At 37.5% G+C, this 57,671-nt stretch carries 59 protein-coding genes, 4 pseudogenes and 1 riboswitch (2 of these 64 running past the window's edge); of the genes and pseudogenes, 26 read left to right on the forward strand and 37 right to left on the reverse strand.

Going from position 1 to position 57,671, the window contains the following annotated elements; all coding sequences use genetic code 11:
* Positions 1-530, forward strand: the 3' portion of a protein-coding gene (locus tag BTHG_RS16975; protein WP_010677932.1) for an ROK family transcriptional regulator. It extends 652 nt beyond the left edge of the window; 530 of the gene's 1,182 nt are visible here — the last part of the coding sequence; its start codon lies beyond the left edge, outside the window; the stop codon is at positions 528-530.
* 154 nt (positions 531-684) lie between these two features.
* On the opposite strand, the gene BTHG_RS16980 is transcribed toward BTHG_RS16975, so the two are convergent.
* Positions 685-2,388 (reverse strand): DUF2207 domain-containing protein, encoded by a 1,704-nt coding sequence (locus tag BTHG_RS16980; RefSeq protein WP_010677933.1) that lies wholly within the window; start codon positions 2,386-2,388, stop codon positions 685-687.
* A 97-nt stretch (positions 2,389-2,485) separates the two neighbouring features.
* Here BTHG_RS16980 and BTHG_RS16985 point away from each other — a divergent pair, with 97 nt between their 5' ends.
* A complete protein-coding gene (locus BTHG_RS16985) occupies positions 2,486-3,274 on the forward strand; it encodes an HAD family hydrolase (protein ID WP_010677934.1) in 789 nt (262 codons plus the stop codon).
* 30 nt (positions 3,275-3,304) lie between these two features.
* Here BTHG_RS16985 and BTHG_RS16990 read toward each other — a convergent pair whose 3' ends face one another.
* Positions 3,305-3,634 (reverse strand): hypothetical protein, encoded by a 330-nt coding sequence (locus BTHG_RS16990; protein ID WP_010677935.1) that lies wholly within the window; start codon positions 3,632-3,634, stop codon positions 3,305-3,307.
* Positions 3,635-3,945: 311 nt separating this feature from the next.
* Here BTHG_RS16990 and BTHG_RS25215 point away from each other — a divergent pair.
* Both BTHG_RS25215 and BTHG_RS17000 read left to right on the forward strand, forming a co-directional pair.
* A pseudogene (locus tag BTHG_RS25215) lies at positions 3,946-4,700 on the forward strand (DUF2087 domain-containing protein).
* Between the two features lie 20 nt (positions 4,701-4,720).
* Positions 4,721-5,083 (forward strand): GIY-YIG nuclease family protein, encoded by a 363-nt coding sequence (locus BTHG_RS17000; RefSeq protein WP_010677938.1) that lies wholly within the window; start codon positions 4,721-4,723, stop codon positions 5,081-5,083.
* A gap of 49 nt (positions 5,084-5,132) precedes the next feature.
* On the opposite strand, the gene BTHG_RS17005 is transcribed toward BTHG_RS17000, so the two are convergent.
* The gene (locus BTHG_RS17005) at positions 5,133-5,645 is read right to left on the reverse strand and encodes a YbaK/EbsC family protein (RefSeq protein ID WP_010677939.1); all 513 of its coding nucleotides are present in this window, start codon (positions 5,643-5,645) and stop codon (positions 5,133-5,135) included.
* Between the two features lie 283 nt (positions 5,646-5,928).
* On the opposite strand from BTHG_RS17005, the gene BTHG_RS17010 reads away from it, so the two are divergent.
* Positions 5,929-6,918: a GGDEF domain-containing protein gene (locus tag BTHG_RS17010; RefSeq protein ID WP_010677940.1), complete on the forward strand. Its 990-nt coding sequence runs from the start codon at positions 5,929-5,931 to the stop codon at positions 6,916-6,918.
* A 121-nt stretch (positions 6,919-7,039) separates the two neighbouring features.
* On the opposite strand, the gene BTHG_RS17015 is transcribed toward BTHG_RS17010, so the two are convergent.
* Together BTHG_RS17015 and BTHG_RS17020 are read right to left on the reverse strand one after the other, a co-directional pair.
* Positions 7,040-7,741, reverse strand: coding sequence for an FTR1 family protein (locus tag BTHG_RS17015; protein WP_010677941.1), 702 nt, complete (start codon positions 7,739-7,741; stop codon positions 7,040-7,042).
* A gap of 194 nt (positions 7,742-7,935) precedes the next feature.
* Positions 7,936-8,805: an EAL domain-containing protein gene (locus BTHG_RS17020; protein WP_269719507.1), complete on the reverse strand. Its 870-nt coding sequence runs from the start codon at positions 8,803-8,805 to the stop codon at positions 7,936-7,938.
* Positions 8,806-8,848: 43 nt separating this feature from the next.
* Between BTHG_RS17020 and BTHG_RS26340 the strand changes: the two are divergent.
* Positions 8,849-9,857 (forward strand): annotated as a pseudogene (locus tag BTHG_RS26340) (IS1595 family transposase).
* A 464-nt stretch (positions 9,858-10,321) separates the two neighbouring features.
* Here BTHG_RS26340 and BTHG_RS25940 read toward each other — a convergent pair.
* Entirely contained in the window at positions 10,322-11,038 is a 717-nt protein-coding gene (locus tag BTHG_RS25940) for a YwmB family TATA-box binding protein (RefSeq protein ID WP_010677947.1), read from the reverse strand.
* Between the two features lie 153 nt (positions 11,039-11,191).
* Here BTHG_RS25940 and BTHG_RS17045 point away from each other — a divergent pair, with 153 nt between their 5' ends.
* The 4 genes from BTHG_RS17045 (at position 11,192) to BTHG_RS17060 (ending at position 13,313) form a co-directional block, all read left to right on the forward strand.
* Positions 11,192-11,587 carry a hypothetical protein gene (locus BTHG_RS17045; RefSeq protein WP_010677948.1) on the forward strand — a complete coding sequence of 132 codons (396 nt, stop codon included), beginning with the start codon at positions 11,192-11,194 and terminating at the stop codon, positions 11,585-11,587.
* 324 nt (positions 11,588-11,911) lie between these two features.
* Entirely contained in the window at positions 11,912-12,559 is a 648-nt protein-coding gene (locus tag BTHG_RS17050) for a hypothetical protein (protein ID WP_010677949.1), read from the forward strand.
* 285 nt (positions 12,560-12,844) lie between these two features.
* The gene (locus tag BTHG_RS17055) at positions 12,845-13,072 is read left to right on the forward strand and encodes a hypothetical protein (RefSeq protein ID WP_010677950.1); all 228 of its coding nucleotides are present in this window, start codon (positions 12,845-12,847) and stop codon (positions 13,070-13,072) included.
* Entirely contained in the window at positions 13,062-13,313 is a 252-nt protein-coding gene (locus tag BTHG_RS17060) for a LexA family protein (protein WP_010677951.1), read from the forward strand. The genes BTHG_RS17055 and BTHG_RS17060 overlap by 11 nt, the downstream gene beginning before the upstream one ends.
* Before the next feature lie 34 nt (positions 13,314-13,347).
* Here BTHG_RS17060 and BTHG_RS17065 read toward each other — a convergent pair whose 3' ends face one another.
* The 3 genes from BTHG_RS17065 to BTHG_RS17075 form a co-directional block, all read right to left on the reverse strand.
* Positions 13,348-13,716, reverse strand: coding sequence for a YkvA family protein (locus tag BTHG_RS17065; protein ID WP_026021868.1), 369 nt, complete (start codon positions 13,714-13,716; stop codon positions 13,348-13,350).
* A 168-nt stretch (positions 13,717-13,884) separates the two neighbouring features.
* On the reverse strand, positions 13,885-15,678 hold the full coding sequence (gene pepF, locus BTHG_RS17070) for an oligoendopeptidase F (protein ID WP_010677953.1): 1,794 nt from the start codon (positions 15,676-15,678) through the stop codon (positions 13,885-13,887).
* A gap of 154 nt (positions 15,679-15,832) precedes the next feature.
* Positions 15,833-16,612, reverse strand: coding sequence for a Cof-type HAD-IIB family hydrolase (locus tag BTHG_RS17075; protein ID WP_010677954.1), 780 nt, complete (start codon positions 16,610-16,612; stop codon positions 15,833-15,835).
* A gap of 181 nt (positions 16,613-16,793) precedes the next feature.
* On the opposite strand from BTHG_RS17075, the gene BTHG_RS17080 reads away from it, so the two are divergent.
* The 3 genes and pseudogenes from BTHG_RS17080 to BTHG_RS25230 all read left to right on the forward strand — a co-directional run bounded on the left by BTHG_RS17080 (position 16,794) and on the right by BTHG_RS25230 (position 19,775).
* Entirely contained in the window at positions 16,794-17,972 is a 1,179-nt protein-coding gene (locus BTHG_RS17080; protein ID WP_010677955.1) for an SLC45 family MFS transporter, read from the forward strand.
* Between the two features lie 180 nt (positions 17,973-18,152).
* Positions 18,153-18,557 (forward strand): MarR family winged helix-turn-helix transcriptional regulator, encoded by a 405-nt coding sequence (locus BTHG_RS17085; protein WP_010677956.1) that lies wholly within the window; start codon positions 18,153-18,155, stop codon positions 18,555-18,557.
* A 13-nt stretch (positions 18,558-18,570) separates the two neighbouring features.
* Positions 18,571-19,775 (forward strand): annotated as a pseudogene (locus tag BTHG_RS25230) (MFS transporter).
* Positions 19,776-19,814: 39 nt separating this feature from the next.
* Here BTHG_RS25230 and BTHG_RS17095 read toward each other — a convergent pair.
* The 3 genes from BTHG_RS17095 to BTHG_RS17105 are packed head-to-tail and all read right to left on the reverse strand — an operon-like array spanning position 19,815 to position 22,271.
* The gene (locus BTHG_RS17095; protein ID WP_010677959.1) at positions 19,815-20,468 is read right to left on the reverse strand and encodes a TetR/AcrR family transcriptional regulator; all 654 of its coding nucleotides are present in this window, start codon (positions 20,466-20,468) and stop codon (positions 19,815-19,817) included.
* Between the two features lie 19 nt (positions 20,469-20,487).
* A complete protein-coding gene (locus BTHG_RS17100; protein WP_010677960.1) occupies positions 20,488-21,549 on the reverse strand; it encodes an ABC transporter permease in 1,062 nt (353 codons plus the stop codon).
* A complete protein-coding gene (locus BTHG_RS17105) occupies positions 21,546-22,271 on the reverse strand; it encodes an ABC transporter ATP-binding protein (RefSeq protein WP_010677961.1) in 726 nt (241 codons plus the stop codon). The genes BTHG_RS17100 and BTHG_RS17105 overlap by 4 nt, the downstream gene beginning before the upstream one ends.
* A gap of 204 nt (positions 22,272-22,475) precedes the next feature.
* Here BTHG_RS17105 and BTHG_RS17110 point away from each other — a divergent pair, with 204 nt between their 5' ends.
* Positions 22,476-22,739, forward strand: a complete 264-nt coding sequence (locus BTHG_RS17110) for a phage holin family protein (protein WP_010677962.1) — start codon at positions 22,476-22,478, stop codon at positions 22,737-22,739.
* Positions 22,740-22,854: 115 nt separating this feature from the next.
* Here BTHG_RS17110 and BTHG_RS17115 read toward each other — a convergent pair whose 3' ends face one another.
* The 3 genes from BTHG_RS17115 to BTHG_RS17125 all read right to left on the reverse strand — a co-directional run bounded on the left by BTHG_RS17115 (position 22,855) and on the right by BTHG_RS17125 (position 24,220).
* The gene (locus BTHG_RS17115) at positions 22,855-23,571 is read right to left on the reverse strand and encodes a class I SAM-dependent methyltransferase (RefSeq protein WP_010677963.1); all 717 of its coding nucleotides are present in this window, start codon (positions 23,569-23,571) and stop codon (positions 22,855-22,857) included.
* An 18-nt stretch (positions 23,572-23,589) separates the two neighbouring features.
* Positions 23,590-23,817 carry a YppG family protein gene (locus BTHG_RS27975; RefSeq protein WP_010677964.1) on the reverse strand — a complete coding sequence of 76 codons (228 nt, stop codon included), beginning with the start codon at positions 23,815-23,817 and terminating at the stop codon, positions 23,590-23,592.
* Positions 23,818-23,959: 142 nt separating this feature from the next.
* Positions 23,960-24,220: a hypothetical protein gene (locus BTHG_RS17125; protein ID WP_010677965.1), complete on the reverse strand. Its 261-nt coding sequence runs from the start codon at positions 24,218-24,220 to the stop codon at positions 23,960-23,962.
* Positions 24,221-24,433: 213 nt separating this feature from the next.
* Here BTHG_RS17125 and BTHG_RS17130 point away from each other — a divergent pair, with 213 nt between their 5' ends.
* Entirely contained in the window at positions 24,434-24,871 is a 438-nt protein-coding gene (locus BTHG_RS17130) for a GNAT family N-acetyltransferase (protein WP_010677966.1), read from the forward strand.
* A gap of 125 nt (positions 24,872-24,996) precedes the next feature.
* Here BTHG_RS17130 and BTHG_RS17135 read toward each other — a convergent pair whose 3' ends face one another.
* Together BTHG_RS17135 and BTHG_RS17140 are read right to left on the reverse strand one after the other, a co-directional pair.
* Complete coding sequence (locus tag BTHG_RS17135; protein WP_026021870.1) at positions 24,997-25,413, reverse strand: hypothetical protein; 417 nt, start codon at positions 25,411-25,413, stop codon at positions 24,997-24,999.
* A 64-nt stretch (positions 25,414-25,477) separates the two neighbouring features.
* Positions 25,478-26,536 carry an LLM class flavin-dependent oxidoreductase gene (locus tag BTHG_RS17140; RefSeq protein WP_010677968.1) on the reverse strand — a complete coding sequence of 353 codons (1,059 nt, stop codon included), beginning with the start codon at positions 26,534-26,536 and terminating at the stop codon, positions 25,478-25,480.
* A 268-nt stretch (positions 26,537-26,804) separates the two neighbouring features.
* Between BTHG_RS17140 and BTHG_RS17150 the strand changes: the two genes are divergently transcribed.
* Positions 26,805-27,167, forward strand: coding sequence for a hypothetical protein (locus BTHG_RS17150; protein WP_010677969.1), 363 nt, complete (start codon positions 26,805-26,807; stop codon positions 27,165-27,167).
* Positions 27,168-27,223: 56 nt separating this feature from the next.
* Here the strand turns inward: BTHG_RS17150 and BTHG_RS17155 are convergent, their stop codons facing one another.
* The 4 genes from BTHG_RS17155 to BTHG_RS27840 all read right to left on the reverse strand — a co-directional run bounded on the left by BTHG_RS17155 (position 27,224) and on the right by BTHG_RS27840 (position 31,319).
* On the reverse strand, positions 27,224-28,297 hold the full coding sequence (locus BTHG_RS17155) for a branched-chain amino acid aminotransferase (protein ID WP_026021871.1): 1,074 nt from the start codon (positions 28,295-28,297) through the stop codon (positions 27,224-27,226).
* 191 nt (positions 28,298-28,488) lie between these two features.
* Entirely contained in the window at positions 28,489-29,475 is a 987-nt protein-coding gene (locus BTHG_RS17160) for a Gfo/Idh/MocA family protein (RefSeq protein WP_010677971.1), read from the reverse strand.
* Positions 29,476-29,583: 108 nt separating this feature from the next.
* The gene (locus BTHG_RS25235; RefSeq protein ID WP_408605286.1) at positions 29,584-30,903 is read right to left on the reverse strand and encodes a methyl-accepting chemotaxis protein; all 1,320 of its coding nucleotides are present in this window, start codon (positions 30,901-30,903) and stop codon (positions 29,584-29,586) included.
* Positions 30,904-30,923: 20 nt separating this feature from the next.
* Entirely contained in the window at positions 30,924-31,319 is a 396-nt protein-coding gene (locus tag BTHG_RS27840) for a hypothetical protein (protein WP_332306435.1), read from the reverse strand.
* A 226-nt stretch (positions 31,320-31,545) separates the two neighbouring features.
* Here BTHG_RS27840 and BTHG_RS17170 point away from each other — a divergent pair, with 226 nt between their 5' ends.
* On the forward strand, positions 31,546-32,325 hold the full coding sequence (locus BTHG_RS17170) for an ABC transporter ATP-binding protein (protein ID WP_010677972.1): 780 nt from the start codon (positions 31,546-31,548) through the stop codon (positions 32,323-32,325).
* A 256-nt stretch (positions 32,326-32,581) separates the two neighbouring features.
* On the opposite strand, the gene BTHG_RS17175 is transcribed toward BTHG_RS17170, so the two are convergent.
* The 4 genes from BTHG_RS17175 to BTHG_RS17190 form a co-directional block, all read right to left on the reverse strand.
* Entirely contained in the window at positions 32,582-33,985 is a 1,404-nt protein-coding gene (locus BTHG_RS17175) for a tyrosine phenol-lyase (protein ID WP_010677973.1), read from the reverse strand.
* Positions 33,986-34,333: 348 nt separating this feature from the next.
* Entirely contained in the window at positions 34,334-34,834 is a 501-nt protein-coding gene (locus BTHG_RS17180) for a cupin domain-containing protein (RefSeq protein ID WP_010677974.1), read from the reverse strand.
* Positions 34,835-35,156: 322 nt separating this feature from the next.
* The gene (locus tag BTHG_RS17185; protein ID WP_010677975.1) at positions 35,157-36,146 is read right to left on the reverse strand and encodes an ornithine cyclodeaminase family protein; all 990 of its coding nucleotides are present in this window, start codon (positions 36,144-36,146) and stop codon (positions 35,157-35,159) included.
* Between the two features lie 71 nt (positions 36,147-36,217).
* The gene (locus BTHG_RS17190; RefSeq protein WP_010677976.1) at positions 36,218-37,507 is read right to left on the reverse strand and encodes an MFS transporter; all 1,290 of its coding nucleotides are present in this window, start codon (positions 37,505-37,507) and stop codon (positions 36,218-36,220) included.
* Between the two features lie 191 nt (positions 37,508-37,698).
* Between BTHG_RS17190 and BTHG_RS27120 the strand changes: the two genes are divergently transcribed.
* Positions 37,699-37,866: a hypothetical protein gene (locus BTHG_RS27120; protein ID WP_010677977.1), complete on the forward strand. Its 168-nt coding sequence runs from the start codon at positions 37,699-37,701 to the stop codon at positions 37,864-37,866.
* A gap of 44 nt (positions 37,867-37,910) precedes the next feature.
* Here the strand turns inward: BTHG_RS27120 and BTHG_RS17200 are convergent, their stop codons facing one another.
* A complete protein-coding gene (locus BTHG_RS17200) occupies positions 37,911-39,101 on the reverse strand; it encodes an ornithine--oxo-acid transaminase (protein ID WP_010677978.1) in 1,191 nt (396 codons plus the stop codon).
* A 361-nt stretch (positions 39,102-39,462) separates the two neighbouring features.
* On the opposite strand from BTHG_RS17200, the gene BTHG_RS17205 reads away from it, so the two are divergent.
* Complete coding sequence (locus BTHG_RS17205; protein WP_010677979.1) at positions 39,463-40,878, forward strand: sigma-54 interaction domain-containing protein; 1,416 nt, start codon at positions 39,463-39,465, stop codon at positions 40,876-40,878.
* 194 nt (positions 40,879-41,072) lie between these two features.
* Entirely contained in the window at positions 41,073-41,690 is a 618-nt protein-coding gene (locus BTHG_RS17210) for a hypothetical protein (protein ID WP_148361244.1), read from the forward strand.
* Between the two features lie 210 nt (positions 41,691-41,900).
* Here BTHG_RS17210 and BTHG_RS17215 read toward each other — a convergent pair whose 3' ends face one another.
* The 10 genes and pseudogenes from BTHG_RS17215 to cyoE form a co-directional block, all read right to left on the reverse strand.
* On the reverse strand, positions 41,901-43,043 hold the full coding sequence (locus BTHG_RS17215; RefSeq protein WP_010677981.1) for a trans-sulfuration enzyme family protein: 1,143 nt from the start codon (positions 43,041-43,043) through the stop codon (positions 41,901-41,903).
* Between the two features lie 131 nt (positions 43,044-43,174).
* Entirely contained in the window at positions 43,175-43,735 is a 561-nt protein-coding gene (locus BTHG_RS17220; protein WP_010677982.1) for a hypothetical protein, read from the reverse strand.
* A 3-nt stretch (positions 43,736-43,738) separates the two neighbouring features.
* Entirely contained in the window at positions 43,739-44,371 is a 633-nt protein-coding gene (locus BTHG_RS17225) for an SCO family protein (RefSeq protein ID WP_010677983.1), read from the reverse strand.
* Positions 44,372-44,468: 97 nt separating this feature from the next.
* Positions 44,469-46,160, reverse strand: coding sequence for a cbb3-type cytochrome c oxidase subunit I (locus tag BTHG_RS17230; protein WP_010677984.1), 1,692 nt, complete (start codon positions 46,158-46,160; stop codon positions 44,469-44,471).
* Positions 46,161-46,174: 14 nt separating this feature from the next.
* On the reverse strand, positions 46,175-46,648 hold the full coding sequence (locus BTHG_RS17235) for a cytochrome c oxidase subunit II (protein ID WP_010677985.1): 474 nt from the start codon (positions 46,646-46,648) through the stop codon (positions 46,175-46,177).
* An 11-nt stretch (positions 46,649-46,659) separates the two neighbouring features.
* Positions 46,660-46,809, reverse strand: coding sequence for a hypothetical protein (locus BTHG_RS26885; RefSeq protein ID WP_157256229.1), 150 nt, complete (start codon positions 46,807-46,809; stop codon positions 46,660-46,662).
* A gap of 416 nt (positions 46,810-47,225) precedes the next feature.
* A pseudogene (locus BTHG_RS25240) lies at positions 47,226-47,830 on the reverse strand (SAM-dependent methyltransferase).
* Positions 47,831-48,130: 300 nt separating this feature from the next.
* Positions 48,131-49,015 (reverse strand): RNA polymerase sigma-70 factor, encoded by an 885-nt coding sequence (locus tag BTHG_RS17250; RefSeq protein WP_010677987.1) that lies wholly within the window; start codon positions 49,013-49,015, stop codon positions 48,131-48,133.
* 15 nt (positions 49,016-49,030) lie between these two features.
* The gene (locus BTHG_RS17255) at positions 49,031-50,281 is read right to left on the reverse strand and encodes a phytoene desaturase family protein (RefSeq protein ID WP_010677988.1); all 1,251 of its coding nucleotides are present in this window, start codon (positions 50,279-50,281) and stop codon (positions 49,031-49,033) included.
* 165 nt (positions 50,282-50,446) lie between these two features.
* On the reverse strand, positions 50,447-51,349 hold the full coding sequence (gene cyoE / locus BTHG_RS17260) for a heme o synthase (protein WP_010677989.1): 903 nt from the start codon (positions 51,347-51,349) through the stop codon (positions 50,447-50,449).
* A gap of 465 nt (positions 51,350-51,814) precedes the next feature.
* On the opposite strand from cyoE, the gene BTHG_RS17265 reads away from it, so the two are divergent.
* Positions 51,815-52,261, forward strand: coding sequence for a hypothetical protein (locus BTHG_RS17265; protein WP_010677990.1), 447 nt, complete (start codon positions 51,815-51,817; stop codon positions 52,259-52,261).
* Positions 52,249-52,536 (forward strand): YxcD family protein, encoded by a 288-nt coding sequence (locus BTHG_RS17270; RefSeq protein WP_010677991.1) that lies wholly within the window; start codon positions 52,249-52,251, stop codon positions 52,534-52,536. Before BTHG_RS17265 ends, BTHG_RS17270 begins: the two co-directional genes overlap by 13 nt.
* A 52-nt stretch (positions 52,537-52,588) precedes the next feature.
* On the opposite strand, the gene BTHG_RS25245 is transcribed toward BTHG_RS17270, so the two are convergent.
* Complete coding sequence (locus BTHG_RS25245) at positions 52,589-53,779, reverse strand: sensor domain-containing diguanylate cyclase (RefSeq protein ID WP_010677992.1); 1,191 nt, start codon at positions 53,777-53,779, stop codon at positions 52,589-52,591.
* Between the two features lie 369 nt (positions 53,780-54,148).
* Positions 54,149-54,210: riboswitch (cyclic di-GMP riboswitch) on the reverse strand.
* A gap of 409 nt (positions 54,211-54,619) precedes the next feature.
* On the opposite strand from BTHG_RS25245, the gene BTHG_RS17280 reads away from it, so the two are divergent.
* The 4 genes in view from BTHG_RS17280 to BTHG_RS17295 are tightly spaced (each overlapping or abutting the next) and all read left to right on the forward strand, a layout consistent with a single transcriptional unit that may run on beyond the window.
* Entirely contained in the window at positions 54,620-55,729 is a 1,110-nt protein-coding gene (locus BTHG_RS17280) for an ABC transporter ATP-binding protein (RefSeq protein ID WP_010677993.1), read from the forward strand.
* A complete protein-coding gene (locus tag BTHG_RS17285; protein WP_010677994.1) occupies positions 55,719-56,537 on the forward strand; it encodes an ABC transporter permease in 819 nt (272 codons plus the stop codon). The genes BTHG_RS17280 and BTHG_RS17285 overlap by 11 nt, the downstream gene beginning before the upstream one ends.
* Complete coding sequence (locus BTHG_RS17290) at positions 56,527-57,330, forward strand: ABC transporter permease (protein WP_010677995.1); 804 nt, start codon at positions 56,527-56,529, stop codon at positions 57,328-57,330. The genes BTHG_RS17285 and BTHG_RS17290 overlap by 11 nt, the downstream gene beginning before the upstream one ends.
* On the forward strand, positions 57,327-57,671 hold the beginning of the coding sequence (locus tag BTHG_RS17295; RefSeq protein ID WP_010677996.1) for an ABC transporter substrate-binding protein. Its footprint extends 732 nt past the window's final position; 345 of the gene's 1,077 nt are visible here — the first part of the coding sequence; it begins with the start codon at positions 57,327-57,329; the stop codon falls past the right edge of the window. Before BTHG_RS17290 ends, BTHG_RS17295 begins: the two co-directional genes overlap by 4 nt.

Here is a 57,671-nt window from a genome sequence, read left to right on the forward strand (position 1 = left end):
TTGGTATTGGAATCGGTTCAATTCTAGATGGGAAGTTGTTCACTGGAATGAATGGTTTTTCAGGTGAAATGGGGCATATGGTCATTCAAGTTGGTGGGAAAGATTGCTCTTGCGGCAGTAGTGGCTGTTGGGAACTATATGCATCTGAGCGCGCCCTTTTAGATGAGGCCTTAAAAGCCAAATTGCCTCAGGTAACAAAGGAAACACTATCGATTGAATTATTACTCAACTTAGCTGAAAATGGTAATGAAGATGTCATTACTATCTTTAATACTATTGGGATGTACTTAGGAGTCGGAATAAGCAATATAATCAACAGCTTTAATCCTGAGTTAATCATCATCGGAAACAGACTTGCCATGGCCAAGAAATGGATTGAAAAACCAATCAAAAAATATGTAAATGTTCATGCAATGGGCTATCATCAAGAAGGCCTTTCCATTCAGTTTTCCCAATTATATAATGATGCCGCTGCATTAGGGGTTGCAGCTTTATCGATTGAAAACTTTATCAAAATAAAAGTCCAATAAATATAAAATGAGGGTATGCAACACATAGCAACGATACTATGCTATGTTGCATACCTTTTTTTATATTTTCCACTTTTGGATCAGAGGGACTGGTACTTTGTCGCTGTAAAAATATGGCGGGTCATGGAACCTGTCCCCGTGGACCAGGTTAGGGCTAAAATGCGCCAGATCCACCGCCACCGCCACCGGTTCCTCCACCGCTACTTGAACTGCTGCTACCGGTTCCAATAGATTCATTGGCAAATTGAAAATGAGCAGAAGCTTCTGGCCCCACGTTCCCAAAGGAATAAACCGAATACGGGTAAAAGTAGGTACTTTCGTTGTAGTTAGGTTTGTAAAGTGCGGATAGTAAATCCTCGTTCTGTTTCTTCATTTCCTTATCGCCAATTCCTAGTCCGTAAATATAGGCACGCATTTGGTCATCTTCTGACCACTTTTTCCATTCATCCGGTGTAAGGACTTTATACCGTTTTTTAAACAGTAACCACTCGTGGTAAATCTTTAAGCCTTCCATATTTTTCGGGCGGTAGGAAATCACGTATATAATGATTCCTCCAAATAAAATCAAATTTAAAACAAACCATCCAAACAAGTCATACATTGGAAACAGGAATAAAAACGGCACTAACACAATGCTAATTAATCCAAAAAACAATTTGAATTTTGATTTATCCTCATAAAGCTGGCGTTCCTTTACTTCATTTCGGACTGCTTCTCCCCATTTCATTTGGAAACTTGAGTATTTACCAGAGTTCTTCTTATTTTTCGAATATGCCTTCAGGTCTGAAAAACCAAACTCACCGTTTTGACCAATTTTTTTAAATAACCACTCGATTAAAATACTCTCATGTGGTAAAGCTCCTGCCTGATTCACGAGCTGGAACCTTTCATCCGATACCTGCCTCACCATCTTCTTTCTCACTAAATCCAATAATGCTGCAGCCATTGACTGCCCCTGTGGAAGATAGTTATGGTTTGTAAAGGAAATTGTTGCTGGTAGACTAAGCTCTTGCTTAGGAAGGTAGCCAGGATTCTGCATTTCGCTTGTTACTGCCGCTAGCCTTGCTTTTCCTTCAAATCGATTTCGAATAATGATCACGAAAAAGAGTAACGCGAATATCGGAACTATCACTATTGCAACCTTTGAGAGAGTTTCTTTTGTCTCTGCTTTTTCCTGTGCTTTTGCAAATAGCTCGTTTTTATCTTTTACAATTTCCTCTTTCATTGGCTTATCGCTTGTTACAAAAGTGGCTCCTGAAAACAGACTAACATCATATGCAATGCGAATATCTCCGTTTGTTTCGCTTGGTACTTCCCCAAACTGATAAACAACTGAACCATCTGACTGTACAGTCTCTTTTTGAAATGCCTCATCATACCCAAACGCAATTACATCACTACTTGTTGGTTGAGGTGGATGAACCGTGATAACGAGATTTTCATAGGTTGACTCGTTCCGGTTATCAAAAAACGGCCAATAAAATTGCGCGACATCCTGATAGATTTCAATACCATTTTCAATTTTGTAGGAGAGTGTAACTGCAATTGTCTCGTCCTCCCCCTTGCGATGGATTTTATACAGGTCATCTTCCCTTTCTACTCGTAGCTTTTCACCATTTTCAGTAGCGGAAAAGTCCTTAATTGAACTCCCCTTCTTCGGAATGACTGTCCTAGTGATTCCGTTAAACTCTCCATCAAATTCATATGTATGGGTTTCAGTTACGTAAACAGTACCGTCATTTTGCAGATGTGCGTCTATCTTCACATCATTAATCCAATAGTCCACTGCAAATCCTTGAATTGGAAAGATAAATAATAATGCTAGTAAAAAAATGAAGCCACCAAATTTCGCTCGCATACCGTTCCCTCCTGTCTTATTTATTAATACGAATAAACACCTAATCAGGTTTCAAACTTAACAAAATGGTATACTAATTGAAAAAAGGAGTTCACAAATGCCTGATATAAAAATTGTCTTTCTCGACATAGATGGAACGATTTTACGACCAGACGATACGATTGAACAATCTACTAAAAAAGCTGTTACTCAGCTGCAACAAAAGGGAATTGAAGTGTTTCTTGCAACTGGTAGACCACTTCATGAAATTACGGATATTGGAGATGAACTCTCCATTTCGTCTTATATTGCATATAACGGGGCATTTGCTACCCATCAAAGTAACACGCTCTTTCATGAACCACTTTCAGATAACTTAGTTGAAAATCTATTAAAAACAAGTAAAGAAAACCATTTCGATATTGTTCTCTATTCACGAAATAAAAATATCTTTACTAGCATGGAACCTAAAATCGTAAAAGAATTCATAAAAACCTTTCATTTAAGGAAAAATGCAATTTATGATGATACCAAAAAAGAAGAAATCCTGGGAGCAACCATTATTACCACTGAAGAACATGCCGAGAAAAAATTTAATTATATCGATGAAATCCATCTCTCCTCTGTAAATGTGGAAGGGATGAAAAACTGTCGCGATGTGATTCGGGGCAAGGTGAATAAAGGCGTGGCAGTTAAAGCCGTGTTAGATGCCCTCCATATTCCACCAGAACAAGCAGCCGCCTTTGGAGATGGAATGAATGATAAAGAAATGCTGTCAGCGGTTGGGGCAGGATTCGCAATGGGTAATGCAAATCCTGATTTATTTCCCTACGCAAAATTCAAAACGACAGATGTCGAGAATTCCGGAGTGTACAACGGTCTAAAATCGGTTGATTTGGTGAAGTAAAGAAAAAGAGCTTGGTCTTTCAAGCTCTTTTTATTTTGTAATTGTATGGGATGAAAGAATTTCTCCGTCGTCAATCGCATCAAATACTTCAAAGAATCGATAAGTCGGTTTTTCGTTTGTGTAATTCTGTAACAATTCTTCTAGTTTTGGAAAGATTACCTTATTGGCTGCCTCAGCATCTTGCTTTGTATCCCAATAGTTTATAGCCCTATATTCTCCAGTGGAATCATCAAAAAAATAGACATTCCCTCTAAATCCCGTTAGGCCTCTACTTATTCGATCAAATTCTTTTGTAAGCTTCTCAGCGACTAATCTCTGTCCATTCCCTAATGTATATTGAACTAGCCTTGCATGGTACATCTGTAACCCTCCAGTTACTTTTTTTGAATTTCTGGACATTCATAACAGATTATGTTCGGTGGGCTAGTTTGGTTCCAACCAAAGGCATTGGTGTATTTGCCCCCATCTATCAAGTTCTACTGCTGACTGCCTTCTTACTTTAATCTTTTTGTAGGTTAGACAAACATTTCATCGAATCATGTAGTCATTCATAAACAAATTTAAATAATGTTTGACAATAAACAAACAAAATAATAATATGTTTGTAATAACATAAACATATATAATATTTGTTTGTTCAATTTTACTATTTGAATGGATGTGTTTGAACAGTGGATATATCAGAAAATTTTTGGAATTCCTCATTAGAGGAACTTAAACAAGGTTACATTCAAGAGCACGATTCGTATATATGCCTTTTATGTGGTAAGAAAGTAGAAAAAGGGGTTGTATACCCTCAAGAAGGAGTCCTTTATGAAGCTGAAAGGTATATGCGTATTCATATCGAAGGCACCCATCAATCCGTATTTGATTATTTAATTGGGCTTGATAAAAAGCTAACTGGGCTTACTGATCATCAGAATCTTTTACTTCGCCTCTTTTACCAAGGTAAAAGTGATAAGGAGGTTCAAGCTAAGATGGGCATTGGCAGTACCTCTACGATAAGACATCATCGTTTTGCCTTGAAAGAAAAGAACGACAAGCTAAGGCTTTTTTAGCTATTATGGAGCTATTAAAAGAAAGAGACCAATATGCACCAGCATTTGTGCCACCACATAACACGGCAACAATGGTTGATGATCGATATGCTGTAACAGAAGGGGAACAACAAGAAATCATTCACAAGTTTTTACCAGATGGGGTAAATGGTCGATTAAAAAAATTCCCTCCTAAAGAAAAACAAAGACTGATTGTTCTTCGGGAATTGACAAAACTCTTCAACAGCAACACCACTTACACAGAAAAAGAAATCAATCAGATTTTAGAAAAAGTGCATGATGATTATGTGTTGATTCGAAGATATTTAATTAGTTATGGGTTTTTAGAAAGAAAGCCTGATGGTAGCCAATATTGGCTGAAACAATAATATGGGAGTGGGGGTCTACAATGGATCGAAAAAAAGAGTTGAAACAACAATATAAAGAAACACCGGTTGAAGCAGGTGTTTACCAAATTAAAAATACTCAAAACGGAAAACTTTTCATCGGAAGCACTAGAAACTTTAAAACATTAAACGGGTTAAAATTCAGTTTAAGTTCAGGTACAGCCTCACCTATTAATAAGGAACTTCAAGAAGATTGGAGTCATTATGGGGCAAGTGAATTCAGCATAAATATTTTAGAAAAACTTAAAAAGAAAGATGACCCTTATTTTAATGAAAAAGAGGCATTGCAAGCACTTGAAAATAAATGGTTAGAAGAGCTCCAACCATATGGAGAACAAGGTTACAACAAGAAAAAACATCGTTAATTTATGGTTTGCAGTAATAAAAGGGTGGACAGTGAGACTGTCCCACCTTTTATTCGTTATGTACCGCAACCTTATCCTCGGTTTCTTCAATTTGCCAACCTTTGCAGACATCCACCCAACCCTTTGCCTCGGAAAATTGGAATAGCTCATCACAAGTTAATTCAATTGCAGAATTGATACTGCCGCAAGCTGGAAACACAGTTGTAAAACGCTTCATAGACTCATCTAGATACACATCCAGATTATTTGCCAAACCAAATGGGCAAACACCGCCAATCACATGTCCCGTTTGTTCAACAACCTCTTCTGCTGGAAGCATTCTTGCTTTTAAGCCAAAAGTATGACGGAACTTTTTATTATCAATTTTTGCATCGCCCGCAGCCACAACTAAAATTGCAGACTCCCCTTCCCCACGAAAAGAAAGTGTCTTAGCAATTCGCTCTGGAGCAACACCAATTGTTTCGGCAGCCTGGTCGACCGTTGCACTTACTGTTTCAAACTCCATAATATCCTTTTCGCGATTCCATCTTTTAAAATGTTCTTTCACACTTTCAAGTGACATTTTATTCATCCTTCCTTTGAGGTTTATTCTCTTAATTTAACATAACATTTTAAAAAATCATAAAAATGTACTCATGCTTTTCAATGAGAACAGTCGGTTCATACTTTTACACTTATTGACAAAAACTTGTGAATTAATACTTAATTTACAAAACATTAACGTTGTTACATTAAATTATTAATAGGAGACTGATAATCTATTTATAGGCAATTGGTATTATTTTTCTTTTCCTATTTAGGATTTGTATATAGAAAAATTAATAGTATAGGAGATGGGCTTTTAAATGGAAATTGTGATAGGAGAAATAGCGAAAGAGAGTTTCATTGTGTCTCCTTCAACAAAATGTGAGGAAGTGTACTCAATCTTCGAAAGAGAGTCTGCCATTGAGGGAGTAGTTGTATGCTCGGACCGACAACAACCGGTAGGACTCGTAATGAAAACCCATTTTTTTCAAAGGCTCTCTATCAAGTATGGGTTTGACCTTTTTATGAAACGAACGATTGATCTCGTAATGGACCAAGAAATTTTAATTGTGGATTATAGTTTAGCTTTAACGGAAGTAAGTTCTCTTGCAATGAGTAGGAAATTAGAGCATTTATATGATGTCGTAATCGTAACAAAGGAAAATACCTTATTTGGAACCGTTAGCATTCGCGAACTAATTATGAAGCTTGCAGAGATTCAGATAAGAAATGCACGATACTCTAACCCATTAACCGGATTACCTGGTAACAATGTAATCAAAGAGACCTTGCAGGAGGTCCTCACCTATAACAAGTTTAGTGTGTTATATATCGATATTGATTCTTTTAAATCCTTTAACGATACATACGGATTTTCAAAGGGGGATGAATTAATTAAGGAAACAGCTATCATTCTTTCTGAAGCAATCATGACCACAGACAATGAACCTTCTTTTTTAGGACATATTGGTGGAGATGATTTTATTGTTACGCTGCCACATCATCATTATCGAGCAATATGTGAAAACATTATTGAACGGTTTACTGACTCACTACGTATTTTCTATTCACAGGAGGATATTCGAAATGGTTATGTGTCTGGGAAAAATAGGCAAGGCATCCCCGAAAAACTACCCTTGGCTAGTATCTCCATTGCGATCATCCAAAATAAAAAGAGACCCGTCACATCGCTTGAACAATTAAGCTTGGAATCTGCAAAATTAAAAAGCTACTGCAAATCAATAACAAACAGCATCTATCTTACATTGGATGATTTTGAAGAGCGAACAAAAGAGAAGACCCTTGTTTAAACATAAAGGGTCTGGTTTAAGATTCTTTTCGTCTTATGGAAATGGCGTGCTAATCTCAATCTTAGCACGCCATTTATAGGGTTATTTGCGTCCAAATATATTCCTTTTTATTATTTAGGCATTAAGTATTAGCTTTCATCCATTTAGACAAATCATTTTTAAATAAGATGTAGAAAGAAGGAATTATGAACAATGCCATTAAACCAATTTCAATGACTTCTGTTTCTACAGAAATAAGTTCGATGATACCTTCTGCAAACATTTCACCACCGATTAGAATAAGAATGAGGCCTAACGCCTTAAAGATAAGGCCAAGATTTAATTTTATCGTTGTTTTGAACAGTAAAATAGCTATAAATATAGAAGCTATGATTCCAATAAGACTTCCTAAAACAACGGTGCTAGCTGCCTCCGTTACTTTGGTTAAATTAAAGATGACTAGTTCTATTCCTTCACGTGCCACTGATAAAAAAGCTAATAGAAATAAACCAATTCTTGATTGTGTCTTGGCAACCTGTTCTTTTAGCTCTGTTGTTACATGCTGATTACGATGCAACCATAGGATAAAATAAGCAATCAGTCCAGATGCCACTAACATCATGGAAACCTCTAAAATCTCTTCTGCCTCATGTGAAATACTTTGTGCAAATTGAAAAAGGATAAAGCCCAGTACTACACTTCCTACTACTCCCGCAATAGTCCCTGACACGACCGCTCTGTAAAGATGGTTTCGGCCAAGCCTCGTTAAAGTTATAAGGATAATTCCAATAATTAATGCTGCTTCAAGTCCTTCACGGAAAGATAAAAATAGTGAATCTAACATAAACAGTCCTCCTCCCCCAAAGATGATATTGATAATCACTTTCACTTATTTTAATAATAATGATAATCATTCTCATTGTCAATAATACTTTATATAAAAAATTGGCACAGACCTGCTCCTGTGCCAATTCGTATGAAATTTAATGTAAATAGACTCTTAGACGAAATACTGGATTTGGTCAAGAGTCTTCTCTTTTATAAAGTAATCGCTAATTGATGAAACATCTTTACTTTAGGCACGCTTCCATATCGCAGCTCAGGCATTGGTTTTCCTAGTGCATATCCTTGCCCCATGTGTACGCCAATGTCTTGCAAATATTCAAGCTCATGTTCTGTTTCAATGCCTTCGGCGATAATTGTCGTTCCAACCTGCATTGCATATTTCACCAAAAGCTCAACTAAGTGTTGATTTTCTCGATGACTGTTTATATTCCGAATAAGTGACTTATCGAGCTTAATAAATTCCGGTTTAAGGTATACAAGTGTCTGTAAGCTATTATATCCAGTCCCGGCATCATCAACTGCAATGCGAAACCCTTGTTGCCGATAATACTCGATTAATTCTTTAAATTGATGATAGTTTATAACAGATTGTTTTTCTGTTAATTCTAATACTATTTGGTTTGGAGATAAATTGTATTTTTCTAGCAATTCAAGCGTAATCCCACTCCGCCAACAAGGATCTGCCAATACCTGCGTTTGAATGTTAAGAAATACTAGCGGATCGCGATTGCCACTTTGGTTTTTGACTTGCTCCGCAAATCTTTCGATAGAGAGATTTCGTAAGAATTGTTCTACTTTAACTACATAAGAGCTTTCCCCTACATAGTCATAAAAGGTTTCCGTTGTTGGAAAATGAACTGTACTTTCAGGTCTGTTCAATATTTCAAATCCAACAGTAGAGCCTTCCTCAAGTGAGAGTATTGGTTGAAACACGGTTTTCACTTTTGATTTATGCATGAGTGTCTTAAGTTCTTCGTCTCGTTTGTATTCTTGGTATAATGCGCCCCTTTTCCTTTTTAAAAAAGGCTGTTTTCGTATAGATTGTGGCTTTCTTGACCACACTATGAAAAGGTCGATATAATGGGGTTTTAGGAGGCGTTCAAGTATGTGGGAAGATATTTATGAAGATTACAGCGAGTTAACCAAATCTGAGCAAATGGCGTTATTTAATGCGATGAAACAAGACTTGTTTCCAGATGAACCAGACAAAATTACGAGACTACTCAAAAGCATTCGTGAAGCCCGATTTGCTTCTGGTTTAGGTTGTGTTCATTGTGGAAGCACATCGGTAAAACGGAACGGTAAGTATCGTTCCAGACAACGCTATCTATGTAATGATTGTGGGAAGTCTTTCAACGATATGACGAACACTCCGTTTTCAGGCTCTCGCTACCCTGAAAAGTGGGTGAAATACATTGAACTGATGGTCGAAGGTTATACTTTGCCAAAAATCGCTGAACGCTTGAAAATTCATATCTCTACGCCTTCTATTGGAGACATAAAATCTTGAACGCATTAGGCAGTCTTGGGTTTAATCAATTGCAGGGTATCGTTGAAAGTGACGAAACCTTCTTTCGTGAGTCTATGAAAGGTAGAGAAATCACCCACAGAAAACCTAAGAAGCGTGGTGAAAAAGACGAGAAAAGAGGTATTTCTAACCTTAAAATTGCTGTTGTAGTAGCACAAGACCGCAACGGTAGTGGATTGCTCGAAAAGCAGGAACAGGGCGTGTAAAAGCTGAAGAAATTGATACTGTGATAGGTGAGTATATTCACCCGTCTGCTTTGCTATGCACAGATACAGCAACGAATTATAAAAAGTTTGCCAAACTAAAAGGGTTACAACACGAAACCATCAATGAACGCCAAAAACAACGTGTAAAGAAAGGAATCTACCACATTCAGCACGTTAATAATTTTCACAACAGATTAAAAACTTGGATGGAACGATTTCAAGGCGTTGCAACAAAATATCTTGATAATTACCTTTATTGGTTCAGATGGTTGGAGCTGGGCAAAAAAATAGCATTTGATGAACGAGTCAACCAAATGCTTATTTCTACCTGCCAAAAATCAAATAAAATAACAGTCAATCAACTAAGGGGAATTGTTTAAATATCAATTCTTGCTTAGTTTTTTCATACCTACGTGTAAAATTAAACCCATCATACTCCAGACATTCAAAACACAACTTACTATTAATAGGGGCAATTTTATGAATTCTGGTAAATGTGTATTTAAGCCGATTGTTAAGGTACTAACTCCAATTAACATCATTGCCATTAGCAAAGGTAAGTTTTTTACCAAATAAGCCACCTCCTTTTTATCTTTATTATACCATTATAGTATAATACTTTGTTTTTTATAAAAAACAACAAACTTTACGAAAACAGCCTTAAAAAAACAAGAAATTGTATGAAATTACGTAAATGGTTTGTCTTCATGGGCTCCTACCTTTTGTACAAAATTAACGGGATGTCTATTTATATTATAAAGTGTGAGCTTTCCTTGGAGTAATAAGATTATGTAAAATTTATGTAAACAAAAATAGGCTTGGAAATGTTCCAAGCCTCCTGGTGTCAATATTCCGTTATAATAATCGGTGTCCCAATCGTCACGTCGATTCCTTTTTGCTCAACGTTTTCCCTTAAACCAACCTGCAAGTTGATTTTTTCCTGTTTTGCAGTCAATAACTCGGATTCAAAAAGAGTAGAGTAAGCCGAAACGGAGACAAAACTCTTTTCTTGAAGTTGCTCCACAGCTTTGCCGTTAGCGTCCTCTACCATCATTGCTGCAATCTCTTTCAATTGACTACCTTTAGACTTCATTACACCGGAAATGGTATAAAAGGTAGTGCTATCTTTGAACGATTCCCTTACCCAATTGATTTGCTCAGCTGTAAGTTCCTTCCCTTGGGCTTCCTTGGTAATCGCGATTTTGAATTTTCCAGCTGATTTATATACTTTTAGCTTAATTGACTCTGTAATTCCGAGTTCGTTCTCTTTTTTACCTTGCCATACGTAATGGCTGTTTTCTTCTTCAAGAATACTTTTCCAGCTATATGAATCATGATTACTCATGAATGTTTCAATTTGATTCTCCATTTCCTTCACATCATTAACTTGTCCAATTGTACCGCGTGACAAGGCCATCCATGATTGTATTTCAACGTTATTCTTATGAGCAAGTTCTTTCATATCAATTAGGTCATTCTTTTGAATAAGTTCATCCTGATTATTTGAATAAAATCCAGCTAATATTCCTATCGATAAGATTAATGCCATTGTCATCTTCATCTGTCCCTCACCTCTTTAACAAGGATAGACAGGGTTTTATATATCTATACCTAAAAATCTAGTAAACTTAAAAATCAAGGAAATTTCAGCGATTTTGTTTTACTTTTCATATTTTTAGTGCATTATATAGAAGATACTAAGGAGGTGTGATCGATGAAATCAATGAATGTCTCATTTCATAAGGAAGATGCAATTGAAGCCATGAAGGTCGATATTCTTGGCGAAGAGGATTTTAACCGAGTAACAGAAGGCGGCACTCGTCACCTTTTTGAGCTTGATACGAATATTGGATTTTTTGTCTTTTTCGATGGAGCAGACTCAGAAGGAAATTTGCACTATCTCGCACTTCAATACGAAGAAGAAAGTGAAGAGCCTACATACTGTTTCTCATTTGAGCTTAAGGATTTTTATGAATTTATGGCATTGTATCTTAATGACCTTGAGTTCTCAGACGAGGAATCTGAAGAAGAAGAGCAAGAATATGGACCAATCCATCACCTCGCTCATTTGTTATATCATATTGTCGAGGAAGCAAAACACGTCGAGTAATCATGATGGGCCACAATGTTGTGGCCTCAGAATGTAGACAAAGTCAGTGCTGACTTTGTCTACATGAACTATTAAGGATATCAAAATTTAAATTCTATTCCCAGACTGTCTTGCGAACGCTTGTCAGACAAGGCGCGCAGCTGAGCGAAGACGCGAATAGAAGTTGCCTTCATGAGCGGACGAGGGAGGCAAGCAACGCAGTATGCGAGCGTTTGTCAACAGTCTGTGGCCACAATGTTGTGGCCTTTTTTCCTTTTCAAAAGTCTACCTTTGTGAAAAAATAGAGATATAGAAAATAATGTAAAAGCCAAGGTTGGTGATGATTTGTTTTTTAATATCTTTTTTGTCATTATTTTTATCCTAGGTATCTATTATTTAATTCAATACCGACTCAGTCTCAAAAAGGCCGTTGACCTTTCGAAAGAAGCCTTATTCCCACAAACGAAAGAGGAAATCCGCGGCATCCTCCTCCCAACAGAGTACAAAAAGATGGAAATGGAACCACTTTCTAAAACAACAAGGTCTTACAAATTAGTAAATTGGGGTACTTTTGTAGCCATTGTGATTCTTTTGGGGTTACTGATAGTCGTACTTACTACTGACTTTTTAGGATCTTCCTTTTTTTCGATGGCATATCTCTTCTTTGTCATCATCAGTGCCGTTCGCCACCGTGGCAACCTGTTTTTATTGCCAAAGGGAATTATCTTACAGGGCAGATATTTTTCTTACAGTCGAGTGAAAGAATATAAGGTCGAGCGAATTGTCCGCTGGCATGATTTATATGGCATTGATGACCGTATAAATTTCAGCTACAAATTAACAATTAAGGTCAAAGGAATATTCCCATTCATTAATTTTGTAGTTGTAGAAAAAGAAGAACATCTTGAAAAAATCATTGCCTTGCTTGAATCAAACGGCGTACAGGGAAAAAGAATTGCAGACCCTTCTCAAAACCTATCTTCTAAATCATAATTGCACCAGGTTATTGAGCCTGGTGTTTTTCATTTATCCAACCACGTACCCCTTCATACGTTTCCTGGTCTAGGACTCTCTATTTTTATCCTACCGTATATCCCTTCCATGCGTTCACTCCCTATTTTTATCCAGAAGTATACCTATTTCACGCGCTAACCGGCATTTTTACTTCCCCGAATATAACAAATACACTAATCCATCATAAAAATACGAATAAACGTTCTTATTTTGGTTGATAATAGAATGTATGTTCGTGTATAATATAAAAAAGGAGATGATGATATGCGCGGGATTTTACATCGTGCCATGCTACAGCATACACCAATCGAAATCATCTATATGTCTCAAAACGGGATTCTAACGCAACGCCATATAAAGGTTTTGGAAATCAATGAAGGTACAATCAAAGCCTTTTGCTTACTTCGAAACAAAAAGAGAACCTTTAAAATAGATAGTATTTTGTCAGCTGCTGCACCAAAGAAAAAGGGAGTTGTTAAATTTGCAAATTAGAACTCTACAAATGCGAATGGAATATACCGAACAGGAATTACTCCAACAAATCGAAAAATATATGAAAAAGCATAACAAAGCTCCAACGATGCGTGAACTTTCAAGACTTTGTACATCTGTGAGTTCAACAAGCACAATCAAAGCATACCTTGATCGCCTTAAAGAGAAAGGCATATTACATTATGAACCGAGAACGCCACGCTCCATCACCATAAAAAAAGAACTGCCCACAGCAAAATGATGTGAATAGTTCTTTACAAACATCGCAAAAACATTTAAAGCTTTTCATCAACATCTGAAGTATCAACGTCATCGCCAAACCAATCAATTAGCTTTGCTTTTGCCTTTGCTTTGACATCTTCATCAATATGCATAGCTACTTGGAATAGGGCAACACCTAACGCTCCCAGGTCATCTGTAAAACCAATCCCCGCGGCAAGATCTGGAATGAGATCGACAGGAAAAATAAAATATCCTAACGCAGCAAGAATAGTGACCCGAGCTTTCGTAGGTAGGTTTGGCTTTTGCAATACATAGTAAAGCAAAAGTGCGGTGTATACGACAGAGTGGCCAGCTCTCAATGCGAACTTTTTAAGCTTTTCCCAGAATTTGTCGTCTGAATAATGCTTTTCCATTTCGTCCATGATAATCCCCCATTTTATAGTATCTGAGTCTTTTACTACCATTGTACTACAGAGCCTACCAGATGAATCATTGTACAAACAGTAAAATTTCAACTTTCCTTAGGATATGTCCTAAGCACGTTTTTACACATAAAAAAACCTAGCCATCAAAATGACTAGGATAAAGTTTTATTCGAAGCTTTTTTCAAGCTCATCTACCAATGAACCAACATAAGCAACTGCTTTTTTAATAGGTGCTGATGTTGACATATCAATACCTGCAAGCTTCATCAACTCGAGTGGCTTCAGTGTTCCACCCGCTTTTAAAGCAGAGAGCCAACGCCCCACTGCGGGCTGGCCTTCCTCTTGAATCATTTGAGAAGCAGCAGTGGAAGCTGTTAAACCTGCTGAATACGTATATGGATATAAGCCCATATAATAATGTGGCTGACGCATCCATGTTAAGGCAGCTAATTCATCCATTTCTACATCCTCACCCCAGAATGAAGACAGAAGCTCCGTTTTTTGTTCACATAAAATTTTTGCAGTTATTGGAGTTCCTTTGTCTGCTAATTCGTAAACACGGCGCTGCAATTCACCTTCAAGAATATGTGTTACGAAATTATGGTAGTAGGTTCCTAATGATTGTAAAATCACCCAACGCTTCATTCTGCCATCATTTGACTGTGAAAGAATATGTCTACTTAATAGCATTTCGTTCATTGTTGATGGTGCCTCGACAAAATATCGTGAAGGGCGAGTGTTTGAGATTCGTTGATTCCGACCCGCTAACACAAAGTGTCCCGCATGTCCTAACTCATGGGCAAGTGTAAATGTATTACGCATTGAATTACTCCATGTCATTAATATATAGGGATGGGCGCCATAAGGACTTGAACAAAATGCACCAGATCGTTTTCCAACATTGTCAGCACGATCAACCCAACGATTCTGAATCCCTTCCTCCATAATCTCAATATATTCTGGTCCCATTACCTGTAAAGCTTCAAGGACAAGCTTCGACGCTTCCTCATATGTTACCTCAGGGTCAAAATCCGGATCAAGTGGTGCTTTCAAATCACTGTAATACATATTCTCTAACCCTAAAACACGTTTCTTTAATTTTGCAAGGCGACGCATGTGTGGTGCTAATTCAGTTTGAATCGTATGTAGTTGGTTATGGTACATTTCCTTTGTAACCTGTTGTTCATCCAACAACATTTCTGTTACAGACTCAAATCCACGTAATCGTGCTTCAATCACTTGTTTTTTTACCTCTGTGGCATATGTTGCCGCATATGTGTTTTTATATTTATTCAGACTTTCAGCAAAAGCAGCAGATGCCTTACGGCGCAATTCCGTATTCGCTGAATCCTCATATTTCGGGAACGAGTTAAAAGTTAAGGGATGTTCAACCCCATCATCCGTCGTAAATGATGAAAATTCCATGTCTGAGGTTTTGCTTCTTTGGTAAATCAAATAAGGTGAGCCCATTACCTCACCGAATGCTGCTAACACCTCCTCAGCATCAGGTGATAGTGTATGTTCCTTTGCCTCCAATATATCTGATAAGGTTTTCTTAAACTCCTGTAATCCTTGTTCCTCTTTTATGTATGATTGAATGGTTTCTGAATCTAGTGCAAGTAGCTCCGATTTGATAAACGACATACTCGCACTTACACTTGAAACCAAAGATGCAGCTCGGGCAGCATTTGCCTGATAAGAAGAATTCGTACCGTCAACTGACATATGTAAATCTGCATAGCTCATAACACGCATAACTCTTTCCTGTAGCGCATCTTTAGCAACTAAACAATCAAGCAAGTTCTTAGCACTTTTGCCAACACTCCCTTTAAATTGGGTTACGGTTTTGATGTCAAATTCAACAGACGCAAGCTCTTTCTCCCATGAATCATCAGTTTCAAATAAATCATGTAGATTCCACGTTTGTTCAACAGGTACTTCAGAACGAATTAAAGCCATTGGAAATTTCCCCTTTCAATCGTTATATGTTTCGTAAATCGAAATATTATATCTCTATTATAAAGTAAACAAGCTCGGATTAAAATGGAATTCCTAATTTTCTTAAAAGTCGATATAAAAAAAGGATCGAGGTAATCTCGATCTTCTCTTTCTCCTATAGTAATCCTACCATCTTTAATCCGTGTAAAATTCCATCTTCTTCAACGGATTTGGTTACGTATTTTGCCACTTCTTTTACTTCGTCAAGTGCATTCCCCATAGCAACACTATTTTGAACTGTGGTAAGCATTTCGATATCATTTAATCCGTCACCAAAGGCGTAAATGCGTTCTGTTGGGATACCTAATTGATTAACAAGCTTTTCGATTCCTTTCGCTTTTGATCCCCCACTTGGAAGGACGTCAACAGAGACCGGATGCCAGCGTACAAAATCAAAGGCCTTGAACTCTTTTTCGTACTGCCCCTCTTCTCCTTCTTGAACAAATAATAGAGATTGGAACAATTTACGACCTTCATAATACTTTGGATCATAGGTTGGAAAACTTTTAATTTTCAAGGTTGCAATGCTTTCTGTAATAAATTCGTGCTCCGGAACATTTGCCTTCATGTCCTCGTGGTCCATGTAGACGATAGGGTGATTATTGGCAAGTGCTTTTTCCGTAAGCTGGATAAGGGCTTCTTCATTTAACGGATTCGTATAGATTTCTTCTCCGTTTAACACAACGTATTGGCCGTTATAACTAACAAATGTGCCAATTCCAAGCTCCTCGCGGAGGTCTTCGAACATAAAAGGAGCACGACCTGTTGCAATGGCCACTTCATGGCCTTGATTCTTAAGTGTAAAAATCGCATCCTTTGTTGATGCTGGGAGTTGTTTCTTATGATTTAAGAGTGTTCCATCTATGTCAAAAAAGATAAGACTTCGTTCTTTCATTTCATATCCCCACTTTCTATCTTGCTTTTGTCTGAAATCACATATTACATACGATACATTATTTTCACGCTTTAAACAAATGAAACAGTTCAAAAAGAATGGCGTTCAAATACAGTCAAAAAGTACTATCCCTCAGCATAAGTTAGTAGTACGTTTTGATTTTACATTGAGGAGAACCTTTATGAAAAAAACTTGGCTGTTAGGGTTTGGCTTTTTTAGCATTAGTCTTGGTTGGTCTTTATATAATGGGTTTGTCCCATTTTTTCTTGATAATTTTATTACGAGTACAGCTTTGATAGGATTTTTGATGACTATTGATAATTATATTGCTCTCTTTTTACAGCCATATATTGGGCAACTTAGTGACCGAACCCGAACTCGTTTCGGGCGCAGAATGCCCTATTTACTTGTTGGTGTTCCACTTGCAGCACTCTTTTACACTCTCATTCCCCTCCACACAGGACTCGTATCCTTACTCATTTTTATGTTATGTATGAACTTGTCAATGGCCATCTTTCGTTCACCAACAATTGCATTAATGCCGGATATCACACCTGAACGGGAACAGACAAAAGCAAATGGAATTATTAATTTTATGGGAGGCTGTGGTGCAATCTTAGCGTTTAGCATCGGTTCGCTTTTATTCAGTCTCAATGAAGCACTCCCTTTTCTTGCCGTTTCGGTCACCTTTTTAATCACTTTGTGGATTGTTTATAAAAATATTAATGAACCACGTGATGCCCTCTCTTATACAGACACAACAGTCCCAAAAATAAATTATAGGGAAGAATTGAACGCTTCTACGCTCTTCCTGTTAGCCGCTATCTTTTTTTGGTTTATTGCGATTCAAGGCATGGAAGCTCTGTTTACACTATATGGAGTGAACGAATTAGGACTTTCAAGGAGCGCCTCCGCGTTTTCGTTGACCTTTTTTTCACTAAGTTTTGTAGTTTTTGCAATTCCAAGCGGCATTTTAGGTGCAAAAATTGGGAAGAAAAATGTAATTATCGCAGGGGTTATTGGGCTAATCATTTCTTTCTTACTTTTAAATTGGGTTGAATCGGTTATTTACCTAAGGGCCATTTTATTTTTAGGAGGCATTTTTTGGGCTTTTGTGAACATAAATGCATACCCGTTTATTGTTTCCACAGGAAGTGCAAAAAGCTTCGGAACGAGAACAGGGTTGTATTATTTAGTTTCATCATTGGCAGCCATCACTTCACCACCAACGCTTGGCTATTTGATCGATTTGTTTGGATTTAGTGTATTGTTTTTAGCTGCAGCAGGTAGTTTGATACTCGCGTTAATTTTTATCAGCAGGGTCAATGAGCACGAAAGTCAGGCACTTGGCTCTTCGTAGATAGAAATTATTTATAAAAATGGCGTGTATACTGAAAACAGATATAACACGCTTTTTTTCATTATTTTTACCATAGACTATTACAATGATTTCTGATACTATTATCAAATGGTTACTCTCGGTAACTATTACCTTCCGTAACTATTTTAAAAGGAGTGATCTCCAATCGAGACTTTTCAATTGTTCTTCCAACAACTGACACAATTATACCGCCCTTTTGAAAGTAAGCTGAACGTAGAACTTGGTAAACATCAGCTTTACCGGGCACAATGGTCAATTCTATATTACATTGTAAACATTGGCTCCCCAACACTCGTTGACATTTCTAATTACCTCGGTGTTGAAAAGCCAACGGTTACAAGAACCATTAACCGCTTAGAGGAACTTGGATATGTGAAACACGTTCCTGGAAAAGACAGGCGGGAAAAAAGAATGCAGCTTACCTCTCTCGGTCAACAAGTGTACAAAGAAGTCCGGGAGACAGTTGATGAATTTGAAAAGGAAATCATAAAGGGTGTTTCTGAACAGGAACTACTTGAAGCAATACATGTTATGAAAGCAATTCGTAACAATCTACTTATGTAAGGAGAGTTTCAACTTGGATAATCAAAAACTTTGGACGAAAGATTTTATTATTGTGTCCTCCATCAACTTTTTCTTAACCTTTATTTTTTATCTATTGGTTGTGATCATTGCGGTGTATGCAGTTGATGAATATGGCGCTAGCACTAGCCAGGCGGGTCTTGTGACAGGAATATTTATTGTCGGAACGTTAATTGGCCGACTTTTAATTGGTCGTTATATCGATATGATTGGTCGAAAAAAACACTGTTTATCGGATTGATCCTATTTACAATCACAACCTTCTTATACTTCGTACACGCCGGAATTACGTTTCTCCTAATCAATCGTTTTATTCACGGTATCACACTCGGCATCGCCAGCACAGCAACTGGTACAATCGTTGCTCAAATTATTCCATCTAAACGTAGAGGTGAAGGAATTGGTTATTTCAGTATGAGTGCTACATTAGCAACGGCAATTGGTCCATTTATCGGATTATTTATGTCGCAGCATACTAGCTACCAGGTTATCTTCGGTCTATGTCTTGCGATTGGGGTCATCAGTTTACTTACTTCACTCATTCTTTATGTGCCACCAATTGAACTACAATCAAATCAAGATCAAGAGAAACAAGGGTTTTCAATTGCGAATTATGTGGAACCGAAAGCACTCCCGATTGCAATTGTTACTTTTGCAATTTCGCTTTGTTATGCAAGTGTTCTTTCGTTTATTAATTTTTATGCGATTGAAATTGATTTAGTAACTGCAGCAAGCTTTTTCTTCCTTGTGTATTCAATTGCGATTCTCGTTTCACGTCCTTTCACTGGACGCTTAATGGATAGTAAAGGTGCAAACTATGTCATGTATCCAGCTTTTATTATTCTAGCTTTAGGGATGTTTCTTTTAAGTATTGCACATAACAGTACCACACTTCTTATTTCTGGTGCGCTTATCGGGCTTGGATTTGGGAATATGCAATCATGTACTCAAGCTGTTGCAATCAAGTTAACTCCTGCACATCGAATGGGGCTTGCGACCTCCACATTCTATATCTTTTTAGATGCAGGTCTTGGGTTTGGTCCTTACCTATTAGGTTTTCTTGTTCCATTTACAGGCTACAGCAAGCTATACTCACTATTAGGGCTTGTTGCATTAGCAACCATTATTCTTTACTTCTTTGTGCATGGAAAGAAAGAAACTGCAGGTAGAAAAAGTCAATCCGTACCAATGTCCATGTAAATAAAGCCTTGCCCAACATGTTGTTCGGGCAAGGCTTTTTTAGTTTCGGATTCCATCCACCATAAAACAAACAAGGTTTTCTGCTTCATAGTCAACATCCATTTTTTCATTGGTTGGTAAAAGAACAAAATGGGTGACGAGGAAACCACCGAATGTCGTCATAATTAATTTCAATAACGTATTCGTTGGTATATCCTTTATTTCTCCACGTTCCTTAAACAACTCAATTGCCTGATTAATTCGTTTCACGACACTATCTGCGAAAAAAGGAGCGATTTCCTGTCGTAGTGAATCAGTGTATAGGATTTCCTTAACAATAATTTGGAAGATTTCTCTATTTTCAATCACAAATTCAATTCTATTTTTGAATAGTCCTTTTAAGAAATCTCTAAAATGAGGTGTCTCCTCCGTTAGTACTTCTTTAAAGACATTTTCAGCCATTCCTGGTAAAGCCTCTTTTAAAAATGGAAGGATGACGGACAGCAATAAATTATCCTTTGTACCATAATGTCGAAAGATGGTTCCTTCTGCTACTCCTGCTGCTTTTGCAATTTCACTTGTTGAAGTATTTGCATAGCCTTTTTCCGCAAACATTTTGATGGCTGTTTCAGCGATTTTTTGTTGTTTTTCAGTTGGTTTCTTGGATAATTTTGATTGTTCAATTATGGCATCTAATAGATTTTCTTTAGACAAATTCCGTTCACTTCCTTGGTCACAATGCGCGATATTTTTTCAACGCAAATACATTTAATATAATAAAAATAGTAGCGAATATGACTAATGCTAAAAGGTCCAAACGTATATCAATGAATCCTAAGCCTTGATACATGACTCCCTTTAATGCATCTGCAGCATAATAAATAGGCATGACTTTTGCAATAACTTGAAGCCAATCTGCCATTCCCTCAAGGGGAAAAATGCCTGAGAAGAATATTTGCGGAATAATGACAATCGGTATAAATTGAATCATTTGAAATTCCGAGGCAGCAAATGCAGATAGTAAAATGCCTAATGATAAGGCAACTAAAGCAAGCAATAAATTAATTAGAATGACATTCCATATTGAGCCTACTAATACAACATCTAATACATGAATGGTAAAGAACACAACAATTACTGTTTGAATGATAGCAAATACTCCAAAGCCAACTAGGTAGGCAGTTACAACTTCTCCCCTACGAATAGGTGTTGCCATCAATCTCTCTAGGGTACCTGATGTTCTCTCCTTCAACAATCCAATTCCTGAAATTAGAAATACAAAAAAGAAGACAAAATAGCCAATTAAGATTGGACTAAGCACATCAAAAAATATAGTGTCACTATTTCCGTACACATAGTTTATGTCTAGATTGACTTGAGGTAAATCACCAACTGTTGGTATCTGGTGTACCACTTTTTTCTGGAACTGCGAAGCAAATACTTGATTTACCTTCATTTGCAAGGCTTTGGCGGAACTTGGGTCACTGTTTGCTAATGTTAGAATGAGCTTGTTGTTTTCCATTGCAAGTAACCCATCAAGCTTGTAATCTAGTATTGTTTGTTTAGGATTACTTGAGTGGTTGAATTCCTCAATTTGAATATCGACCTCTTTTAAGGCTGTGACCACTTTTTCATCAACCTTAACAACACCTAATGTAGGTTCTATAGAATCACCATTAAACATAACGTACATAAGGGATAAGACTAATAGCGGCGCAACAAATAATAGAGCTAATGTCCGTTTATCTCGAAGCAGCTGCTGAAAGATTCTTTTTATGAGGGCGATGATTCTCATTGTCTACCCCTCCCCGCATGTAAAAATACTTCATCAAAATTACTTGCATGATATGTTTCTTTTAATTCTGTTGGCGTACCTCTTGTTAAAATACGGCCATCCCGGACCATTGTGATATAATCACAGCGTTCCGCCTCTTCCATAACATGTGTCGTGATAATGATCGTTTTGCCTTCTTCCTTTTTCAAGCGGATTAATTCATTCCAAATAGTTAGCCTTAGCTCGGGGTCAATGCCCACTGTTGGTTCATCTAAAATGAGCATTTTCGGGTTTTGAATTAAGGCGATAGCTAATGACAAACGGCGTTTCATCCCAGCAGAATAGGCTGATACCTTTTTATTTAAGTCCTCTGTTAGATTAACGAGTTGTGCTGTATATGCAATTCGTTCTTTTGTTTTACTTCGATTTAATTTATAAAGTGAAGCAAAAAATGCGAGGTTTTCCTTCCCAGTTAACTCTGTATATAGTGCATCTGATTGGGCCATATACCCAATATCCTGCAACAACTCCAAATTCGGCATTTTCTTTCCTAACACATGAATGGATCCATCGTCAGGTGAGTCCATCCCAACTATCATTTTCACCAATGTCGTTTTACCCGCTCCTGAAGGGCCAATAAATCCATAGATTGTTCCTTCCTCGATGGTAAGGTTGATTTCATTTAACACAACTTTTTTTCCAAAGCTTTTGCTAACCTTTTCAATTTCCACCGTATTGGTCATTAAAATACCTCCCTTTTACATTTAACCCCCACTAGGGAAATTCTGCTCAGAAAAAAGTGAGTGATTACTCACATTATCCTTCCAATGTTTATATAAGTCAATATAAAGTGAGTATTCACTCACGAAAATATTTTTAAAATTAGGATATATGAACAAGCACTTTGTTCTTCTCGTTCATACGATGCATTGAAGGAGGTGACAACCATGGACTTGCTACAATTTTTAAATGAAAATTATTATATGATGGTTCCCTTGTTATGGGTTATTGGTTATTTCTTAAAACAAACTCCTTCCATTCCAAATTGGTCTATCACATGGATCTTATTAGGAGTTTCCTTAGTGGGGGGTGCCTTTTTCTTTGGGTTAACAGCAGAAGCTGTCTACAATGGAGTAATTGCAGCTGGCGTTGCAGTATTTGGGCATCAAATGGTTAAACAAACAGCAGTAGCAATGGAAGGAAAAAAATAACACTATCTCATGCATTTATTCAATTTATGAACGACTACTCTCACACTTGTAGCAAAAATAAATCTCCTCACACAAATAACGCTTGGTTTTCCAAGCGTTTTCTAGTGAAATGGAATTAGACTGTACACCTATATACTCTAAAGTTTAATTTATCCTTGTATTTACTTACAATTTGTTGATGCTGCTCAAGAATCTCATAATGCTTTTCATGTATTTGATTTGAAAGCATAAAATCATTGGTGTACATAACGTTCTGAGGAACAAAATGATGCTTGTGTTTTTCAACTGTCACATGGCGAAAACCGTATTTTCGAAAATAATTACGCCAGTCCGACTCTGTTAATAAATCGGAAACGCCATAGAAATTACAAATAAACTGTTTTTCCTTAGCTGTAAAGGGAACTGGCTCAGCTGTCATCTCAATCGCTAATAGTACACCATTTGGTTTTAATACTCTTTTATACTCTGAGATGCTTACAGGTATATTTGTAAATGCTGTTACTGATTCAGAGAGAATAAAATCAAACACCTTATTTTTAAAAGGCAAATTTTCAGTCTGCCCTTTAACGACATTAATTGGTAAGTGCAAAGAGCGAAATCTTTGTTTCGCCTTTTCAACCATCACTTTATTGTTATCCAAGGCTGTAACATGACATTGATATTGCATAAAGATATATGCTGCTGTTTGTCCGGTCCCGCAGCCGACATCAAGAATTGCTGATTTTCGATTCACTTTTTCCCTTGCCAGTAGTTGTTTAGTAAGCTGTAAACCTCCAGGGTGAGCACCCCCAACCCCATATGTGGCTAGACTATCGAGATATGTGTAGTTCATAAATAATCCACCTATTCTTTATTTTTTCAAAAACATGGATAGTAAGGGGGTCACTTGACTATATATCTTTTTCATTTGTCCCGCAGTAGTAGAGATTTTATTAAAATCAAGCTTTCCATCGGTTGTTTGAAAGTGTGACATTAGACTCGAAATATTTGATGGCTGAGAATTAGCGTAAGGCCTTTGTTGTCTGCCTACATTGTAAGGTCTGGAAGGAAAAGACCGTCTTGGTCGCCCGTAAACCATTTTTCCATCTCCCCGCTTTCTTCGTTATTTCCTATTTATAAAGTTTTAATAGATACATTTATCATTGAAGGACATTTCAGTCTCATTATGGTTTGAAGTGTCCTTCAACGTAATTTATCAGTTGCATTTTACTATTAGTTACCTACCACCAGAGTCCCCCTAGTAGGGTAATACCCACAATTGCACCGATAGCAAAACCAACTCCAAAACCAGCAAATCCCCCACCATAATAGCCATAGCCGAATCCACCAAGATTTCTTCGTGGACCCATTGGGCGGAGAAATACTCGGTCACCAGTTACACGATGAATAACTCCACGATGGACTCTTCCATCCCGCAATCTTATTTCAACAGCTCTTCCTCTGTATCTATTACATAAAGAATGATAATATCCGACAGACATGATATTCACCCCCAAACCCGTTAATAGAATTATCTTATGTTAGAATTTGAATTTCGCAGAGGTCAGATGTCCTAAGACAAGCGCGGAAATTTGTATAACGGTGAAAGTGGTAATGCAATATTTTGAATATGGCTATTAGTAGTACAGGTATACTTTGCATATTTTAAGAATCTAAACATAAATAATTGTATGGCTTACAAGGGAGGGGTAACAGTGCAGATTCGAAGAGCAACTTACGAAGAAACACAAAGAATACTCAGTCATTCTTTGGAGGTATTGAAAGAAGCCACGATGGGCCATGTTAAACAGAGGAGAAAAAAGGCATTAGAATTAATTACACCATTTCTATCCAATGGTGGATATTACTTGATTTGTCATGAAAATAATAGAGTTCTAGGCTGGATCGGAGTCGGTAGTTCAGTTGATATGAATACGGATGAAATGATTGGAATAATAACTGAATTATACGTCCTGCCCAATTATCGTAATAAAGGCATAGCTAAGACTCTATGTAATGAGGCTTTCATCTATTTGAAAAGTGAAGGTTTGAATAAAGTTCAACTTAATGTATTTTCAGGAAACCGTGCCAAAAGTATATATGAAGAACTTGGTTTTAAAGAAGTTTCTACAGTCATGGAACGAAAAATTTAATCGTCATTTGATTAATAAAGTTTTCCAAATACAACACCTAAAATAGTTTGTGAAGTACGGAATTAATCATCCAAAAAAGCGCTAATCCCTTATTCGGATTAACGCTTTCTTTCGTTCAATCATGTTTATTGATTTTTGTACCAGACGAACCAACCGTTTGCTTTACTTTTTGATACAAAGATTTGACCATCTGAAGCGATGTCACTTTTTCCTTCCCATCTAGGAAAATGCAATGTCACTAGCCATGACTTATCTGCGACTTCTTGTCCACAGTAATTGGAAGACATTTGATATTCCTTCGCAACTTTTTCATCTAAAGGTTGCGCTGTAACAACTTCCCAATCAGAAAAATGATTTCCGTAATCACTTTCTCCAAATGTACGAGGAATAATGGTTTCTAATGCCTGAATGAGTTCATCTTTATTTTGTATAGAGGTATTCTCTAACTGACTCACATTCGGACATTCAACATTTGCTTGTGCTCCAACTTGGAATGGGAAAAAGATGACAAGAGTTAGCAGGGATACTACTAATTTTTTCATATTATTCACCTCAGGTAGTAATATCCCAAATATTTCATCTTTCATTCATTTTTTTCCATCTTTTTTACTTTGCTTCGTTCTCAGCTTCCCATTTTGCGACTTCTTCCCTGACACGCGGTGCTACTTCTTTTCCTAATAGTTCAATTGAACGCATAACATCTTCATGTGGCATTGTTCCAACTGGGCAATGCAGCATAAAACGGGTAATCCCTACATTTTTTCGTAAGTCAATGATTTTATTGGCAACATACTCAGGATCACCAACATATAATGCACCTTCAAAACTTCGAGCAAAATCAAAACTTTCACGAGTATAAGGACCCCAACCACGCTCTTGTCCTAATTTACTCATTGCTTGCTGAGTTGATGGGAAGAACTTCTCAGCTGCTTCTTCCATCGTTTCACCTACAAATCCGTGGGAATGAGAGGCGACGGCTAATTTTGAAAAATCATGCCCCGCATGAGCAACAGCCCTCTTATATAGTTCAACTAGTGGTGCAAATTGAACCGGTCTACCTCCGATAATCGCTAACACTAGTGGTAATCCTAAAAGACCTGCGCGAACGACTGATTCTTGATTTCCACCACTCCCAATCCAGATTGGTAAAGGATCCTGAACAGGTCTCGGGTAAATTCCTCTGTTGTTAATGGATGGTCTGTGCCTTCCTTGCCAGGTCACTTTCTCAGACTTTTGAATGTGAAGCAATAAATCTAATTTTTCTTCAAAAAGCTCATCATAGTCTTTTAAATCATAGCCAAACAATGGAAAAGATTCGATAAAAGAACCTCTTCCAGCCATGATTTCCGCACGCCCATTTGAAACAGCATCAAGTGTCGCAAAATCCTGAAACACACGGACCGGATCATCAGAAGAAAGCACGGTTACAGCACTTGTTAAACGGATTTTCTTTGTTTGTGGTGCTGCGGCTGCAAGAACCATAGCAGGTGCTGATGCAGCGTAATCCTCCCGGTGATGCTCCCCAACACCGAATACATCTAAGCCTACTTGATCGGCAAGAACAATTTCCTCTACAACTTCACGAATTCTTTGTGCATGACTGATGACCTCACCTGTACGAGGATCTGGTGTCGTTTCAACAAAAGTACTAATTCCTATTTCCAATGTCAATACCCCCAATTTTACATTTCTTTATTGAATCTATTTTTAAACTACCTTCATTATTTATGAATGTTGTTTTCGAAGCAAATTTTAGGATTTGGAGGAACCATTGACACCCAATATGTTTCATCGAACCCTGAGATTCCATAATCAATAATCATAATATCTATTGAAATAGAATATTATGGTACAAATGTAAAACTTTTTACTATTTTTCACGTATAATATATATAATAGCTTCAGATATTAACTCTATTAGGAGTGATAAAAAATGCAATTAGTTCCTGAAAAACTACGCGAACCACTCTCACATTTCAAATTCAGCATATTTGAGACAGAATCTCTCAGCACATTTTTCTCAACCTTCAAACTTAAAAGCTATTTCCTACTTCTACTCTCACCTATTGGATTAGGAGCATCTGCATACCTTGCTCAAATGTCAATTGAAATTGGTTCAATCGGTGCCTCGTTCGGATTATTGTTACTAAGTCTATTACTCTTACTACCTTGGTCACTTGTACCAATCACATTTCTATTTACCATGTTCCAACCAAAAACATGGCAACGCAAGCTATCTTGGGCTTATGTTGGTCTACTCCTAATTTCTTATATTTATTGGTTAGTTTTCTTTTAAAATCCGCGCTTTTCAAAAAAGTGGTTACCGCAATGGTAACCACTTTTATTTAAACCTTATAATTTTACAGTCCAGCCAAATACGTCTTCTTCCGTACCACTTTGGATGTTAGTAATTGTTTCATATAGCTTTTTAGAAAGGTCTCCAGTCTCACCATTATTAATGACAAGTTTTTCATGATTGTAGAAAAGCTCACCAACTGGTGAAATAACCGCCGCTGTTCCTGTTCCAAAGACTTCTTCAAGTACGCCATTATTGTAGGCTTGTTGAATTTCATCAATGCAAATTCTTCTTTCTACTACAGGAACATTCCAGTGTTTTAAGAGTTCAATAATTGACTTACGCGTGATTCCGTCCAGAATACTACCGTTTAATGCAGGTGTGATTACTTCTCCATTAATTTTGAAGAAAATATTCATGCTTCCTACTTCTTCAATATATTTCTTCTCTTTGCCATCAAGCCATAATACTTGAGAATAGCCGTTTTCACTTGCAATTTCTGACGCTAATAAACTTGCAGCATAGTTCCCTGCTGTCTTTGCATCACCTGTTCCACCTGCAACAGCACGAACAAATTGATTTTCTACAGCAATTTTCACGGGGTTGATACCTTCTTTATAATAAGTACCAACTGGGGATAAGATAATCATAAATTTATAGTTTTTAGCAGGGTTGACGCCAAGATGTGCTTCAGTAGCAATCATAAATGGTCGGATGTACAATGAAGTACCTGGATGATTTGGGACCCAGTCTCTATCGATTTCAATTAGCTTCTTCAAGGCATGTAGGGCAAATTCTTCATCAAACTGCGGCATGACTAAACGCTTATTAGACTTATTGAATCTTTTCATGTTTTGATCCGGTCTGAATAGTAAAATTTCCTCGTCCTTTGTACGATAGGCTTTTAGTCCTTCAAAAACAGATTGCCCATAATGAAATACAGTTGCAGCAGGATCCAAGAGAATTGGTTGATATGGTACAATTCGTGCATCGTGCCAACCCTTTCCTTCTGTATAATCCCATATAAACATATGATCAGAAAAATTTGTTCCAAACACCAATTGGTCAAAAGGAGGAATTTCCTTTTTCTGAGTAGTAAGGGTGATATCAAGTGTAAAATCTGTCGTCATGTTAATCCCAGCTTTCATTTAATATAAATCTTTAATAATCGAAATCTTATATTATTCTGATAATAATATCAACTATTTTATCACAATCTTGTGATAAATGGAGCATCCAACACTACAATATTTTAAATTCTCATAGAAAATTTTTGGAAACTAAAAAACAGGCGACCGTTTTAGGACGCCTTTTATACAATCTATTTATTCGCATAATATTCCTTTACCAGTTCATCCATTACCCAGTTTGTTCGTGCTCCAGACTCTCCCTTGCTTGGGCAAATTCCCTTTTCCCCAGTTAATTCGGCGACAATGGTTTCCACAAGTGGTTGATGTACGTGCTGTGGGCGTTCAAAGCTCCACTCATCTGTTCCTTTCTCGGTTGTTAACACGATTGGTTCGTTCCCGAAGGTAGAGAATGTAATTTTTCCTTTGCTTCCGACAATTTCATTCACATCTTCATCTTGAAACGCGGTAAAACACCAATTTCCAACACCATGGATACCTGTTTCAAATAAATAGGTGCCGGTTACAATATCCTCTGCATCATAAATACTGCCTTGATTTGATGCAAAACCACGAACTTCTTTAATTGGCCCAAGCAAAAAATCTAAAATATCAAGAGTATGGCTTGCTAAATCAAAAAACAAACCTCCACCCGAAAGGTTAGGTTGTACACGCCATGGCAGATCATTTGAATCTTCAGTTGCTTTTCGGTATTGAGTAGTTGTTACAAAACGAACATCCCCAACTGCTCCATTCTCAAGCAATTCTTTGACTTTCAAGAACCTCTCTTGTGCCCTGCGATAATAGGCTACATATAAAGGAACATTTGCTTCTTTACAAGCCTTAATCATTTCTAGGCATTCTTCATAATTCCGCCCCATTGGCTTTTCTACATAAACGGGCTTGCCTGCCTTCGCAGCCTTTAGTGTATACTCTTTATGGGATCCCGGTGGAGTCGCAATATAGATTGCGTCTACCTCTGGGTCTTGGATAAGCTCGTCCGCATTGTCATACCACTTCGGTACATGATGTCTTTGAGCGTAGTCTTTTGCCAATTCACCAGTTCTTCGCATCACCGCGACTAAATTCGAATTAGTGATTTTCTGAAATGCTGGCCCACTTTTCACTTCCGTTACATTTCCACAGCCAATAATCCCCCAACGAACCTTTCCATATATCATATCCGAACTCCCCTTATCATTAATGTAGATAAATTATACCGCAAAAAGGCCAGTATGCACAAAAAGGCCATTCGACAATCGACTTGGTCGAATAACCTGTATGTACTCCTAATTGATAGTAAAGCTCTTTGATATTTCTGAAAGAGATTTTGCTAGGTTATGCAGTTTGATTCCTACCCTATTCGTATTTTCGATTTGTTCCATTTGGTTTTCACTAAATGCTAACATTTCTTCAGCGCTCGCTAATGTTTCTTGGGATACAGATGAAAATTGCGTAACAGATTGCTGAAGTTCTGGTACAATCCTTTCTAATCCGATTAATTCATTCTGCATGACCTCGATGTTTTCACTCACCTTGTATATCCCTTGCATCAATTCATTAATAGAAATCTTAGATTCGCTTGCCAATTGAAGATTGGAATTAATTTGAATGAGCATTTGATCGAATTCATCTGAGGCTACTAAAGTAATAGATTCCATTTTTTTAATTGCATTTGTAATTTCATCTGTAGCTTTTGTTGACTGCTCTGCAAGCTTCTGAACCTCTTGTGCTACGACTGCAAATCCTTTTCCAGCCTCACCAGCTCGTGCTGCTTCGATGGTTGCATTTAATGCTAATAATTTGGTTTGTTTTGCGATTTCCGTTACTAATTCTACTAGTGATGTAATCTCAAGCGAATAGTCTTTCACTTCTCTAATTGTTTTTGTTAGACGATTGAAGTCACTTTCAAAGAATTGGATTGTTGAAATCAATTGTCCCATATTTTTCTCTCCGTGGCCTGCTGACAGATTCATATTATTTGAGCTCTCGATAACAGTGTCCATATTTACCATGATATCTCCTATCCGGTTGGTCATTGATTTGAAGCCATGGACACTCTCCTCAGAGCTTGTTGCAGTATGCTCTGCACCTTGCCTAACCGTATCAATCGCTGAGATTAACTGGTGACTAGACTCAAGCGCTTCCTTGGAGGAAACCATTAATTCATCACCCGTTGAATCCAATTCTTTAGTAGAAGTCGTCAAGTTATGGAGCATACTTCTCATTTGGTCAATCATTGCATTATAACTATTATGTAATGAAACAATTTCAGGTATTGTTGTTCGTATGTCAACTGAATGGTGGAGGTTACCTTCCCTTACCTCTTTCATCCTTTTCCGTAGGTCACTTAATGGCTTTACAATTGTTCTCACAAACAGGATAATTACACCAGTCATAACAATAATACTGATTGCAATGACAAGTAACGTAAAATAGGCCATTTGGTCAATCGGTCCCGTGTAGGATTTCGTTGGTATAAGGATTCCATAAATTCCTCCTACCTCTTCAATCATTTGGAACGTTACTGTGTAATCCTCACCTTTAATCTTTTCATGGATGACCCCGTCTTTTTGTTTCACTAGTTTTGTAATGGTATTATCAGACATAGCCGGAATATCTTCTTTACTCACTTTAAAAGGTACCACTTTTTGATTTCGAATATAAAAAATTCGGCATTCATCCCATCTGCTTCAAGCTTCTCTTGCTGCATTCGAACATTCCCATCTAGTTGCTGCATAAAATAAGCGTCATCACTAACATAAACAAATTTTAAACTTTCTGCGATATAGCCCATTAACTCCGCTTCACTCATTAGTCTTTTTTCAATTGTTTCAATCGTCATTTCCTTAGCCTTTATGTATGAAATCGTTCCTACCGACACAACGGAAATCACTAGTAATGAGACAAACAAGATAAATAAGCGAGTACTTAAATTCAATTTTTGAAAAAAACTCTGGAAAAACCGGTTATCACCATTCGTCTTTCTATCTATCATTTTATTCTTGCGCAACTTTTTAACCATTTGCAAAAACTCCCTATCCCAGACTTTTTACCTATATATATTCAAAATTATAAACAAGCAATGTAAACTCTCTGTAAAGATTGTGTAAAAGATTATGTCTTAGCTTCAGAAAAGGTACCAATTATTATCTTTGAGTTGTCTTTATTCCGAAAATCCGCGAATTTTCTTTGTTCACTTTTATCTGAATTATTTGATACTATTAATCTATATATAAGGAGGGATAACGGTGGTTTTAGATTTGGTGAATATTACACTCCAGCGTGATGATGCGCAAATTCTACAGAATATTAATTGGCAAATTGAACAAGGGGAACATTGGGTACTCTATGGACTAAATGGATCTGGAAAAACCGCATTATTGGATTTAATCAACGCTTATAATTTCCCTACAAGTGGCAGTGCTACTGTACTAGGTTTTCAGTTTGGTAAAGTCTACCTTGGTGAGGAGCTTCGGAAGAAAATTGGTTTTGTTTCCTCCTCTTTACAGGAAAAGTTCTATCCTACCGACAATGCGTTCGAGGTGGTCTTAAGCGGTGCTTTTGCATCAATTGGCTTATATGAAACACCTACAGACGAAATGCGAGAAAGAGCGATTGGACTGCTTGAGGACCTTGGATGTATCGGTTATGCAAACCGAGATTATGCGACCCTATCTCAAGGTGAAAAACAAAGGGTATTGATTGCCCGCGCACTTATGGCAAATCCATCAATCCTTATTTTGGACGAACCTACAAATGGATTAGATTTTATTGCAAGAGAACAATTATTAGATTCAATCGAAAGACTTGCTATCAAAGAAAACTCACCAACGATTATATATGTAACCCATCATGTTGAGGAAATTCTTCCCGTTTTTACGAAAACATTGCTCTTAAAAAGCGGTGAAGTATTTGCTTCAGGAGAAACGAACCAGATTATTACGAGTGAAATTCTTTCAGATTATTTTAATCTATCCGTTCATGTTAATTGGGAAAATAACCGCCCTTATTTAGTAAAAGGCAAATAAAATACAGCCAGCCCTAAAAGGGCTGGCTTCAGAGTGTAGACAAAGTCAGTGTTGACTTTGTCTACACGAATTTTTTAGGATATCTAAATTTCAACTTATTCCCAGACTGTTTTGAAATCGCTTGTCAGACAAGGCGCGCAGCTGAGCGAAGACGCGAATAGAAGTTGCCTTCATGAGTGGACGAGCGAGGCAAGCAACGCAGTATGCGAGCGTTTGTCAACAGTCTGCAGCCAGCCCTAAAAGGGCTGGCTGCATTTTATTCCTCAGGTACTAACTCTAAATCTTTTGATAGAGGTGAAAACCTTGCATTAAAAAAGCGTAAAGTAGGAGGCTCATAATCCATTCGTAACCCGCTTATCTGATTTCTTTTTTCATAAAGTGCAATTACAGAATCTGCAACAACATCCATATGATTATTCGTATACACCCTTCTCGGTATCGTTAATCGTACTAACTCCAGCTTCGGTTTGTTATGTTCACCTGTTTCTTTATTCCTTCCTGCAGAGACGATCCCTCTTTCCATCGCCCTAACGCCTGAGTCAAGGTACAGTGCTGCCGCCAACGCTTGTGCCGGAAATTCCTCTTGACTTACATGAGATAAAAATTGTCTTGCATCCAAATAAACGGCATGCCCACCAATCGGTTGAACAACTGGAATCCCTGCATCAATTAACTGCTGACCAAGGTACTGGACCTGTTGTATTCTATGTTGGATATAATGATCATCAACAGATTCATAGATTCCTTGAGCCATGGCCTCCATGTCTCGTCCTGCCATTCCTCCATAAGACGGCATCCCTTCATACACAACGACTAGTTCTCTTGATCGAGCATAAAGTTCCTCATCATTCATGGCCAAAAAACCGCCAATATTCACTAAACAGTCCTTTTTTCCACTCATTGTACAGCCATCAGAATATGACAACATCTCTTTCAAAATATCCTTTATTCGATGATTTTCATATCCAGCTTCTCTTTCCTTTATAAAATAAGCATTCTCTACACAACGTGTAGCATCAAACATAACATCAATACCATGACTCTTACATAGTCGATAGACCTCCCTCATGTTTTCCATGCTAACTGGCTGACCACCTGCCATATTAACGGTTACTGCCACACAAACATATGGAATTCGTTCTGCTCCGACCTCTTGAATGAGGGCCTGTAGTTTTAATAAGTCCACATTTCCCTTAAAAGGATGCTTGATTGTTGAATCATGTGCTTCATCAATGATAATATCAACAAACCTTGCCCCATTTAGCTCCTGATGGGCACGTGTTGTCGTAAAATACATATTCCCTGGTACCACATCACCTTGTTTTATTTTTAGCTGGGATAAAATATTTTCTGCGCCTCGCCCTTGGTGTGTCGGCAAAATATATTTATAACCATAAACCTCCCTTACCGCTTGCTCAAGCTTCTTCCAGCTTTTACTCCCCGCATAAGCCTCATCTCCAACCATTAAAGCACCCCATTGTCGGTCGCTCATCGCACTCGTCCCGCTGTCTGTTAGAAGATCGATGTATACATCTTGTGAATCAATCAAAAAGGTATTGTAGCCTGCTCGCTTTAATGCATTTTTTCTTTCCTCATATGTGAGCATTGCTATTGGCTCTACTGCTTTAATTTTATATGGCTCCGCCGTTCTTCTTTTCACCCGTACCCCTCCAATTTTTAGGAAAATCAATCTATCTATAATGTAAAATATGTTTGGCATTCTTCTCAAGAATCTCCGTTGCACGATAAACGCTTTAAATCAATAAAAAAACGCCCTTCCACTGTCATTGGAAAAGCGTCTGTTAATTAGACTTAAAAATTATTGAAATATGGTTTCAGAACAATCTGTTTCATTTTGCAACTCTCATTTCAAACAAACGTTTGTTTAGCGTCTTAAGCCTACAGGCTCAAATATACAAAAATTTAATCAAGCGTTTGTTTAAACGAATGTAAGGAATAAAAATTTGAGCTGTTATATATAAAAAAATAGCTAAATCATTATCCTAATCTATTTTTTCTCTAACGCAAGCCGGCGAATTGCCTCTTCATGCTGCGGATATTCCATTAGAAGTTCCTCTTGAGTAAATAATTCAAAATCCTCAAATTCAAATCCTGGTGAAACCATACAGCCGACCAGAGAGAATGTATTTTCTTCTTTAACAGAAGAACCAAAAATCGCATTTTTAGGCACCAAAATTTGTGGAACCTCTCCTTTGTCAAGCTGGAGGCCAAGATTCACTTCTTTGTATTCACCTTTAGCGTCAATCATGTGAACTGTTAATGAACTTCCTCCATGGTAATACCAAAGCTCATCTGATTTTAATCTATGTAAATGGGATATCTCTTCCGATCTCAACAAAAAATAAATGCTTGTGTATAGTTTTCTTTGATTATCTTGTTCTGTATTGATGATCATATCTGAAACAAAGGTTTGTTTATAAAACCCTCCTTCTGGATGTGGCTCAAGCCCAAGATGTGATATGTAAAACTGCGCGTCCTTTTTAATCAATTTTACGACTCCTTTTTATAAATATTTGAATAATAGTATAGCGTAAAACCAAAAAGATTGTGTATTACTTTATCATTAGTAGTCCCCCACGTAATGAAGTACTTTTTCGACTAAATTATTGAACAATCGAGTCTTCATTGGCTTGATGAAGACCATTTGATGAGATGAACGGTTGAGTTTGGGTCTTCATATCCCTGATGAAGACCTTTTACCTGAATCTTCCCCTGCTGTTGAGTCTTCATAACAATGAATGAAGTTTCGTATATTAAAAACATGGAAGTAGAAAAGTGTGCTGAAAGCAGTTTATTCGATTTCCTCGTTCTTACACCTTGACCTTCGTTCCTACTCCTGCTTTTATAGCTTTGTCATATACTGAAGCTGCTACCGCTAAATCAAAATAGGCAATTCCAACAGATTTAAAGAACGTAATTTCTTCGTCACTTTCCCGACCTGCAATTTTTCCAGTGACTAGCTCACCAAGTTCACCATGTAAATCCGAAAAACGCCAGATTCCTTTATTAGCCGGAATAATGAGGTCTCCAGCTTCGCCTTTTACCCCTTCCATTGTATCTGCAACAATTTTTGAACACCTCATAATTGTTTCTTCATCTACCTCTTGCATATGTGGTAGATAGGAACCCACACCATTAATATGTGCACCCGGCTGGAGAACCTTCCCTTGAAATACAGGTGTTATAGAACGTGTTGCACAGATAACGATATCTGCTCTTAAAACAGCTTCATCTGGATTATCCATGATTGTAATCGAACCCGTGTATCGAGGGCTTAGTTCCGCAATCTTCTTTTCAAATTGAAAAGCTTTTTCCTTTGTACGATTATATAGCATAATATCCTTTATCTCACGTACTTCTAAAACAGCCTGAAGTTGCTCCTCTGCCATTGCACCCGTTCCAATCACAACTACAGAGGATGCGTTTTTTTTCGCTAGATGCTTTGTCGCAATACCACTTACCGCACCTGTCCGTAATCTAGTTAAATAAGACGCATTGATACATGCAAGATGTTCGCCACTATGAGTATCACTTAACAAAATAACACCTTGTGTTGTCTTCTTACCGACAGATGGATTATGCGGAAAAATAGTTACGACCTTAACTGCAGATTTTCCAATAGGCTCTATAGAGCTCGGCATATACAAGGCCGACGCTTCCTCTTTCGGAAAATCTAATACGGTTCGGTGAGGATTCAATACTTTACCTTCATTATTGTATGTAAGCGCCACTTCCAAATCCAAAATAGCATCAGACATCGAATAGAAGGATTGAATTTCCGATTCTGATAAAATAAGCATAATATCCCTTCTTCCTTAATCTAACTATAGGTAATATGAAAAGGAACCGCAATTAGCGATTCCCTTCTGGATCATGCAATCTCTTCGTTGTCCAGGTCCTCACTCTTACGGTCACGAATAGCAGCAACAGCAAGAAGTGATATGGCAGAGGTTAAAATAATATAGAGAGCAACAGGTACATAGGAGTAATTGAAAGCAGCGAGTAAGGCAGTTGCAACAAGTGGAGCCGTTCCTCCTGCCAACGCAGCTCCGATTTGATATCCTAATGTAATTCCTGTATACCGAACATTTGATTTAAATATTTCCGAAAACATCGTTCCAAGAACTGCTGTAATTGGCGCCCAGATGATACCGAGGCCTAATACAGTTGCGATAATTAATAACGCAACTGAACCTTGGTGTAACAGCCAAAAATAAGGGAATGCATACACCATCATTAAAATTGTTCCGCCGACATAGAGCCTTTTACGACCAATTTTATCTGACAAACCTCCCATGATTGGGATTAGAATCGTTGTAACAATGGTTGCAATCGTAACTGCATTTAAGGTTGCTGTACGAGAGAAACCAAGCTGTGTGGTCGCATAGAATACGATGAATGTACCAAAGATATAAAATGGTGCTGTTTCAACAACCTTTGCTCCAATTGAAATAAGAACCTCTTTCCAATGTGAGCGCATTGTTTCTAGAAAAGGAATTCGGGCAACCTCCCCTTTCTCTTGTACCTTTTTAAAAGAAGGTGTTTCCTCAATTCCTTTTCGAATCCATAAACCGAATATGACAAGTAATGCACTTAGAATGAATGGAACACGCCAGCCCCATGACATGAATGCAGCCTCTGGTAATAACGACATTAAAGATAAAGCTATTGTCCCAAGTAGTAACCCAACGGTAACACCCATTTGTGGAACACTTCCGAAGAATCCACGTTTTCCCTTTGGTGCATACTCAACCGCTAGTAAAAGGGCTCCACCCCATTCCCCTCCTAATCCAATCCCTTGAATGAGACGCAGTAAAATAAGTAAGATAGGTGCAATTACCCCAATTTGTTCATATGTAGGAAGGAATCCCATCAAGACCGTCGCCCCGCCCATGAGGGAAAGAGTTAAGACCAGTGTTTTCTTTCTTCCGATTTTATCACCAATATGACTGAAAATTACTCCACCAAGTGGCCGAATAAAAAACGACAGCGCGAAAGAAGCGTAAGCCAACATCAACCCAACTGTTGGATCTTCACTATGGAAAAATGCTGTATTAAAAACAAGTGCCGCAACTGTTCCATACAAAAAATAATCAAACCATTCAATTGAACTACCAACAAGGCTTGCAATGAGAACCTTCTTTTCAACCTTTGTTTGCACCGCATATCCCCCTTTAAAAAACATGAGTATTCCAATATTTGAACATATTCTACAAGGGGGACAGCTATTCACCTTTTACAATTATTAGGAGTTAAGTACTATTTACCTCGTTTTACCAAATAGAACGAAATACATACAAACCAACTGAATGTAAAAACTACTTACGAAAGAATTTGAAAGGAGATTTGAAAATGGGTCGTGGAAAAAGCTTTAACCATAAAGAAAAAGGTCATCCAGGCAACTTTCCAAAGAACAGCATAAGTAGTGAAAAAGAACATAGTCGACAATTTGAACAAATGGAAGGTATTGTCTCACATGAAGCTTTTAAAAACCGAGTAAAAGAAGATGAAATGCCTTAGGAGAACAAAAAAGGATCAAAACAAATAGTCTTGATCCTTTTTCTTTATCCTAATACCTTTTCAATTCGTTCCAATGCCCAATCTAGTTCCTCTTTCGTTACAGTTAAAGGTGGAGCAAACCGGATTACAGTGTCATGCGTCTCTTTACAAAGAAGTCCCGCCTGCTTTAATGACTCACAATATGGGCGAGCAGCCTCTGTTAGTTCAACCCCGATAAATAAACCACGACCCCGAACCTCTTTGATGTTTGGATTTTTTAAGTCTTTTAATTGATTTAAAAAATATTCACCAAGTTCCAGAGATTGTTTCGCCAGATTTTCGTCGATTAATACGTTTAGGGATGCAATCGATACAGCACAAGCCATTGGATTTCCACCAAATGTAGAACCATGAGAACCTGGATTAAACACACTTAATACATCTTTATTAGCAACTACACAAGATATTGGAAACACCCCACCACCTAAGGCTTTACCTAGTATATACATATCAGGAATGACTTCATCCCATTCACATGCAAACATCTTTCCTGTACGGCAAAGTCCGGCTTGAATTTCATCCGCAATAAATAAGACATTGTTTTGTTTACAAGTCTCGTAAGCTTGCTTTAAATAACCATCCGGTGGAATAATAATTCCTGCCTCACCTTGAATTGGTTCAACAAGAAATGCTGCTGTATTTTCAGTAATCGCATTTTTTAGTGCGCTGAGGTCGCCATAAGGAACAAGCTTAATCCCTGGCAGCATTGGACCAAATCCACGCTTATACTCTTCTTCAGATGATAACGACACCGCTGTCATCGTACGTCCGTGGAAGTTTCCATTACAAGCGATGATTTCAGCTTGATTTTCTTTTACACCTTTTACATCATAAGCCCATCTACGAGCCGCTTTAATAGCCGTTTCAACTGCTTCAGCTCCAGTATTCATTGGGAGTGCCATGTCTTTATTCGTAACTTTACAAATAAGTTCATACCAAGGACCAAGCTGGTCATTATGAAATGCTCGTGATGTTAAAGTAACACGATCTGCCTGTTCCTTTAAAGCTTGGATTATTTTTGGATGGCGGTGTCCTTGATTAACTGCTGAATAAGCACTTAACATATCCATATATTTATTGCCTTCTGGATCTTCCACCCATACACCTTCCGCACTCGAGATCACAATTGGTAGTGGCTGATAGTTATTTGCGCCATACCTCTCTGTTTGTTCAATGATTGTTTTTGTTTGGTTCATTCTATTTTTCCTCCTGTTTCCATTTGGAATTTACACTCTAAGAATTGCTTCCTATTACTATATTATGCAAGATTCATGCCAAACTCCTTGAAGAATATAATAATTTTGTGCCTTTCGTCTCCAAAGCTCATATCTATAAGGTTTTCTTGTTGTAAACAAGTAATTCAACTTTTTCTTATGTGAATTTATTGACAAATAAAAGGTTAATTCGAATCACAAAACGCAAAATTCCTTTGCTTTTCTGCAAAAAGAGACACCTTTAAATGCAAAAAATTCTTTCTACGTTATTATTAAATGCAAAAAATATTTGCTATGGATATGATTTCATTTAAAATAGTATATAAGAAAAGGTGGCGATGGCATGAAGCAGGTTGAGTTATTAAAAAACAAGGCGACTGAACAATTGGTTCATGAAGTTGACGTTGGCATACATGTTGTAGACCTAAATGGCACAACGATTATCTACAACAAAAAAATGGCTCAAATTGAGGGAATGAATCAACTTGACGTCCTAAATAAAAAACTTGTTGATGTATTTTCCTTTCACAAAAATGAAGATAGTACACTGCTGCAAGCCCTTAAAAACGGTGAACCTATAAAAAATGTAAAGCAAACCTATTTCAACAATCGAGGCCAAGAAATCACAACTATTAATCATACAATCCCTATTATGGATGGTCGAAAAAGAATTGGGGCAATGGAAATAGCTCGCGATGTCACTAAACTTGAGAAACTTCTTCGCGAAAATATGAATCGAAAGAATGATACATACTATACGTTTGATAGCATCATAGGAAAAAGTCCAGCTATTAGAGAAGTCATTGAGGCAAGCAAACGTGCTACACGGACAAATTCCTCTGTACTCATTATTGGAGATACCGGAACTGGAAAAGAGCTTTTTGCCCAAAGTATTCACAATGGAAGTGGCAGATCTTCTGCGTCCTTTATCTCTCAAAATTGTGCTGCTTTACCGGACAATTTAATCGAAGGTCTTCTTTTTGGTACAAAAAAAGGGGCATTTACCGGTGCGATTGATCGTCCAGGTTTATTTGAACAGGCAGAGGGCGGCACTCTGCTTTTAGATGAAATAAATTCATTGAATCCATCATTACAAGCAAAGCTCCTTCGAGTCATCCAAGAAAAAACAGTCCGACGAGTCGGTGACACAAAGGATAAAAAAATAGACGTTCGAATCCTTGCAACGATGAATGAAGACCCAATTGATGCCATTTCAGAAGGAAGACTTCGAAAGGACTTATATTACAGACTAAGTGTGGTGACCCTTTTTATTCCACCGTTAAGGAATCGAAAGGAAGACATCTACGAGCTTGCATACGCCTTTGTGCAAAAATATAACCATCTGTTCGGACTGAATGTAACGTTGATACATGACAATGTTTTACAGACCTTTATGCAATATGACTGGCCAGGAAATGTTCGAGAATTAGAGCATATTATTGAAGGAGCACTGAATGTTATTACCTATGAAAATGAGATTTCGTACAATCATCTCCCTATGCATTTTCGTAAAAAAATACATATTAAACCTGGAACCCAAAAAAACAACCCACAAGAAGTAACAGCATCAGAACTCCAGCCTCTAGACAAACACATGGAAGAAGCCGAAATCGACTACTTAAAACAAGCATTACAACAATTCAACTTCAATATAACAAAAACAGCCGAAGCACTCCGTATGAGTCGCCAAAACCTCCAGTATCGCCTTAAAAAATACGGAATTCGGAACCATAGGGACGGTTCTTCTGGTCCCAAGTAGTCTGAAAATTTCATATTTAAATTATCCACGATTCTACAAACAACTTCATATTCCCGCACTACTATACATTTATTGCTCGGGAAATGAGTAGAATGAAGTCGAATGATTAGATAACAAGCAGTTTAAAGAAGAGATCTTGTTGGTTCACATGTAAGTTGGTATTTTACTTAAGATTAGTTAAAGGATGGTGATTGTTGTTGAAACAATATGTGTGGTATGCAAGCTATGGATCTAACATAAACAGGGATCGATTTCTCTGTTATATAAAAGGTGGTAGACCAAAAGGGTCTACTGAAACTGAGCTTGGGTGCACAGATCCTTCATCTCCAATCGACGAGGGTGTGTTTACAATTCCTTACCAATTGTATTTCGCGAAGGAAGCTGGAAGATGGGGGTCAAAAGGTGTTGCTTTTATTAATGGAACGAAAAGTGAGACAGCAACGACCTATAGTAAGAAATACTTAATCACATCTGAACAATTTTTGGATGTTTTGCAACAGGAAAACAGTGGGATTCAGTTCGAAATTGATTTAAATAAGGTAAAAGAGTCCGGGTCACTGGTTTTCCGTGAAAAGGCTTGGTATGGAAAAATCCTATTCCTAGGCGATGATGGTGGCCATCCGATTTATACATTTACTGCACCATGGGATTTGGATGATGTCGCGATAAATAAACCTTCCCAGGAATATTTGCAAACAATCATTACAGGGCTAAAAGAATATTACCCTAAGGAAGAGATTCATCAGTATTTAAAAGACAAACCTGGTATTAAAGGAAAATATACAGCTGAAGAACTTTTTAGATTAATTTAGGAAAAAAAGAAGGAGCCCGCGCATCCTTCTATTACATTTCCTATTTTGATTCAATCAAATGTTTGTTTGAACTTTATCCTAACAGCCGCAACGGGCCTAGCGTTCATACAAGCGTTTGTTTGAATTCTTGCCCAACGGTTTCACATTTCAAACAAACGTTTGTTTAAAAAATGGAGTACCCATTTTTCTATGGATACTCCTTTTCATGATTTATTTTATAGACTTTTCAATTGCCTGCTCAAAGACAGAAATGATGTCCTCGTAATGTTCGATTCCGACAGAAATTCTAACTAACTCATTGGTAATCCCCAACGCTTCCTGTGCTTCAGGCGGCAATGCACGGTGTGACGTTTTTAGAGGATGCGATACAGTTGTTTCTACCCCAGCTAAAGTTGGAACAAGCTTTACCCATCCGATTGATTTAAAAAATTGGCCAACATCAACAGTTTTAGCAAGCTCCACAGACACCATTGCCCCAAACCCTGTTGCTTCTTCCTCAAATGGATAATACACTCTTGAAATGTTCGGGTTATTACGTAATGCTTCTGCAAGCTTTCGTGCATTTGAAGACTGTACTTGCATACGAACGGCTAACGTTTTTAATCCTCGAGTAGTTAGCCACGCTTCAAATGGACTTACGTTTGCACCGAGGTTAGCTACCTTCGCACGTGCTTTTGCAACTAAATCCTCTCTTCCGACAACAACTCCTGCAGTTACATCGCTATGTCCACCAATATATTTCGTTGCACTGTGAACCACTAACTCTACCCCAAGCTCATATGGGTTGCAATGATATGGAGTAGCAAATGTATTGTCCACCACTGTGATTAGTTTCTTTTGTTTAGCAAGTTCCACAATTGCAGGCAGATTTTCAACACGTAAATGTGGATTTGTAATCGATTCAGTGTAAAGAGCTTTTGTATTTGGTTGAATTGCTTTTTCTACTTGTTCAAGGTCTGCAAAAGAAACAAATGTTGTATCAACACCAAGTTGGTGTAATTCTTCGTATAACAAATGAAAGCTTCCTCCATACACATCCTCAGCTGCGACAATATGGTCTCCACTTTTCACAACAGCTAGAAGCCCCGCTAAAATAGCAGATAGTCCTGAAGATGTTGCAATACCTGCTGGTGCACCTTCAATTGCTGCAACCATTTGGCCAAGCTCATCTGGATTTGGATTTCCAGTACGAGAATATAGATAATTCCCTTCTCCTTGGTAATAAGCCTCTAAATCTTCAAGATTATCAAAAGTAAAAGCGGATGTTTGATAAATAGGTGTTACTTTACTTCGAATTGGTAGTTTGCTTTTTTCTACACTATGAATTAATTTTGTCTCAAATCGTTTTGCCAACTTATCCACCCTCTTAATTATGTATTGCTATTATTCTGAACCTTAATTTTTTAGATGTCAAATAGAATCTTGCAAATCGAAAAAGTATCAACATTAAAAAAGAAGCCACATCAGCAGCTTCTCTTCTCCATCTATTCCTTATAAATAGATTGATCCGTAAAATTATTATAAACGAGATAAATTACAATGCATATTGCAGTTGTTATAAATCCCCAGCCAAGAGTAATTTGATCAATTACGAGGTAGTTATTACATAATTGATTATTTATATTGATGTATAATACACCCATTCCTAAATACTTCACGGTAAAGAAGATGAATACAATGTTTTTTGCACGATCCGATAACTTCTTCCAGCTATCACGTAACGGAACACCTGCTAAGAAAGAAAGACTTAAAAATTTCCACACTTCCATGCTTGTGATGTTTAATGTCTCGTCCATTGTTTTCGGTATTGTCCAGTACACCATGATAACGATAAATAATAGAATTCCCGGTATTCCATCTTGATTCCACTTTTCAAAAAGACGCGGGAATTTTTGTTGAAATAGTTTTCCCATAAAAAAACCCGCAATTATGATTGATGGCATCTGCATATGCATATGAATGATCATAATGGACTCCAATAGATTGGCAACTGGGGGAAGTGCTAGCACAAATAATAGTCCTAGTCCAATCAAAAATTGTTTCATAGCTTATTCCCCCTTTTCATTGTCTAAGATGCGAATGACCTTGGTAGCCGCTTGATCAATTTCCCGATAATCCATGACATCAATCAACGAACCATTAGGATCTACTAAATAAAAAGCTGAGTTATGCGCAAAGTTCCCTCTTCCATCTGGAATAACAATTACACCAAATTCATCAAGAAGGGCTTTTAATTCTGTTTCATTTGAAATCCTAGCCATTCTCCACGTCTCGCCATCTGCTCCAAAGTAGGTACGATACTTCCTTAGGGTTGCTGGGTCATCCCTAGTTGGGTCAAAGCTTATACTTAAAAAGACAATATCTTTTCCAAAGTATTCTTGTGGAACTTGCTCGTAAACCTGTGCCATATTCATTTCCAACTTGGGACAAACAGTCGTGCAAGAGGTGTATAGGAAAGTGATAAATACGTATTTATCATGAAATTCAGAAATAGGATATGTTCGTCCCTCGCTATCTTCGAATGTTACATCTGGAAATGCTGGCTTATCCTCTATTAGTTGGTTTACTCTTGCTGTTTCTGCAGTAAATGCTCGAAAACCATCTGTTCCCGTATAGAACAATGCACATCCAAATAGTAAAATTAACAAGCAAGCGAATGTCGTTCGATTCTTTTTGATCACGAAGATCACATCCTATTTCTATTTTTTGTCGTCTAATAGTAGAAAGAGATAGCAGCTTATTTCGCTATCTCTTCTCTATTAAAGTCCTACCTCTGGATTACCATGTTTTAAATGGAGGTGATCCTGGAGGTGCGTTTACAATCATATCAGTTAATGGTAATACATATGCCATTGCAATTACTAGAACCATAAGCACGACCCATAGTCCCCAACGCTCTGTCCATAATGGCGTTTTTGAAGCATTTTCTTCTACTTCTGCGACAGGGAATTCTGTTAAGCCTTTAGGTGCAAAGAACATCATGTTAAATACAGCATATACTTGGATGATTACCGCGATTAATAATAATGTTGCGCCGATACCGACTACCATCATAAATGGTTCCCATCCTGCAGCTTGTGCACTACCAAAGTAGTCTGAGAAAGATGTTCTACGTGGTGAACCAAGTAGTCCTACCGTGTGCATTGAACCGGACATTAGAACCATACCAATTGTCCAAATGATGGTTTGAACAACACCCAATTTATTCATTCCTTTTGTTAAGACACGACCTGAAATATGCGGCACTAACCAGTAACTAATTCCGAAGAATGTCATTACGACTGACATACCTAGTGTTAAGTGAAAGTGACCTACAATCCACATTGTGTTGTGAACGACTTGGTCAAGCTGGTTTGTGCTCTGTGCAATACCACCTGCTCCTGCTGGGATAAAGGCAGCCATTGCGATAAATGGTGCTAGGAAACGTACATCTCCCCAAGGTAGCTTTTTAAACCAACCGAACGCACCTTTTCCACCTTTCTTTCTTCCTGTACGTTCAAATACTGCGAACATTGCCCATGCTGTCATTAAAGATGGGAAACCAATTGCTAAACTCATAAATACATGAAGGAATTTAACTGCTGGCAGAATACCTGGGTCAATAATTTGGTGGTGGAATCCACCTGTAATGTTCATGATAACTAACGCAATGACCACTACACGAGTTAATAAATCACTCCAACGTTTTCCACCGATAATTTTCGGTATAATAACATACCATGCAGATACCGCTGTTAAATACCAGATATTAACTGCTGTATGTCCGAACGCCCAGAATAGTGTACGAGAAACTAATACATTTATAGTATCTACCCAGCCAAGTGTCCATGGTAGAATCAAGAATAATACTTCAACTGCGACAAATGCAGTTGCTCCTACTAATAAAATGAATACTCCTGTAGCAAAGAATGAAAGAATTGGAAGATGTTGACCTTTATGATTCTTTCTCCAGTTTGCTACTTGCATAAACGCCCCAGCCGCTAGAATCCAAATACCTACCACAACGAGTGCTAACCCGATATAGAACACTGGGTGTGCAGCCATTGGTGGATAGAACGTGTACATAACAGATGCTTTGTTCATTAAGACTGGAATTACAACGAGTACGATACCCACAATCTTCGTCCAGAAACCAATCCACGCCATTTTTCTTACCTTAGGCAGTAAACCACCTAAATCATGTGAAAGACCAGCGTAGAAATAACCGATTGTAATGAATGCTGAAAATACAACTACTAAAAGTAGACCGTGTGCGGTTAATACTTGATAATAGTTTAACCAGCTTGGTAGTTCTAAAAGACCTGCACGGTTTAATCCCTGAAATAACCCAAAAAGTCCACCTAATAATAATGCGATAAATGCTACTGATAAATAGGATTTCGAGATTTTTGCATCTTGAGGATTTACCCCTAACACCTTGTTTGTTTTTTCTTTTAAGGTCAAATCTGAATTATTTAATATTGTTGCCAATGGTCTCCCCTCCTTTATTTCACCGTAATTGTTGTAGCCATTAATTGGTGACCAGCACCACAATATTCGTTACATAGAACTAAATAATCTCCAGGTTCATCAAAGGTTTGAGTGATTTTTTGAATATGTCCTGGCATTACCATTGCATTTAAGTTTGTACCTGCAACTTCGAAACCGTGGACGACGTCTTTAGATGTCATGATAAAATGAACCTTTGAACCAGCAGGTATTTCAATCTTTCCTGGATTAAAACTGAAAATTTCTAACGTCATCACAACTTCATATTCGTTTTCACCAACTTGATATACACCTGGTTTGTCAAATGGAGCTGTTTCGTCAACCTTTTGGGGATCGATTGTATCCATATGACTTGGTGGTCCCATCTCTAATGCGAACGTTTGGTAGCCTGTTACAAGCATGAAAGCCATGATCATACCGAAGCTTATTGTAAGCCATATTTTTTCATCAAGATGCATTTTTTGTTTCATCGTTTTCCCTCCTAAAATCTAGCCATGAATAGGCCGAATAGTACTATATACGTAAATAGAATGACTGCTCCAACAACACCGACTGAAATCCAAGTTCCAACTAACCGACCTTGGTATTCCCCGTCTGAATTTTTGTTTCGGTTTACTTTTGAAGCTCCCATCCAACTCAACCTCCTTATGTTCTTCTTACTTACATCATAATTAGGAACGATTCTCAATGTTGTGAACTGAATCACACATAAAGTGTAATTTTTGATACACCCATAAAAAATGGACGAGAAAACTGGATTTTCCCCGTCCATAAATCCTTTAAAAATCCCACTAAATCGCATCATTCCAACATTTCATTCACATCTCAACCTCTATACTTTCCTCTAAAATTGAAAAATGACAAATTGGTGAACATACTTTTAAAAGCGCTAAGCGCGTTGCCTTAGTCGATAAGTATAAGATTAGCGCTGACAGCAGGTGATTTTTGGCTTCTGAAGCAATTGAATTAGACTTAATAGCTGATGACACCTGAAGCTAGACTTCAATTTCCACATAAAAAAGACAGCCTCAGTCCATTGGAGGCTGCCTATTCTAATTGATAAACTAAAAATCTCTCATATGTGTTTTTCTCAAACAATCCTGGGATTATAATTTCCTTTTTTAATTGAAACGGAGTATTGTTTTCTAAAAAATAGGTGTAATCTGTCGATCCATAATATAGAATAATCTCCATCTCTCGGTGATTCTGTTTGTAAGAGCGAAGTATATTAGAAATCGTATGTTTAAAAACCTGGATTGAAAAAGGGTTAAAAAATAAAAACGATTATCGTTCGAATTGATTTCATAGTCCTGTGCGGCACAATGATGAATTTCAACTTCTTCCTCGCGGGCATTTGACCTTTTTACGTAACGGTCGCGGTTTTCCATCGCTTCATGGTAAAGTGATTTATCAATCTCGACACCAATAACAGTTGCTTTAAAAAAATGATGAATATAAAAGAGCAGTCGACCTTTACCGCTACCAAAATCCACTACCCGATCTGTTTCTTTCAATTGGTACTGCTTAAAAAGTGCATTTAGACCTTCATATGGTGTTGGTTCATAACGGTAATAATGGATGGACGAACTAAAACCTTTTTGTCCTCCGCCCGTTTTTACATGTAATAGTGCATCGTAATACTTGTCTTCCATAGATTGTCTCCTTGTAACATGTATGCATAGCGGTTTTTGCAAACTTTTTTATTATTGATAAATTGATTTCAGCTGCTGGTGAACGCTTTCCGCGGGCGTGGCTTGAGCCCTCCTCGTCGCTTAGCGCTCATGCGGGGTCTCAAGTCTCACGCTTTTCCCGCAGGACACTGAATAGCTTCCTTGAAATAACCCACGCATGAAGAAAATGCGTATGCATTTTCGAGGAGTCGCCACCTTCCGCTGCAATCAATAGGTTTTTTTATCCCTTAGCAACAACCTTTTAGAAAAGAGCCTTGCCAGTTAAAATTGGACACCTTTTAAGGCATATGTGAGCTTCTCAGGATTTCGAATTAAGAAGAGTTGTTTGATTTGATTTTTTTCTATTTCAAAGCATACCACATTTTCTGGTTTATGATTTCTTTTTATCAATATCCCGCTCTGTCCATTTACTGTAACTAATTCAATTTCCAAATTATCATCCTGCCCAAATTTTCGAATGAGTCCAAAGATAAATTTTGCAACTCGATCTTTCGTTTTTATTGGAACTATTGCAGCCTTCACCCTACCTCCACCATCTGAATAAAGGGAAACATCATTTGCGAGCATGCTCAGCAGACTTTCAATATTCCCTGTTGTTGCGGCAAGCAGAAAAGAATGTACTAAATGCTGCAATTCCTCCTGATTCACCTGCAAATTGTTTATATCCTCTTTATAATCTACCTTTTTCCTTGCTCTACTTAAGATTTTCCTACAATTCGTTACATCTTTATCCATAATAGTGGATATTTCATCGTATCCATATCCAAATGCTTCTCTTAAAACAAATACCGCTCGTTCAACAGGGCTAAGTTGTTCCATCAAGGAAAGGAGAGCATATGAAAGATTGTCTTTCATTAAGACCACCTGTATCGGATCAACATCATGGATAATTAATGGTTCTGGGAGCCACGGCCCAATGTACACCTCTCTTTGCTTACGTGCAGATTTCAAATAATCAATTGAGCGGTTAGTCACCATTTTACAGAGATAGGCTTTTAGATTTTCAATTTGGTCCCTATCCTTCTTCTCAAAGTCGATCAAAACATCGTGGATTATATCCTCAGCTTCTGTAATCGTACCCGTCATACGATAAGCAATTGAAAACAACAGAGGCTTATATTCAAGGTAAAACTGTTTATCCAACATGTTAACGCACCTCCTTTAGTGCAGGGTTTCAAGGATTAATTGAGCTGCGTTTCTAGCGCTTTGAAACGAAGCCTCTACAAGCATTTCATCTCCTACCCAGTCCCCTGCAATATAAACTCCGGGTAAATGTTTGACTAGAGGGGACGGTCTTTCGTTTTGGTTAGCCAAAACTAAACTATTTGAAACTGTCATTCTAGGAAGATATCTTTTATAGACGACAAATTTCTTCCAGCCTGGTTGGATTTTTTCAATAAAACCCTCTAATTCTCTTTCTGTATCGTCCTTAGCGTTTATATATTTCATTACATGAATAACCTGATAATTTTTGTCGCTTAATTTTGCTATGTTGGAATGATTTGAAAAATAAAAAGGCTCCTCCAATCCCAATGCAAAATGAATTTCAGGATTAGGTAATCTTGATAAAATAAGGTCCAAACATGCTACACGTACCGGAATATACTCTTTGATATCCATTTCTGGATTGTTTTCAAGCATTGAAAACATTTTTGCTGTTTCATGTGGACTTGACGTTGATAGTACAGTTCGAGAATGAAATTCTTCTTTATTTGTATGCACTGTTACCTGTGGATACGAACCATTGACACTTTTTACATTCTGCCCTGTTCGATATTGGACTCCTAAACCAGTAGCCACATTTATCAAAGAATCTATCATACTTTGCCATCCATTATTTAGGTAAATCGCATTTCCTAACTGAAGCTGTTTTAACGCTGCACCCGCACTTAGCAAATCGGGTTCGTTCGAATATGTCGACAGACGGGATATCATTAAAATGAGATGCCTCACCACTTCATCTTTTATCTTATGCTGCAACCACTGCTGTAATGGTATTTGATGAATCTTATTTGTATCTATTTTCTTATACGTACTAAAAAATGTGAACAGTTCTTTTTTGGCTTTCCAATTTAATAAGGGGCTTGTTATAAGACTTATTGGTGTTGCCGGAATATCATAGAGTTCATTTTTATAAACTATCTTTCCTTTCGTCGGCACAATTCCTCCGTCAATTTCAATTCCTAATTCACGTAATATTTCAAGCGATTTTCCATTCGAATAAAGTGCATGTGGCCCAAGGTTCAAGTAGGAATCCATTTTCTTCGTTGTTCGACCTCTCCCACCTAGTGTTTTTGATTTTTCTAAAATAAGCACAGATTTTCCAGAACGCGCCAAATATATTGATGTAGTTAAACCGGCTATCCCACCACCGATAATGATACAATCCCATTTCTTTTCTTCTGATTGCAAAATACCCACTCCTACTGTTCGATTTACAAACAAGACGACTAAACGTCAGAGTTTGTGACAGTAAGGTTGAATTTTTACAGAAAAGTTTATTGGAATGAAGATTTACGTTTTATTGCACAAAAAAACCCCGCTACTTCAAAAAAAGTAGCGAGGTCCAATATATTCTTATCCAATATATTTTGGCAATGTGACAATGACCATTAATAGGAAGATAATCAAAATATAATTCACCGAATAAAGGAAATTCCAACGAGCCCATTTCATATCGTCCTTGACCGAAAATCCTTTAATACTCAAGATAATCCAGCCCACATTAAGCAATGTTGCAAGCACAACAAAGACCGTGCCTAAGTCTCCTAAAAAGAATGGCAACGGAAGTAAACAGATGACCCAGAACAGAAAATGCTTCTTCGTTTCCTCAAAACCTCGTACAACAGGCAACATTGCCACGTCCGCAGCTTTATACTCATCATACTTTCTCATTGCAATTGCATACGTATGAGGCATTTGAAAGACAAATAATATAAAAAAGAGCACAATTGGCACCGTATGATGGATAGGAGCTACCGCTGCCCATCCCATTAAAGGAGAAACGGCGCCTGATACACTCCCAATCACTGTATTAATTGTAAATCTACGTTTTGACCACATCGTGTACAACACAACATACGTAAACCAGCCCACAAATGTAAAAAAGACAGCTTCGTATGATGTGAAAAACAGCAAAAAGAACCCCAACGCAGTACAAATAATTCCTAATACTAGAACAAATTCTAATGAAAAATGTCCTGTAACAGTCGGTCTTTTTTTCGTCCGATCCATTACTGTATCTATGTCAACGTCGTACCAATTATTAATAATTAGAGCCCCCGCCATAACGAGTGTACTCCCAATCATTGTGTATAGAAACAATCCCAAATGTTCCTGAAAAGATCCACCCGTAAAGTAAATGGCTAACCAAAATCCTGAAAAAACGGGTAAAACATTTGCTAGTAATACCCCTGCTTTAAAAAGAGATCTAAGATCAGCTATGAGGGATGTTTTTTGTGGATATACTTCTGTTTTCATTCTTATCCTCTCTCCCGCCTTCTATTAAATCAAATACGCCTTGGCGTATTTGCGCCCAGATTTATTCGAGCTTTCTCGAAACATTCCCTTTGAAAATCTGTGGCATCCGCCGGAGGCATTAACTTTATTCAGCCAGGGATTACACAACGTTAAATTGTATTCCCTTTTTAATAAATCCTACTACTTTTGGAAACAGTTGCTAATGCTGAATGAAGTTAGATTTGCTTCAAATATACTATACCATTTTTATCGCTCTTAGGATAAGAAAACCACTTTTTACCTACACCTATAGTAGAATTACTAGTCATTATTTACCAATAGCAATTTTAAAAAAACTCGAAACCATTTCTCGTTTTCATCGTATATAAGATAGAAAGAGTAGGAAGGTGATTTACAAGAGAATTTCATGGTATTAGGGTATAATGGTAAAAATATAAATACTAACTTATGGAGGTATACATTTTTATGAAGAAAATTTTATCAGCATTCGTTGCACTTACGTTAATCCTGTCACCACTTGGGAATTTTGTTTTCCAAGACAATTCAACAACGGTCGAGGCTAAAGGCTATAAGTCAGGTAAAAGAGGATTTAATAATAATATCGGAAACACCAATAAATCAAACTTCCAGCAACAAAAGAAAAAGGAAGATACCAATGTTACAAACAAATCTACCACTCCAACCAACCCTAGAGGCGGATTCATGTCTGGTGGTCTTATGAGAGGTCTTATGCTTGGTGGACTTGCAGGATTCTTATTCGGCGGTCTTTTAGGTGGAATGGGTATGCTTGGTTCGTTTTTAGGATTAATGATTAACGTACTTGCGATTTATGTTCTTATCGTCATCATTCGAAAAATCTTCGTGATGTTTAGAGACAAAAAGAAAAATGAGGCAGATCCATGGAGACGCTAACCCTCTCTGAACAAGAAATAATCAATGCCGTTTGTGTCTATGTCGGTTTAAAAAAGCAAGTTAAGCCTGAAGAAGTTGAAGTGGAACTCATGTATGACGATGACTACGGTTTTTCGGCAGAGGCGTATGTAAACGATAGAAAACAGGTTTTAATTATGGCGAACTTAATTGAGGCGATTCGTTTATGGCTTGGAGAATTTCTTAACAGAGACCCATATGCCGGAATTAAGCTTGTGTTAGACGACGAAGAAGGCATTATTGCCCATATTAACTAAGAAAATCTCATGAAACTTCAAGCAAAAAGCTCATCACTATGATGAGCTTTTTTTAGTTCGACACAATAAGTCGATTTTTCCCACTTTCTTTTGCAGCATAAAGCGCTTGGTCTGCTGCCTTTTTTATTAAATCTACCGTTGTTCCATTGTGTGGATATACGCCAACACCCGTACTGATGGAGACAATAATTTTTTCATCATCCATAATAAGCGGATGTTCCTTGTAATAATCCTTTAATGTAGAGTAAATTTCTTTTGCGTTTGTATCGATATGGGATTTAATGAGAATCATAAACTCATCACCTGCATAACGGTAGCCCTCAATCCAGTCATTACATACTGACTTCATTCCGTTCGCAAGTATCTTTAAATATAAATCTCCAGCGTCATGTCCAAAACGGTCATTGACCTGTTTTAAATCATCCGAATCAATCATCATTACGGTAATTTCGCCGTCATCATTTCTGATTAATTGTCCTAAATCTTCATGAAATGCACGATGATTTTTTAATCCGGTTAATTCATCGGTACGAGACATTGTGTAAATTTTCTCATATAAACGTGCCGTTTCAATAGAGTTAATAACCTGTGCACCAATCATTTGTAAAAGATCTTCATGCTCTTTCCGATAAGCGAAGTCCTTAAAACTTTGAGTTGAGATGACTCCTTTTACCTGGTCATCAATGACAACTGGTACGAAAAGACAAGAGCTCGTATCTTCGTCCCCTTCCCCCATTTTCGTATCATATTCAATGTTTTGGTTTTGATGCTTGAGGTGAACGATTTCTCGTGTTTTAATAACCTTTGATGTGTAATTTTCGCCAAATTCAACGATGCTAGGAGGAGCTGGCTCACCGTTATCCATTATAAAAACGAAATGAATATGTTCATCACCTGGATTATGCAAAGCTATATAAAATGCATCTGCAGGCATAACACGTGATACCATCTCATAGGACTTTTGAAGAAGAACGCTTTCATTTAGTGTTTTACTACAAATTTGAGCAAATTCATGAAGGATGCGGTAATGTTTGTTCATCCAATGGATGTTTTCCATTTGTTCGTTTATTTGTTGGAGCTGATTTAAAAGCGTATTGGTAATCTCTTGTTCTTCTTTTTCCTGACTGGCACTATTAAAAAAGTCACGAATCTCATCAGAAATCAGAACTTTTTCAGACCCAACCTTTTCAATTAGTTCGCTTAGTTTTTTGAGTACATTCAGATTCTGGATGGTGTTCTCCATATGTAATCACTTCCAAAGTTTTTTAGAGGATGTTCAAAAAGTCGGTTGAAAGTTTCATCTTCCTTTTGATCAAACTCCCTTATCCAAGAAATCTAGTAATATAGTAGCAACATATTGATAAATAGGTATTAAAAAAAGACTAATCAAATACCGATTAGTCTACGTTTCTTTCGATACGAGCTTATACTCGGCAACTGGCTGGCATGTCCTTAAAGGATGTTCAAAAAAGTCCGGTGAAAATGACACATCGAATGCCTTCGTTGGCTTGCTTTTTGTGTTCCTCACGTATTAAATACATACGTTCCGGTACTCAAAGCTGTGCCGCCTCGAACTTCTTGGTCCTTTTCATCCTCCTATTTAAACATGATCTATTGGACTTAGCCCCTATAGTTTTGCGTCTTCATTTTTCAATGAATTTGCCTGTACATTATTCAATTTGCTAGGTAAAAAGAAAATTTTAAATTGTATTATAATTATATTTCTATTTTCCCTTTTGGTCAATTAAATTGACCATAACTTTTTCTAAAAATGTGATTTTCTTCCTAATCCAATTATCCTATACGCTTTTTCAGCTTATTTATTTAAATAGTCTCCCAATCATTTTGGCTTGACAAATATGATTGTTATTGAATTTTTTGCCGTTTCGTGTATAATTATGCCGGATTGATAAGAAATGCGGAAGGCCCTACTTATCGGTGACAAGCATAAGACAAGCGCTGACAGTGGGTGTATTTTACCTTCCGAAGTGATTGACTTATGACCCGAGCCGATGGTGCCTGAAGCTAGACATCGAAAATTAGGTCGAAAATTTATATATTAATAGAAAGAAGGGGGTTGCTAATGAACAGTATACCTATTATCCAATTTAAAAATGTTACAAAGCAGTATGACAATGACCCAGCTGTCCTTGACAATGTAAGCTTTGAAATTGAAAGAGGAAAGTTTTATACCCTTCTCGGTCCGTCCGGTTGTGGAAAAACAACAATTTTGCGTTTGATTGCTGGATTTATTGAACCATCTAGTGGAGAGGTTTATTTTAATGGAAAGAAAGTTAACACAACACCTGCCAATAAACGCCAAGTAAATACAGTATTTCAAGATTATGCCTTGTTTCCACATCTTAATGTATATGAAAATGTTGCATTTGGTTTACGTATAAAAAAATGGAAGCAAGCTGAAATAGATAAAAAGGTGAAGGAAGCATTAAGCTTCGTCAATCTTACTGGCTATGAAAATCGTGAAATTAAAGAAATGTCGGGTGGTCAAAGGCAACGTGTTGCGATTGCACGCGCAATTGTGAACGAACCAGAGATTATTTTGTTAGACGAGCCTTTATCTGCACTTGATTTGAAGCTTCGTACTGAAATGCAATATGAGCTTCGCGATCTTCAGAAGCGTCTTGGAATTACCTTTATCTTTGTTACACATGACCAAGAAGAAGCTCTTGCCATGTCTGATGAAATTTTTGTAATTAATAAGGGGAAAATTCAACAAAGTGGTACCCCTATCGATATTTATGATGAGCCAATCAATCGCTTTGTCGCAGATTTTATCGGTGAATCAAATATCGTAAAAGGAAAAATGCATCGAGACTTTTTAGTTGAATTTGTCGGCAAGACCTTTGACTGTGTGGACCAAGGTTTTTCCGAAAATGAACCAGTCGAAATTGTCATCCGTCCAGAGGATTTAGAAATAACCACTGTTGAAAAAGGAAAACTGCAGGTGGCTGTAGATTCCCAGCTATTTCGGGGAGTTCACTATGAAATCTGCGGTTTTGACAAGGATGGAAATGAGTGGCTTGTGCATTCAACGAAAAAAGCAAAAGTCGGCGATGAAATCGGGCTATACTTTGATCCAGAGGCGATTCATGTTATGCGTCTTGGTGAAACAGAAGAAGAATATGATCGTCGCTTAGAAGCATATGTGGACGGGGAAAGCCATGAAAAATAAGCTTACCCGTAATATATATTTTATCCCTTACGCTCTATGGATTCTTGTTTTTGTTATTGCACCGATTACACTTGTCCTCTATTATTCATTTTTTGATATAGAGGGAAACCTATCTTTCATAAACTATAAAACATTTTTCACACCCATTTACCTTAAAATGACGTTAAGTTCATTTTGGTATGCCTTTTTAATAACAGCAGTATCATTGTTGGTTGCATACCCTACAGCTTACTTACTAACAAGAACGAAGCATAAGCATCTTTGGTTACTGTTAATCATTGCTCCTTCTTGGATTAATCTACTTTTAAAAGCATATGCATTTATTGGTATTTTTGGAGCTCATGGGACTGCCAACGCGATTCTTGAAGTGCTTGGTATCGGTTCTAAACAGCTATTATTTACAGACTTTAGTTTTGTATTTGTATCTGTATATATCTTTATTCCATTTATGATTTTACCAATCTTTAATTCATTAAATGAGTTAAATCCAAGTTTACTTGATGCTGCCAGAGACCTTGGAGCCTCAAAATGGACTACGTTTCGTCGCGTGATTTTTCCATTAACAATTCAAGGGGTAAAGTCAGGCTGTCAGGTTGTATTCATCCCTGCCCTATCATTGTTCATGCTCACACGATTAATTGCAGGAAACAAAGTGATTACACTTGGTACAGCTATTGAGCAACAGTTTCTAGTTACACAAGATTGGGGAATGGGTTCAACGATTGCCGTCTTCCTCATTATTTTCATGGTTTTAATCATGGTCGCAACTGGAAATCGCAAGAAACGAGGTGCTAAAAATGAGAGATAAACTTACCATTTCATCAAAAGTGTATCTATTTATTATTTTCTTCATTTTATATGCACCGATTTTTTATCTCGTGTTCTATTCGTTTAATAGTAGCGGTACGATGAGCAATTTCGAAGATTTTACCTTGGACTGGTATAAAGAGCTATTCGGGGAAACTCGTCTTCTAATCATTGTATTAAATACATTCGTCATTGCATTGCTCTCAGCCCTTTTTTCAACAATTATTGGGGTACTTGGAGCAATCGGGATTCATTCTTTCAAACAGAGACAAACCCAAAATACCTTGCTATCATTAAATAACGTTCTGATTGTTAGTCCAGACGTTATCATTGGTGCGTCTTTCTTAATTCTATTAACAATGGCTGGAATCAAATTAGGCTTTTATTCTGTGTTGCTTTCACATATTGCTTTTTGTATTCCTATCGTCGTACTGATGGTACTACCAAAATTAAAAGAAATGAGCCCAACATTAATCGATGCTGCAAAAGACCTTGGAGCGAACCAGTGGCAGGTCTTTACAAAGGTTATTATCCCTTATATTACACCTGGGATTTTCGCAGGGTTTTTCATGGCTCTAACGTATTCCTTTGATGATTTCGCTGTTACATTTTTCGTAACAGGAAATGGGTTCTCAACACTTTCTGTTGAAATCTATTCCCTAGCACGACGTGGTATCTCATTAAATATCAATGCATTATCGACTCTCTTATTTATCTTTACAATGCTCCTTGTTATCGGCTATTACTTTATCGCACAACGGGGTAGCACACGTGGATTGGGGGTTCGAAAATGACGAAACTAATGCGAGCTTTCTTTGCAATTGTTCTCGTTTCTGGCGGTCTTCTCTATCTTATCCACCATTTAAATTCGTCTCAGGGTCTTGCAAGTGGAAACACCTTGACGATTTATAACTGGGGAGATTATATTGATGAAGAATTAATTGACCGCTTTGAGCAGGAAACTGGAATCAAAGTCATCTATGAGACATTTGACTCCAACGAAGCGATGATGACAAAAATTGAACAAGGTGGAACGTCTTACGATATCGCCGTCCCATCTGAATATATGATTGATAAAATGCGCCAGGAGGATCTTCTCATCCCTCTTGACCATTCTAAGCTTCCGAATTTAAAA

This window comes from Bacillus timonensis (genome assembly GCF_000285535.1).
Lineage (GTDB): Bacteria > Bacillota > Bacilli > Bacillales > Bacillaceae_L > Ferdinandcohnia > Ferdinandcohnia timonensis.

Excerpts from the sequence above, each read along its gene's own strand:
- BTHG_RS16980 (WP_010677933.1), bottom strand. The coding sequence starts at position 2,388 with ATGCGAGCGAAATTTGGTGGCTTCATTTTTTTACTAGCATTATTATTT.
- BTHG_RS16985 (WP_010677934.1), top strand. The coding sequence starts at position 2,486 with ATGCCTGATATAAAAATTGTCTTTCTCGACATAGATGGAACGATTTTA.
- BTHG_RS16990 (WP_010677935.1), bottom strand. The coding sequence starts at position 3,634 with ATGTACCATGCAAGGCTAGTTCAATATACATTAGGGAATGGACAGAGA.
- BTHG_RS17000 (WP_010677938.1), top strand. The coding sequence starts at position 4,721 with ATGGATCGAAAAAAAGAGTTGAAACAACAATATAAAGAAACACCGGTT.
- BTHG_RS17005 (WP_010677939.1), bottom strand. The coding sequence starts at position 5,645 with ATGTCACTTGAAAGTGTGAAAGAACATTTTAAAAGATGGAATCGCGAA.
- BTHG_RS17010 (WP_010677940.1), top strand. The coding sequence starts at position 5,929 with ATGGAAATTGTGATAGGAGAAATAGCGAAAGAGAGTTTCATTGTGTCT.
- BTHG_RS17015 (WP_010677941.1), bottom strand. The coding sequence starts at position 7,741 with ATGTTAGATTCACTATTTTTATCTTTCCGTGAAGGACTTGAAGCAGCA.
- BTHG_RS25940 (WP_010677947.1), bottom strand. The coding sequence starts at position 11,038 with ATGAAGATGACAATGGCATTAATCTTATCGATAGGAATATTAGCTGGA.
- BTHG_RS17045 (WP_010677948.1), top strand. The coding sequence starts at position 11,192 with ATGAAATCAATGAATGTCTCATTTCATAAGGAAGATGCAATTGAAGCC.
- BTHG_RS17055 (WP_010677950.1), top strand. The coding sequence starts at position 12,845 with ATGCGCGGGATTTTACATCGTGCCATGCTACAGCATACACCAATCGAA.
- BTHG_RS17065 (WP_026021868.1), bottom strand. The coding sequence starts at position 13,716 with ATGGACGAAATGGAAAAGCATTATTCAGACGACAAATTCTGGGAAAAG.
- pepF (WP_010677953.1), bottom strand. The coding sequence starts at position 15,678 with ATGGCTTTAATTCGTTCTGAAGTACCTGTTGAACAAACGTGGAATCTA.
- BTHG_RS17075 (WP_010677954.1), bottom strand. The coding sequence starts at position 16,612 with ATGAAAGAACGAAGTCTTATCTTTTTTGACATAGATGGAACACTCTTA.
- BTHG_RS17080 (WP_010677955.1), top strand. The coding sequence starts at position 16,794 with ATGAAAAAAACTTGGCTGTTAGGGTTTGGCTTTTTTAGCATTAGTCTT.
- BTHG_RS17100 (WP_010677960.1), bottom strand. The coding sequence starts at position 21,549 with ATGAGAATCATCGCCCTCATAAAAAGAATCTTTCAGCAGCTGCTTCGA.
- BTHG_RS17105 (WP_010677961.1), bottom strand. The coding sequence starts at position 22,271 with ATGACCAATACGGTGGAAATTGAAAAGGTTAGCAAAAGCTTTGGAAAA.
- BTHG_RS17110 (WP_010677962.1), top strand. The coding sequence starts at position 22,476 with ATGGACTTGCTACAATTTTTAAATGAAAATTATTATATGATGGTTCCC.
- BTHG_RS17115 (WP_010677963.1), bottom strand. The coding sequence starts at position 23,571 with ATGAACTACACATATCTCGATAGTCTAGCCACATATGGGGTTGGGGGT.
- BTHG_RS27975 (WP_010677964.1), bottom strand. The coding sequence starts at position 23,817 with ATGGTTTACGGGCGACCAAGACGGTCTTTTCCTTCCAGACCTTACAAT.
- BTHG_RS17125 (WP_010677965.1), bottom strand. The coding sequence starts at position 24,220 with ATGTCTGTCGGATATTATCATTCTTTATGTAATAGATACAGAGGAAGA.
- BTHG_RS17135 (WP_026021870.1), bottom strand. The coding sequence starts at position 25,413 with ATGAAAAAATTAGTAGTATCCCTGCTAACTCTTGTCATCTTTTTCCCA.
- BTHG_RS17150 (WP_010677969.1), top strand. The coding sequence starts at position 26,805 with ATGCAATTAGTTCCTGAAAAACTACGCGAACCACTCTCACATTTCAAA.
- BTHG_RS17155 (WP_026021871.1), bottom strand. The coding sequence starts at position 28,297 with ATGACGACAGATTTTACACTTGATATCACCCTTACTACTCAGAAAAAG.
- BTHG_RS17160 (WP_010677971.1), bottom strand. The coding sequence starts at position 29,475 with ATGATATATGGAAAGGTTCGTTGGGGGATTATTGGCTGTGGAAATGTA.
- BTHG_RS25235 (WP_408605286.1), bottom strand. The coding sequence starts at position 30,903 with ATGTCTGATAATACCATTACAAAACTAGTGAAACAAAAAGACGGGGTC.
- BTHG_RS27840 (WP_332306435.1), bottom strand. The coding sequence starts at position 31,319 with ATGGTTAAAAAGTTGCGCAAGAATAAAATGATAGATAGAAAGACGAAT.
- BTHG_RS17185 (WP_010677975.1), bottom strand. The coding sequence starts at position 36,146 with ATGCTTATTTTATCAGAATCGGAAATTCAATCCTTCTATTCGATGTCT.
- BTHG_RS27120 (WP_010677977.1), top strand. The coding sequence starts at position 37,699 with ATGGGTCGTGGAAAAAGCTTTAACCATAAAGAAAAAGGTCATCCAGGC.
- BTHG_RS17200 (WP_010677978.1), bottom strand. The coding sequence starts at position 39,101 with ATGAACCAAACAAAAACAATCATTGAACAAACAGAGAGGTATGGCGCA.
- BTHG_RS17205 (WP_010677979.1), top strand. The coding sequence starts at position 39,463 with ATGAAGCAGGTTGAGTTATTAAAAAACAAGGCGACTGAACAATTGGTT.
- BTHG_RS17220 (WP_010677982.1), bottom strand. The coding sequence starts at position 43,735 with ATGAAACAATTTTTGATTGGACTAGGACTATTATTTGTGCTAGCACTT.
- BTHG_RS17235 (WP_010677985.1), bottom strand. The coding sequence starts at position 46,648 with ATGAAACAAAAAATGCATCTTGATGAAAAAATATGGCTTACAATAAGC.
- BTHG_RS26885 (WP_157256229.1), bottom strand. The coding sequence starts at position 46,809 with ATGGGAGCTTCAAAAGTAAACCGAAACAAAAATTCAGACGGGGAATAC.
- BTHG_RS17250 (WP_010677987.1), bottom strand. The coding sequence starts at position 49,015 with ATGTTGGATAAACAGTTTTACCTTGAATATAAGCCTCTGTTGTTTTCA.
- cyoE (WP_010677989.1), bottom strand. The coding sequence starts at position 51,349 with ATGAAAACAGAAGTATATCCACAAAAAACATCCCTCATAGCTGATCTT.
- BTHG_RS17265 (WP_010677990.1), top strand. The coding sequence starts at position 51,815 with ATGAAGAAAATTTTATCAGCATTCGTTGCACTTACGTTAATCCTGTCA.
- BTHG_RS17270 (WP_010677991.1), top strand. The coding sequence starts at position 52,249 with ATGGAGACGCTAACCCTCTCTGAACAAGAAATAATCAATGCCGTTTGT.
- BTHG_RS25245 (WP_010677992.1), bottom strand. The coding sequence starts at position 53,779 with ATGGAGAACACCATCCAGAATCTGAATGTACTCAAAAAACTAAGCGAA.
- BTHG_RS17280 (WP_010677993.1), top strand. The coding sequence starts at position 54,620 with ATGAACAGTATACCTATTATCCAATTTAAAAATGTTACAAAGCAGTAT.
- BTHG_RS17285 (WP_010677994.1), top strand. The coding sequence starts at position 55,719 with ATGAAAAATAAGCTTACCCGTAATATATATTTTATCCCTTACGCTCTA.
- BTHG_RS17290 (WP_010677995.1), top strand. The coding sequence starts at position 56,527 with ATGAGAGATAAACTTACCATTTCATCAAAAGTGTATCTATTTATTATT.